Here is a 42,275-nt window from a genome sequence, read left to right as displayed (position 1 = left end):
GCGCTTCGAAATATCTGAAGGGACGCGCGCCTCCGTCGAGCAGTGGATGGAAGACGGACTCATGGTCGGATCTGAATATCTGTGGCCCGGGTGTTTTTATGAGCGCCTGCATATCTCCACCCGCCAGTACGCTCGGATCGTACGTGATTGGGTGACGTCTATTGGGTTGGAGGCGAGCGCTTACGGCACTTCAATGCGATGAACCAAAATCACCGAGATCCACAAGAAAACGGGAAACCTGCGCGCAGTACAACTCTTGCTCAGCCATACTAAGATGGACAGCACAGTTCGGTATCTCGGCGTTGAGCTTGAGGGCGCCTTAACCGTAGCGGAAGCTATTGAAATCTAATGTCTCCGGGCCGCCTTCACGGGCGGCCCGAACCGGACATTAGGTCACCCTGTTAGTGCTGCAGTGCGGCTACGCCAACACAAACACTTGGATTTCTAACAAGTAGTGTCACAGATTATCACCTCTTTGAGTTACCAGTCTTCCCATTAACGATCTCAAGTATTCTGTTTCTTTGAATTTTTCCCGATGGCCCTTTTGGCAGATCCGGCAAGATATGAACTTCATCGGGAGACTTGAAGCGACCTAATTGGGTTTGGCAAATCTTCGACAGGTCTTGCGGCGTCAATTCAGATCCTTCGCGAATTCTTACGGCCGCCTCGACGGTTTCGCCATAGCTGTCGCAGGGGCGTGCAAAAGCCGCGGCTTCAACTACATCGGGGTGAGAATAAAGCGCTTCGTCGATCTCACGTGGTGCAATGTTTTCACCGCCCTTGATGATTAGTTCCTTCAACCGTCCAGTGACAAAAACGTAACCATCCTTGTCCATGCGCGCCAAATCACCGGTTCGCAACCAGCCATCGGAAGTAAATGTACCTGCAGTGGCATCCGGGTCTTTTAAGTACTCCAGCATCACATTCGGTCCACGTATGACTAATTCGCCTTCCGTTCCGTGCGCAATATGTCGAAGGCTCGCGTCAAAAATTGCCGCCTCATTTCCGTAAGCGATGCCCGGAGATCCAATCTTGCGGACACCCGGAGGCAATGGGTTAGACAGAATTTGCGCGGCGGTCTCGGTAAGACCCATAGTTTCCACGATTGGGATTTCGAACCAATCTTCAAACGCGCGCTGCACGTCCGGTGCCAAAGCCGAAGAAGCGGATCGACCGAAACGAACACGTTGTCGGGTTTGGATATCCGGTCCGGTGTCGGAGTGCAGCAAGTGGGAAATTATGGTTGGCACGACTGAAAACCAGGTTGCCTCGACCTTCCCCAGATTGTCCCAGAACCGGCTGGCAGAAAATCGTTCACACATCGCCAACGAACCGCCCGATACCAATGTTCCCATGACTGTCACGCACAGCCCGTTGATATGGTAGATCGGCAAAACGCAAAACCCGCGATCAGCCTCGGTCAGTTCATGAGCAACAGTTGTCGTCCAACCACCTGCCAGCAGGCTGGAATGAGTGTGGACAACGCCTTTTGGGCGACCGGTCGTCCCCGATGTATACATTAAAAGCGCGTGGTCGCCGGGCGTGACGTCATGTAGACCGCCAACAGCATCCTTGGCATCTGCAACTTGCAACGAGGTGATCTCGGCAGGATCAGCAGTTCGTTCGAACAAATCCGTTTGTCCGGGATGCACAAAGCCATAGCGTGAGCCGCTGTGTTTCAGCGCATAGGCTACGGCGTTGTCGCCAGCGATGAGGTTAATCATCGTTGCCCGGAATCCTCCGTAGAGAACACCGAAAAGGACCTCAAGTGCTTCACGGCTATTGGGGTAGAGGATGGCTATGCTTTCCCCTTTTGCCACACCCATACCGGTTAACATGACTGCGATGCGGTGGGCTGTTTCGCGCAATTCACCCCAGCTCAGATCCGGTGCTCCGTCGGGGAAAACAAACCCGATTCCGCCCTGACTTGCTCTTTGGTTCAACCAGTCGCGGACGGTTCCTTCGGGCGGTTCCATCATTGTCCAACCTCCGACCAATAGTCGCCGAAAATCTCCTCCAGCCCGGGTTCACGCAGAGGTATTTCACGCACGATCTTGGTGGTCTGGACGAAATGCCGCCAATGCAGGTTGGTGTCGATGGAATTCCCACCCCAACTGCCGCACCCCATCGAGAGCGAAAACGGCATTCCATTGGTGAAACTGCCGCCGGTGGCAAAGGTATGCGCCTGGTTTACAATGACCCGACAAGTGGGCATCTCGTGTCCCAACTTAACTGCGCGCGTGTCGTCATCAGTATGGATGCCGACCGAATGCCCGGCCCCCTGATGTGCCAGAATGCGAGTGGCAATAGCCTTGGCCTCGTCAAAATCTGCTGCGCGGTAGAGCGCCAATACCCTGCTGAGTTTTTCGCCTGACAAAGGATGATCCGGGCCTATCCCGTCGGTTTCCACCGCCAGAAACTTGGTCCCCTCTTGTACTTTACCCGTCATTCCCAGGGCTTCGAGCATCTTGTCGGCGTCCTGCGCTATGGCCGAACGGTTAAGATGACCATCGGGCCAAAGCCGCGCGACGATGTCACTTGCACCGGAAGACGGAACCAATGCACCGCCCTCGGCAGCCATTGCGGCGACGAAGGCGTCATAAACCGCGTCCACCACGATCACCGCATTCTCAGAAGAACAGGACGTTGCGTTGTCGAAACACTTTGATGCAGTGATCTTGGCTGCGGCGGCAAGCAGATCGGCAGTCTCGTCCACAATCACTGTGACATTGCCAGCGCCAACTGCGACCGCTGGCGTACCACAGGATTGTGCACGTTGGACGTTGTTTTGACTTCCGGTGCAGATCACCCGATCGACAGTTTCCATTAGTCGCTGTGTCTTGGCCTTTGAACCCGGCGCTGGGATCATCTGAACCAGATCGCGATCCAATCCCAGCTTGTCGAATTCTGTGTGAATGTACCCAAGCAGCATCTCGCAGGATGCCACGCCCTTGGGGGAGGGCGCCACCACAATGGAGTTGCCGCCCTTTAGCGCATTGATGATGTTGTTCGCGGGCGTCGCGGCCGGGTTGGTAGACGGCACAACCGCGCCGATCACACCGACAGGGCGCGCAATCTCGGTAATACCAGTAATAGGATCGTCACTAATGATGCCGTGGGTTTTCGCGTCAGCGATATCTCGCAGCAGACCGAGTGTCTTGCGATGGTTCTTAGTGATCTTGTCGGGCACATTGCCAAGACCAGTGGTTTCAACAGCAGTCTCGGCCAGCGACCGATTGCGTGCTGGTTCCATGATGGCCCATCCCACTGCAAGTGCCGCTTTGTCATAAAGCGCCTGACTGCCACCGGTTTCGAAAGCTGCCTGGGCCGTACGCGCTCGTGCTACAATACTGTCTACTTCAGCGATTTCGGGGGAAATCCCGTCCTGAGCGTTCATCTTGGTCCTCGATTGTTTGTTCGGGGCGGACCCACTCCGCCCCGCAAGGTTCGGCCGGATCAGAGGCCAGCCAATAACTCATTCAGCGTTTGTTGACGCTGCGCCCACATCTCGATCACTTCGTCTCGTGTCATGATGTGCATAGGCGAACCGCCTGCCTGCATCTTTTTGGCTACACGATCGTTGGCAAACATTTCCGGGACCGCGGCCGCCAGTTTCTCTATCACCTCAGGAGGTGTTCCCTTGGGCACCATCACGCCTCGGAAATTGACCGAAGAATTGTCGACATCCAGCCCCTGTTCCATCATCGTAGGCACATCCGGCAGGAAGGCGTTGCGCTCCAGATCAGCAACTCCCAGGATTTTTACGTTGCCTGCCTCTTGCGCACGGAATGCATCCGAAAGGTTGTTGATACCGCCCATGACTTCACCGGCAATAACCGCTTTCATGGCTGCAGCCCCGCCGCCTTTAGTCGGGATGTAGGCCATCTTGGTTCCCGCTGCCTTATCGATCTGAAGGGCGGCAATGTGGTGGCCCACAAAAAGTCCCGCTCCGGATACAGTCAGCTTGCCGGGATTTTCCTTAGAATAAGAGACGACATCGTCCATAGAATTAAACGGGCTGTCCGCACCAACAACGAAAACTGCCGGATCTGCACCCCAGTTTGCAATGGGTTCAAAACTGTCTGCCGAGTACTCCACACCGCCCTTGATCGACTGGGCGATGAAATGCGGAACGTTATAGGCCGCCAGCGTATAGCCATCCGGGTCAGCCTGGGTTGCAAACCAGTTCCAGCCAACGCGCCCGCCCGCACCAGGTTTGTTGATGATGGCAATGGGCATCCCCAGCGCATCCTCGTTCCCCGAGGTCATCGTGACAATCCGCGCCTGAAAATCAGTTGCTCCACCGGCGCCGTAGCTGACCATCATCATGATCGGTCGTTCGGGGTATTCCTCGGCCACCGCCGCGCCTGTTAGACTCATTAGGGCCAAAGCGGCCCCTGCAATCATTCGTTTCATTTGTGTTTCCTCCCTAAATTAGTTCACCCGCATCCTGTGCGGTCAGAACAGAATTTCCTTTGGCGTGTAGACGTTCAGAAGCATGCCAAAGAGCCCGTACATCACCGCTATGAAAACCGCTGTGATGATGCCGCGCTTGATCCAAGTTTTGGATTCGGAATGAGGAGCCGGATCGTAAATTGACAGCAGAGTGAAGAAAGCGATTGCCGTCGCAGTGTAGAACCCCAGGGTTTTGGCTCCCCAGAAAACGTAGATTAGCGTTACGATCAGACCCGGCAGCATGTTGATGAACATCGAGCGTGTCACACCGTTCCCGACCTTGGACAATCCCATCACCGCCTTGCCGAATGTCCATCCGGCCAGAACCACAAAGACCGATGCGATCAGGCGCGGGAACAGGAACGCCTCGGCCGGTTGCTGGGTATAACTGACCCACGTCACCCAAAGCCCGACGGCAAATACCAGACCTGATCCGAATACGTGCTGCGAGCGGTTCATGCCTGTGCCTCCTCTTTGGTGGTGTAGCGACGATGACGCAATTCCATCCAGACCGAGTATGCGACCGATGCCAGCACCACAGCGATCAGCAGCAGGTTCAATCCACCGGTCAGGAAGTAAGCCGCCTTGCCTTCGGTAGCGTCCGCAATCATCCCGCCCTGAATGAAGTTGGCCTCGGCGATTGGTCCAAGGATCAACCCCAACACCAACGGTGCGGCTGAGAAGCCAAAGCGTTCCAGGAAGAACATGCCGATGCCGAGGCACGCCATGACATAGACATCACCCATTGACCCCTGAACCGAATAAGCTCCGAAGACTGACAGCGCCAGTACGATGGCCGCCATAACCGATTGCGGAACCTGAGCCACACGGGCCGCAAGACCCGCCACATAGAGGCCGAAGATGCACATCAGAACCTGCCCGATCAGCATCGAGTTGATGAAGGTCCAAGCGACATCAGGATGGTTGTCGAACAGGTCCGAGCCCGGGAAAATTCCATGGATCAGCAATCCACCCAACAGGACCGCGGCAGTAGGGCTGCCGGGGATCGACAGGGTCAATAATGGCACCAGCGACGGTCCGACCATCGCATTATTGGCGGATTCCGCAGCGATCACGCCTTCGGAATGACCTGTGCCGAACCTGTCCTTTTCGGATGAGAATTTCTTGGATTGGTCATAGGCAACCAAACCTGCGATCTGTCCACCAACACCCGGGATCAGACCTATGATCGAACCGGTCAATGTGCCGATGCTCAACGCGCGGGTGCGGGTAAATAGTTCTCGAACCGCAGCCAGTATCGAATGGCGTTGCACTTCGATGACTTCGGCGCCGGTGTTGTGGCGACCTTTTGCAAACATCGTCAGAACCTGAGGGATTGCAAACAAACCAATCAGCGCAGCAATGATGTTGATGCCTCCGCCCAAAGCGGGATGAAAGATGAACCGTTGCGCGCCCATGATGTCGTCAAACCCGATGGTGGCCAGCCACAACCCGATACAGCCCGAGAGCAGGCCTTTGACCACCGAGGCAGAATCCAGTGTACCGATCACCGTCACCCCCAGAATGGCCAGCCAGAACAGGTGCGAAGGGCCGAAAGCCAATGCCCATTTGGCCAGTACAGGGGTCAGAAAAATCAACAGGAGCACACCAAAGATGCCACCCACGGCCGAGGCCAGAAAAGACAGCTGCAACGCCCGCGCTCCCTGGCCCTGCTTGGCCATAGTGTGCCCATCCAATGTCGTTGCGATATTGGCTGGTGCACCGGGGATCTTGAGCAAAATGGCACTAACCGCGCCGCCGGCAACAGTCGAGGTATAGGCCGCCCCCAACAGGATCAGTCCCTGCGCCGCCTCAAGTTGGAAGGTAAACGGTATCAGCAGGGCAACTGCCATGGTAGGTGACAGCCCCGGGGTTGCACCAAGGATTAGCCCTCCAATCGTGCCACTCAACAGCAGTAGAAACGATAGCGGTGTGAATACGTCTCCGAAGTAATAAATGAATTCCATTCAGGGCCTCCCACCCCATCAGTTCACACTTTTACTTTTGTTGACAAATCAGGTTAGGCCATGAAAATAGTATTGCAAATGTTTTCATAAATTCGACCAGGCGGAAGAATATTATGGCTAATTTTCAAAAGGGTAAGGTGGATATTGTGGCGGTCGCAAAGGCCGCAAAAGTTTCACCGTCCACAGTCTCTCGCACCTTCAACCACCCAGATCTGGTGAACCCAGCGACTCGAAAAAAGATCAAAAGGGCGGTTCAGAGACTTGGATACATCCGAAACCGGGCGGCACAGACGATGCATGGCAAACGATCAGGCACCATCGGTCTAGTGGTGCCAACGATAAACCACGCCATTTTTGCTGAGGTCATTCAGGCTTTTTCGGATTCCATCGATAATGCCGGGTTCAGTCTGTTGCTGGCATCACATGGTTATGACCTCGATCGGGAATACGCGATGGTTCGCAAGCTGCTGGAGCATCGTGTGGACGGAGTGGCGCTGGTCGGATTGGAGCATTCAGAAGCCACCGCCCGGCTGATCGAACAGCAGAAAGTACCGGCGCTTGCAATTTGGAATTATTCGGAGGATTCCGCCCTTCCGTGTGTTGGGGCAGACAACCGGTTGGCCGGGCGTCTTGCGGCAGAACATCTGCTGGCCTTGGGGCACCGCGACATCGGGCTGATCTTTCCTAAAACCACCGGTAATGACCGAGCGCAAAATCGGCTTTCTGCCGTACATGATGCGCTAAACGAAATGGGTATTTCCGTTCCGAGTGAGCATGAATCGGAAGCCCCATATAGTGTGTCTCAAGCCAAGCAAGCAGCCATGTCTCTTTTGACTGAACGCTCTCGTCCCACGGCTCTACTTTGCGGGAATGACGTCATTGCGCAGGGCGCATTGTTTGCGGCCCAAAACCTTGGTTTGAAAGTTCCCGATGACCTGTCCATCATCGGGATCGGAGATTTCAAAGGATCCGCGGATGTTGAACCGGGGCTAACTACAATTCGCATCCCTGCAGAAACCATCGGCAAACTCGCTGGCGAAAAGTTCACCGACTACATTACGTCAGACGATGCAAAGCCCTTTAGAATCTGCTGCGAGTTAGAGCGCGTTATTAGAGGAACAACAAGTCTGGCTTCGAATTCTTAGGCAACTAAGAAATGCAAGTCATCGCCCGGAACATCCAAATTTTGGAAGTCTGCCGAAACGCAGAGACTAATTGCCGTGGCGTATTAGAGCAACTGGATCTCAAGCGTATTGAGTGTCCGGTTTTGTTACCACAGCGAAGTTGTTTTGAACTTGCAGTGAACACACACTTCCCGCCCATGGCAGACAAAAGTGTTCCACTCTTACTTTTATCGAACTGCCTGTAGGCTGCACGCATCTGGACGATAAACACAAGAACAACCCCCTTGAAAGGGCAACTTTCCTTCATTGTTGCAGAGAACGACACCTTAATTTGGTCATTCAATCTAATCTCATACCGTGCCACAACTACCTCAAAGGATTGTGCTGGGCATTTCCAGCAATCGGCGTAGGCATGCCTGCACCCTCATCGGCAGAACGAATACCGCCAGTTTTGTCTAGTGGTACACACTTCGGGCCACGTCGTTGCCTCGCGCGGAGATGTTCAACGGGTTGTCGTCATTGAAACCGATCTTGAATACAAATGGGCGGTCGTCCTGGATGCCGATCCTTATGTGCAGGAACCCAGAGAGCAGGTTCGATTTGATTGGCATTATGTTGGACGGCTTCGCATTCACTTCATTGATTTGCTCATCGGTATGCATAGCGGCACGACTTCAGTATTGATCGTGAAACCAGAAAAGCGAATTCGACAACACAAGTTCGTAGTTGAGACACGAAAACTCGCGAGGCAGGTCAAAAGCTCTGGCATCGTCGACGAGGTGCGTGTCTTGACTGACGAGTGGTAACGGCATGGTTTGTCGCTCATTCCTCGTAGCAAACAGAATTGGGATGATATCCTCTGGAACCTCTCGGAATTCGCACCTCGCGGAGATGAACTGGAACAATTGGCTGGGAACGCTTAATTGCGTACGGTATCGTCATTACTAAAATCCGTAGCAGGTCAGTTCGAGGGACAGACAGGTCCGGAGTGGCCTGAGTCGCAGCCTGTCGAACAGGCAGCCTGCACTTCTAAAATGATTGTCGTTTTCGCGGGAGGGGTGGGGTGGCCCCCTCTCTGAGAAGACTGACGTCTGACTGTAGGGGCTTTGCCGGGCGTTTAGGCTTCGAGATCGCCAAAGGTTGAGAAGCAAGCATCCGGGGTTTCTGCTATTTTCATCGACCTTGGAGGGATCATCAGAAAAATTTCAGATCCGGATACTCGGCTGGGCCGAGGTGAACTTGCACAAGTGTTGAAGATCAGTCGAGTCGCCATAAAGCGACTGATCGAAGGAGAGGGGGGAGCCATTGTTGATGCCCTTACCTCGAACAAGCCAACTTGGCGCCCCGATACGCTATCCCTACAAAGATGTTTATCGGTTTCAGAGAAAGTATGCGATGTTGAGAGAATTGATCAGAGGCACTGGGCTTCATCATACTCAGGTTAATAAACAACTGCGTAACAAAGGTGATGGGCCAATTCGTGACACGGAGAAGATCAAAATACACCTCTTCGAACAGACAGCTGCCATATACGCACTGCAATATTGATACATCACTGAGACGAGGTCGCGCTTTGTGCTCCTTTTTTGCGGCTGCAAGCCAGACGGTTGCAACTTTCTGCTGGTTGAAATTGTATAATAGGTATCCGAGTTAACTGTAGCCCGCTTCCAACTGACGTGCATTAGTGAGGTCGTCTATTTTGGGTTGAAATCTAATGTCTCTTTGCACATAAAGGTTGTATCCTGAGGCCCGAAGTCTCAAGTTGAGTTGACTCTGAAGCAACATTCTCGTGAATGCTGTAATTGCGTCTCTTTTCTGCCGGATTCATCATTGATACACACAAACTGTGAGCGGTTGGGGTGTTGAAAGGTGCAGGCGAGCAGATGAGAGCCGGGGATAACGGTCGAACAGCAATTACCTGGACGCAAACAGAACTGGATGGGCTTGAGGCTGCGCCACTGGCCCACTTGTCTGTTGGAGCGGCATGGTCATGGCGTGGTCGAGGACTAGCATTGACGGGAGCAGAAGCACTTGGCTTTGAGCAAACCGTATACGCGGGTTCAGTCGCAACACTATCTGAGCGAATTCAAGCTGCCTCGGTAGAGCATTCTGGAACTGAACAGGCATTTGTCGAAATTTCCAATGGCGCGCAACGTTTCGTTGCAGATCTGGTGTGGGCCGACGGTGAAGAAATGCCCGTGTTGATCTTCACAAACGGTTGCCCGGCGCGAGATCAGGAGTTCTGGGTCAGCCGTGTTTCAGAATTGTCAGAGCAAAATGGTAACGTGGACTTGCCAGACGAAACTGTCGTCTCGTTCCCTGTTCTGCGTACGATTTCAGAGTCTGAAATGAATACGGCGCGACCCCTGATCTTGACGGCAGCGGAGTAAACGCGACTGCAAGTGCGCCAGCAAGCTTTTTGCTCCGGAAGTGCTGATAGTCAAACTTGGCGTGTTGACTCCACCAATTGCGCAGATATAAGCGCGGCTTCATTGGTGTTGGTGGCCCCCGCAAGGGGATACCTGTCATGGGGGAAACCTCAAGAGGACAACGCCCTTCATAGTGGCCCGCATGGGCTTCGACCAAAACGAAGGAGATCAGCCGTGACCAAACGCACGTCTGCCAAGTACAAAATCGACCGCCGGATGGGCGAAAACATCTGGGGTCGTCCGAAATCCCCGGTTAACCGTCGTGAATACGGCCCCGGCCAGCACGGTCAGCGCCGCAAGGGCAAACTGTCTGACTTTGGTCTGCAGCTGCGCGCCAAGCAGAAGCTGAAAGGTTACTACGGCGACCTGACCGAGAAGCAGTTCCGCCGCATCTACGCCGAAGCCGAACGTGTTAAAGGCGACACCGGTGAAAACCTGATCGGTCTGCTGGAGCGTCGTCTGGACGCCGTCGTCTATCGCGCCAAGTTCGTACCGACCGTCTTCGCGGCTCGTCAGTTCGTGAACCACGGCCACGTCAAAGTGAACGGCAAACGAGTGAACATCCCGTCCTATCGTGTCAAAGAAGGCGACGTGATCGAAGTTCGCGACAAATCCAAGCAACTGGCTGTTGTTCTGGAAGCGGCCGCTCTGGCCGAACGTGATGTGCCTGACTACATCGACGCCGACCACTCCAAAATGACCGCGACTTTCGTCCGCGCACCCGGCCTGGGCGATGTGCCTTACCCGGTCGTCATGGAGCCGAACCTGGTCGTCGAATTCTACGCGAAGAACTAATCTTCGCCGATATCCCGACGTTGGGGCTGCGCAGTTTGCGCGGCCCTTTTCTTTTTGCGATCCTAAAGCGGTAGTGGTCGTCCCTCGGCAATTGCTTCCATTGCAAAATACGATGTCACACTGTCCAGCTCGACCTTTTCGATCAAGCGCTGGTAGACCTTGTCGTAAGACGCCATATCCTGCGTAACCACTTTCAGTTGATAGTCGTAATCGCCGCCAATTCGATGGAAGTCGACCACCTCTGGAATCGTCAGTACATGGCTTCGAAACGCCTGCAGCCACTCGGCTGAGTGATGCCGGGTGCGCAGCATGACAAAAACCACAAGGCTCAGCCCCAGCTTTTCTCGCGCGATTCTGGCAGTTGACCCCAGAAGTACTTCATCGTCGTTGAGTGCCTTTAGACGACGCCAGCAAGCGTTCTGAGACAAGCCAACCCTGTCAGCCAGCTCGCGTTGCGACAAGGTGGCATCCTTTTGCAGCTCCTTCAGGATGCGGGTGTCTATTTGATCTAAATTTTTGCTCATTTAAACTCATATGACACAAAAAATGAGGAAAATCAGCAAGAAACGGTGAAGTTTCTGCGCTGAATATCAATCATATTTGGTAGTGCAATATGGAGCCAATGAAATGACCCTGTCCAGTTTCCGCGCGGAAATCCAAGCCGCTACTCACGACAAAACTCTGCGCGATGGACTGATCGGAGAGAGTGTTCTGATCCCGGGTCTGCATGGGGACGTGCCGCTAGTGTATGCGGACTACGTTGCTTCGGGTCGCGCTATGCGGCAGGTTGAGGATTATGTTTCCCAACACGTGTTGCCATTCTACGCAAACAGTCACACCGAAGCCTCTTATTGCGGTTCATACATGACGCGTCTGCGTCGTGAGGCACGATCCGAAATTGCCCGCATTGTTGGCGCGAGGGGAGAGGATACGGTGATTTTCGCCGGGTCTGGTGCCACTGCTGGGCTCAACCGGTTGGTCAGCTTATTTGGTGTACAGGAGGCTGACCAGCCGGTTGTTTTGATAGGCCCTTACGAACACCACTCGAATATCTTGCCCTGGCGTGAAAGCAAGGCGCGTGTGATCGAAATTCCCGAAGCGCCGGGGGGCGGGTTGGATTTGAACGCTCTGCAGGCGGTTTTGATCGAAACTGCTGATGCGGATCTGGTAATCGGTTCCTTTTCCGCGGCGTCGAATGTGACTGGCGTCATAACCGACCCTGATCCGGTTACACGGTTGCTGAAAAGACACGGCGCTTTGGCCGTCTGGGACTATGCCGGTGGCGGGCCTTACCTGCCCATGGATATGGGGCCGGACGATGCGCGCAAGGATGCCATTGTGGTGTCGCCGCATAAATTCCCCGGCGGGCCTGGTGCGTCTGGTGTGCTGATCGTCAATGGCAGCGCCGTCCAAAAAACCTGTCCCAGCTGGCCAGGTGGTGGCACTGTCAGCTTTGTTTCGCCCTGGCGGCACGATTACAGCGCGAACCTGGCGACGCGCGAAGAAGCCGGAACTCCCAATGTGATCGGTGACATCCGGGCTGCGCTTGCCTTTATCGTAAAGGACGCCGTCGGCACCAAGGAAATTGCCAGACGCGAAGCGCTGTACAACCAGATGGCGCTGGAGGGGTGGGGCAATAATCCGCATCTGACCTTGCTCGGAACGAACAACCCGCATCGTCTGCCGATCTTTTCGTTCCTAGTGTGCGACAAGGCGGGGCAGCCGGTACATCAGCAATTGTTCACTCGGATGCTAAGCGACATATACGGCATTCAAGCCCGCGGCGGCTGCGCTTGTGCCGGGCCTTATGCGCATCGTCTGTTGGGAATTGACAGGGCGACCTCCGAAGCATTGCACGCTGCATTGTCGGCAGGCGAAGAGATGAAAAAGCCAGGTTGGGTCCGTCTGAACTTTTCCTATCTCATGAGCGAAGAGACGGTCCAGTTCATCATCGACAGTGTCAATGATCTGTCTCGACGGACCGAGGAATACGTGCCGTTTTACACCGCCGATCCGGCAACGGCCCGCTTCGAGGCGGCCTGAAGGAATTGCCGCTTTTCTCAACCCGTTGAGACAGGTATGAGGGGCCCACGTAAGGAGCCTCTCATGACCAAAATCACCCCGCAACCCGGTATTATGGACATCGCGCTGTATCAGGGCGGCCAATCCCATATCGCGGGTGTGGCAGACGTCATAAAGCTAAGCTCGAACGAAAACCCTTTTGGTCCCAGCCCCAAAGCGATCGAGGCAGTGCGCGGTAGTGCCGCGACCCTGCATCGCTATCCCAGCACAGATCATGCTGGCTTGCGCGCGGCGATTGCGGATCGGCATGGTCTGGACCCGGCGCGGATCATATGCGGTGTTGGCAGCGACGAGGTCTTGCAATTTGTGGCGCATGCCTATGCAGGGCCGGAAGATGAAGTGATCTATACTGAGCACGGATTTTCCATGTACCCAATTATTGCCTGCATGGTTGGGGCAAGACCGGTGATGGTCGCCGAGCGGGAACGCAAGGTGGATGTCGATGAGATTTTGGCTGGCGTCACCGAGAAAACTAAAATCGTCTTTGTCACAAATCCGGGCAACCCGACCTCGACAATGATCTCCGACGCAGAATTGATGCGCCTGGCTGATGCGTTGCCTAAGACCTGCCTAATGGTGCTGGATGGAGCCTACGCGGAATTTGTCCAAGGCTTCGACGGTGGCGCGAGCCTGGTCGATCGCTATCCCAATGTCATCATGACGCGGACATTTTCGAAAATTTACGGTTTGGGCGGCATGCGCGTTGGTTGGGGTTATGCACAACGAGATATCATAGACGTTCTCAACCGGGTACGTCAGCCATTCAACCTTTCATTGACCGCTATGGCCGCGGCTGAAGCAGCCGTTCAGGACGAGGAATACTTGACTTTCTGCCACGCGGAAAACGCGCGTTTGCGAGTTTGGCTGGCGGAAGAGCTGGAGAAGATCGGTGTTCCGTCCGATCCGTCCTGCACAAATTTCATCCTCGCGCGCTTTGCTGATAGGGTTGAGGCTGAGGCCTGTGACGACTTTCTGAAAACCCGGGGTTTGATCGTTCGCCGTGTTGCGGGGTACAACCTGCCGAACGCCCTGCGGATCACCGTAGGTGACGAAGAAGCCTGCCGCCGCGTTGTAGCAGCCATCACTGCGTTCAAGGGAGACGCCGCATGAGCCAGATATACGATCGTGTGGCGCTGATCGGGCTGGGCCTGATCGCTTCGTCCATGTTCTGGGCGATTAAACGCGCCGGACTGGCTGGTGAAGTAACAGGTTACGCCCGCTCGGAAGAGACCCGTGACACCGCGCGCCGCATCGGGCTTTGCGACAGGGTATGCGACACCGCGCAAGAGGCGGTCGAGGGGGCGGATCTGGTTGTTTTGTGTGTTCCGGTCGGGGCTATGGGCGCAGTGGCCAAAGACATTGCCCCCGTGTTGAAGCCGGGCGCGACTGTGACCGACGTAGGCTCAGTCAAGCGGGCTGTAATTCAAGCGGTCGGGCCGCATGTTCCAGGCGGGGTGCATTTTATCCCGGCTCACCCCTTGGCCGGAACGGAGCATTCCGGGCCGGAATCCGGGTTTGCCGAGTTGTTTGATAATCGCTGGTGCTTGCTGGTGCCGGTAGAAAACTCTGACCCCGAGGCGATAACGCAGCTTCGCGCGTTGTGGGAAGGGCTTGGGTCAAATGTCGATGAAATGGACGCCGACCATCATGACCTCGTGCTGGCAGTGACGTCTCATGCGCCGCACCTGATCGCCTATACGATGGTAGGCGTGGCCGACGACCTGCGGCGCGTCACAGATACCGAGGTGATCAAGTACTCGGCCGCCGGTTTCAGGGATTTCACCCGTATTGCAGCCTCGGACCCGACCATGTGGCGGGATGTTTTTCTAAGCAACAAGGATGCGACGCTGGAAATTCTGGGCCGTTTCACGGAAGAACTTTTTGCCCTGCAACGGGCGATCCGTACTGGTGACGGCGATCATCTGTTCGACTATTTCACCCGCACGCGCGCGATCCGACGTGGGATCATCGACGCGGGGCAGGATACAGACGCTCCGGATTTCGGACGCGGAAAGACAAGCTGATGCGACTACGCTGGGGCCACTTTCTTTTTGTGCTTGGGGCTGTCATGGCAGTAACCGGTCAGGCGGCTCCTCTCGACCGGTCCCTTGTTCCCTTGATCCGCCCAGCCGGAGCCTCGGTGGTACAAGTGGCGGCAATTGTCAGCGCGGCGCCAGTGGTACTCGACGCCAGAGTGCGCCCCGCATTGCGCCCGGCTTCTCCCCAGGTTCTTGCGACTGCTGCGCGTGCGGCTGATCTGCCTCTGCTTGGACCTGACACATCTCTTATGCCTTACATGCGGCCCAAGTCCTTGGAGCAGGAGATTTTGTTCAAGAGACGTAAACTGCGCAAAGGATCCGTCTGCGGAGACATAGCCATTCAGGGTAAGCCGGTGGGCAAAGTTCCGGGCAAGATCAACGCCTGCGGCATCAAAGAGGCAGTTCAGATCACATCCGTTTCCGGTGTGGCTCTGAGCCGCCCGTCGACCATGGACTGCGGCACGGCGATTGCCCTGAACAAATGGGTCGACAAGACAGTGAAACCGACCTTCAAAAGACGGGGGCCGGTGGCGGAACTACAAATTGCGGCCCATTACGCCTGCCGAACGCGCAACAATCGTAAGGGGGCGCGGATTTCGGAACACGGCAAGGGGCGGGCCATCGACATCTCGGGCTTCAAAATGGCAGACGGTGAGGTCGTTACCGTCCTGAACGGTTGGCGCAAGAATCCGTCGAAAAAACAGCTGACTAAGGTCTGGCGTGGGGCTTGCGGGCCGTTTGGCACGGTTTTGGGCCCTAATTCGGATCGATATCACCGCGACCACTTCCATCTGGATACCGCCCGACACCGAAGCGGACCCTATTGCCGTTAGCGTAAGATCAGTCGCGGCGCGGGACCTAATGGCAACGGCCCCAAGGCCACAAATCCATCCCGAAAATTCAGCTGCAAGTCCAGTGCGTTGGGATTGCCGCCCAATCCGGCCATGAAGTTCAGTGCACGTGTGACAGGATCTACCGCCTTATCGGGCAGCGCACCTGCGGCATTGGCCATGGCAATCATGTCGCGCCAGTTCTCAGCTTTGACGGCAATTTCACCGGTCGGGATGCCCTGGTTGTCCACAGTCAGTTCGCCAGCGGCGAACAGGCGAAGCTCACCCCAGTGAACCTCGGCCAGCCGCAGATCGATGGCTGTTGGTTGGGGTCTGCTTTCTTCTAACGCAGTCCTGTCCCAAGGCTTGTCAAACGTGGCTGTCATATCCAGCTCAAGCGTTTCGAATGCCTGTGGCAATGAAGTGGCCGAGCGCATCAGGTCACGCAGGTCGTCGCCCGGGGTAAAGCCATCAGCACGGGCAGCAATGACGTATGCGTTGGGGTTGGGCGTCTGTTCCATGGCGAGTGCGAGTGTGTTACCGCCCGCCAGGGGATTCTCGTCGTTCGTAATAGACCAAGCGTCGGCTGTCAGGGCCATTTTTTCCAATGTCAGTGCGACACCCGGTTGCAATTGCAGCTCGGCCAGCAAGTCTTCGGCTTGTATTGTCGCTGTCTGATCAAAATACGACAGCCTCTGCGGGGTATCGGCAAAGCGCAATACCTGACGGCCGGGCCAGATGGCAGGGCTTTGAAATTCGATCCAATCCGCGCTCCATGCCGTGCCGTTTACGGGATCCGCCAGCGCCGGATTGGCCAGTCGCGTCATATGGTGTGTCGGGTAGCCGGCTGTTTCGACGCCGGAAAAATCTGCCTGCCAGCCGAGATTTTGTTGTTTGTCGAACCAACCTGTTATGGCAGTCCGCAGCCCATATCCGGCGATGAACCAATATGCGCTCCACACGACGGCTGCAAAAATGAATACTCGTATCAGACGGCGCATGGCAAATGGCCCTTTTTCCTGCCTTGGATTTGATGTTTATAGGCGTAAACGGGCAAGGACCAGTGCTATGACGATGTGGGTTTTCGGATATGGATCGCTGCTGTGGAACCCGGGATTCCCTATTGCCCGCAGCGAGCGCGCCACGCTGCATGGCTATGCCCGGTCCTTTTGCATGAGTTCGATCCACCACCGAGGAACTGAGGAAAAGCCAGGTCTGGTACTGGCCCTGGACGAGCAGACAGACGCACGCTGCACCGGGCTGGCATTAGCCGTCGAAGATGGCCACGAAGAGCGGACGCTGGATGAGCTGCGCGAGCGCGAGCTGATTTCTTCAGCCTATCTGGAGCGAATGTTGGATGTGCATTTGGATTGCGGGCAGGTCGTAAACGCGGTGACCTATGTGATTGATCCGCACCACGTGCAGTATTGCGGTGGTATGCCTCTGGAGAGGCAGGCCCAGATCATCGCACATGCGGTCGGTGGCCGGGGTCCGAATACCGAGTATCTGTACAACACTGCCTCACATCTGGACGAGATCGGATTGAACGACCCAGATCTTGAGTGGTTGTCGCAACGGGTACGCACAATTAGCGGATAAACCCTTGGCGTCATCGGCAGGTTTTCGCTAGGCTCTGGCCCAGAGCAGAAAAATACCGGGAACTACGCGCATGGCGCAGGCACAGCAGGGCGCGAGACCACATTTCTCGCAACCGATCCGTCAGATCTTGATGATGCTGATCGCAATTGGGCTGTCGGGAGCGGGTGTGTTCCTGGCACTGCCTTATGTGTTGCCCGTCATTCAGGCGAACCTGTACCTGAATGGGTTTATTCTGCTGGTCTTTGTCGTTGGTGTACTGGCTTGTTTTTTGCAGGTGACTCAGCTGATCGGGTCGGTCCGCTGGATCGAAGCCTTTGTCGGCGGGGTCGAACGTGACGACACCAGCACGCCGCAATTGTTGGCGCCGCTGGCCTCGCTGTTGCGAGCAAGGGGTGCGCGATCGCAGATCAGCTCCAGCTCGACCCGATCCATTCTGGATTCGGTAGCCGAGCGGATCGAAGAAGAGCGTGAGATCACGCGCTACATTACCAACGTTCTGATTTACCTTGGCCTTTTGGGTACGTTTTTTGGCCTGGCAACGACAGTTCCTGCAATTGTCGACACGATCCGCAGCCTGAACCCACAGGCGGGTGAAGAGGGGCTGGCGGTGTTCAACCGCCTGATGACCGGTCTGGAGTCTCAGCTACAGGGTATGGGTGTCGCCTTTGGATCATCTTTGCTTGGTCTGGCGGGGTCGCTGATCGTTGGCCTGCTGGAGCTGTTCGCCGGCCATGGCCAGAACAGGTTCTACCGAGAGCTCGAGGAATGGTTGTCCGGCATCACTCGCGTCGGTTTCAGCGGAACCGACGAAGGCGGTGCGGAACTGGCCGTGCTGACGCCCGTACTGGACGCGATGGCCGAGCAGATGGACGCCCTTCAAGACATGTTCTCGGCGCAAGAGAAAGACCGCATCGAAGTGTCTTCCAAACTGGGCCAGCTTGTCGATGTGATCGGCGATATGAACCAGCGTCAAGCCCAGACCGAAGGCGTCACAGCGGCGCTGGAACGTGTCGCGCTGGGACAAGACGCCTTGCTGGACCATATGCGTGACCATGGTGCAGGCGAGGGCATAGATGCCGAAAGTCGAATGCGGCTGCGCTCAATGGACGTGCAGTTGCTGCGCATCTTGGAGGAAATTTCTGCCGGACGGCAGGACAGCATGAACGAGCTGCGCAAGGATTTCGAACTGCTGGTCAAGGCGCTGACGCTGCCTCGGGGTGCTGTGCGAACGCCGCCGGAAGGGGAATAAAGTATGGCCCTGTCCCGTCGCACCGGTCAGCGTTTCCAGGGGTCGGTCTGGCCCGGTTTCGTGGATGCGATGACTGGCCTGTTGATGGTGCTGACCTTTGTGCTGACCATCTTCATGGTGGTGCAGTTCGTGCTGCGCGAAACGATCTCGGGTCAAGAGGACGAACTGACTGCCTTGTCAGATGAGATCGCAGCGCTGGCCGGGGCGCTGGGGTTGGAAGAGCGTGAGAACAGCCGCCTGCAAGCGCGTCTGGGCGCGTTAAACACGACATTGTCCACCGTCGAAGAGGATCTGGCACTGGCTAGGACCCGCATCACCGATTTCGAAGCGCAAGTTGCCGCTCTGCTGACCGAGCAGGAACGGGCGCAGGGCAATATAGCGGCGCTGGAAAGCCAGAGGGACGAGTTGCTGACCGAACAGGATACGTTGAATCTTGCTTTGGCCCAAAGTCGTCAGGAGATTGACGCGCAGGCCGAAGCGGCGCGTCTTGCTGCTGCCCGACGCGAGGCGCTGGAAGCTTTAGTGGCTGACCTGGAAACAACGGATGCTGCACAGGCCGCGCAGATTTCTGATCTTGAACAACAGCTTTCGGAAGAAGAAGCAGCCCGTCTGGCAGAGACCGCTGCGGCTGAAACCTTGCGCGACCGTCTAAAGAATGCAGATGCCGAGTTGACGGCGATGACGCTTGCGCTGGAAGCGCAGCGCAAGGAAGCCGAGGATACGCTGACTCTGTTGGCTGCAGCACAGGCTGCTAAAGCTGAGCTGGAGCGGCAGTTCGGCGAACTGAACGCAGAAGAACTGAAGGCCCAGCTGCAAGCCGCGCTGGATGCGCAGACGCAGGCTCAGGCCGAGGCACAGGCTCAAAAAACGCTGGCTGAAGAGCGCGCCGCGCTGTTGGCGGTGGCGCGGGAGACGCTCGCGTCGGAACAAGAGATTTCGACAGCGGCGCAACGCCAGACTGCTTTGCTCAATCAGCAGATGTCGGCTTTGCGGGGCCAATTGGGCTCGCTTCAGGCTCTGCTGGACGATTACGAAGATCGCAACGCTGCGGCTGAAATCCAAATTCAGACGCTTGGGCAGGACTTGAATGCTGCGCTGGCTCGTGCGGCTTCGGAAGAACGCCGTCGTCGTTTGCTGGAAGAGGCCGAGCGCATTCGCCTGGAAGCCGAGGCCGAGGCGCTGGCTGGCCAAAACCAGGAACTGACCGCGCAAGCTGAAGACCTTCAACGCTATCGCTCTGAGTTCTTTGGCCGGTTAAGGGATGTGCTGGGCGATCAGGAAGGAGTGCGCATCGAAGGCGACCGCTTTGTTTTCTCCTCTGAGGTTCTTTTCGACACCGGGTCGGCAGTTTTGTCTGGCGAGGGCAGGCAGGAGGTTGCCAAAGTAGCCAACATTCTGCGCAGCGTCGCGGCCGAAATTCCCGAAGGTTTGAACTGGGTGATCCGGGTCGATGGCCACACGGACAACGTGCCGCTGGCCGGGTCCGGGCGCTATCGTGACAATTGGGAGCTCAGCCAGGGCCGTGCTTTGTCAGTTGTGCGCTTCATGGTCGACGCTCTGGGTATCCCGCCGGATCGGCTGGCCGCTAACGGGTTTGGAGAGTTCCAGCCCGTCAATCCGGCGGACACGCCGGAAGCAAGGGCACAGAACAGACGGATCGAACTGAAGCTCACCGAAAGGTAAGTCAGGTTACTCAAAGGAACCGGGGCACACGTCCAAATGCCGGGTTGCGCATAGCGTTATCGTCGCCCGAAACGGAACCTCTTGTCTGGAGTTCCCGCGATGCAGCATGGAGCAACAGGGAAGCCCTCGGCCCGGAAGTAAGTATATGTTCCAGAGGGATACTCAGCTGAACCGTAGGCGCCCCGTTACATTGATCCAGGTGTCCCTGACCCCGGCAATCTTCATGACCATTCTTCCTATTGTTCAATGATCCAACTGAAGCGTTCGCGTGGGAGATCGCCGTTTCCTGGAATGGGAATTCGAAAATAGCACGCCCCAAGTACATAAGTCATGACGCACCGAGATGAAAAGAAAACACCCGACGGATTTAACCGCCGGGTGTTCAAATTCGTAATTCGATGCCGAATGGATCAGTCCGCAGTCAGCAACGGGGGTTTGTCCCCTGGAATGCGCGGTTGATCGGGGCCCAGGATTTCCAGATCCAGCTCGCCTTTCTTGACCGAAACGCGAACGAGGCCACCTTTCGCAAGTTTGCCGAACAACAACTCTTCGGCCAATGGCTTCTTGATGTGCTCCTGAATCACACGGCCCAGCGGACGCGCGCCCATCTTGTCATCATAGCCCTTGTCTGCCAGCCATTCGGCAGCTTTCGGTGTCAGATCAATGCTCACGCCACGATCCAGCAACTGTGCTTCAAGCTGCAATACGAATTTCTCGACCACTTGCAGAATGACCTCTTTCGGCAGCGGCGCGAAGGAGATCACGGCGTCCAGACGGTTGCGGAACTCTGGCGTGAACATACGTTCGATGGCAGCGGTGTCTTCGCCCTCGCGACGATCACGGGCAAACCCGATGGCGGCCTTGGCCTGTTCCTGCGCACCCGCGTTCGAGGTCATTATCAAAACCACGTTGCGGAAGTTAACGGTGCGGCCGTTGTGATCGGTCAGCTCGCCGTGGTCCATCACCTGCAACAGGATGTTGAACACGTCCGGATGTGCCTTTTCGATCTCGTCGAGCAGTAGCACGCAATGCGGATGCTGGTCGACGCCGTCAGTCAGCAGACCGCCCTGATCGAAGCCCACATATCCCGGAGGCGCGCCGATCAGACGGCTTACCGCGTGTTTCTCCATGTACTCCGACATGTCGAAGCGCAGCAGTTCCACACCGAGCGTGTCTGCCAGCTGTTTCGCAACCTCTGTTTTACCGACACCAGTCGGACCAGCGAACAGGTAGTTGCCGATGGGCTTTTCAGGTTCGCGCAGTCCGGCACGGGCCAGTTTAATTGCGCTGGAAAGTGCCTCGATGGCCTCATCCTGACCAAACACCACCCGTTTCAACGAGGCTTCAAGGTCTTTCAGAACTTCTGCATCGTCTTTGGTGACATTCTTGGGTGGGATACGAGCGATCTTGGCAACAACCGCCTCAATCTCTTTGACGCCGATTGTTTTACGGCGTTTGCTTTCCGCGACCAGATGCTGTGCCGCACCGGCCTCGTCGATCACGTCGATGGCCTTGTCTGGCAATTTCCGGTCGTTGATATAGCGTGCGGCCAGTTCCACCGCTGTCTTGATCGCATCAGCGGTATATTTGATTTCGTGGTGCTTCTCGAAATAAGGTTTCAGACCGCGCAAAATCTTGATGCTGTCTTCGACCGAAGGCTCGTTCACGTCGATTTTTTGGAACCGGCGGGACAAGGCGCGGTCCTTTTCAAAGTGCTGACGGAATTCCTTATAGGTTGTTGACCCCATCGTGCGCAGCTTGCCGCCCTGCAGGGCAGGTTTCAGCAGATTCGACGCATCCATCGCGCCCCCTGACGTTGCGCCAGCTCCGATCACAGTGTGAATCTCGTCAATGAACAGCACCGCGTCCGGATGATCTTCAAGCTCGGTCACGACGGCTTTCAGACGTTCTTCGAAGTCACCGCGATAGCGGGTACCCGCTAGCAGGGCGCCCATGTCCAGCGAAAAAATCGTGGTTTGGGACAGCACCTCGGGCGCATCGCCGGACACAATCTTATGCGCCAGACCTTCGGCTATCGCAGTCTTGCCGACGCCGGGGTCTCCGACTAGCAGCGGGTTGTTCTTGCGACGACGGCACAGCACCTGAATGCACCGCTCGACCTCATCACTGCGACCGATCAGTGGATCCACTTCGCCCGCGCGAGATTTGGCGTTTAGATCAATACAGTATTTTCCAAGCGCACTTTCCTTCTGCTCGCCTTCGCTGGCGGCAGGCTGCGCCTCATCCTCGACTTGATCTGCACCCGACACCGGGCGGTTTTCGCCATATGCCGGATCTTTTGCTACACCATGCGCGATGAAATTGACCGCATCATAGCGAGTCATATCCTGTTCCTGCAGGAAATATGCGGCATTACTTTCGCGCTCGGCAAAGATCGCTACCAGCACGTTGGCGCCGGTTACTTCGGTCCGGCCCGAGCTTTGCACATGAATCGCGGCGCGTTGAATGACGCGCTGGAAGGCTGCAGTTGGAACGGCCTCAGACCCATCGATATCCGTGACCAGGTTCGACAGATCCTCGTCAATGAATTCAACCAAAGTGCTGCGCAATTCGTCCAGATCGACGCTGCAGGCTTTCATAACCCGAATGGCATCGGGTTCTTCCAGCAGCGCCAGCAGCAGATGCTCCAGCGTTGCGAATTCATGCCGCCGTTCATTCGCAGCTGCCAAGGCCGCGTGAATGGCTTGTTCTAGTGTGCTCGAGAATGAAGGCACGCGGGTGCTCCTCTGTCTTGGGTCGGAACGGGGGCAGGCGTCGGCCGGAACCCCATCCAACCATGTCCTCATACTATTAGAGTTTGGTTGATCGTGGCCCGGCTTCAAGGGTTTTCTTTCACTTGACAGTCACATTTCCTGTGACCGTGGCCGTGAGGAAGGCGAAATAGGTACTAAAACCTGTCTTTTCTAGCCCGAATTTCGGCAAACACTTCGGCAGGGGGTGCATTTTCCATTCCAAGCCTGGCCTGAATCGCAGGATCAGAGGCGCGCAAGAACGGATTTGTCTCTTTCTCGAGTGCCAAAAGAGATGGAACCGTTGCTTCTCCGGCCGCGCGCGCGCGGTCGATGTCGGCAATACGGTTCAACAGGGCAGAGTTGTCCGGGTCGATTGTAACAGCAAATTTCGCGTTGGACTGGGTGTATTCGTGGCCGGAATAAACCAGAGTGTCATCGGGCAAGGCGGCCAATTTGCCTAGTGATTCCCACATTTGCGGCGCGCTGCCTTCGAACAATCTGCCGCAACCCAGCGCCATCAGGCTGTCGGCGGTAAAAACCGCGTGGCTTTCGGGCAAATAGAACGCGATGTGGCCAATAGTGTGGCCCGAGACCTCCAGAACTTCGACGGGTTCGCCGCCGATGGTAAAAGTATCGCCTTCTGCCACTTGTCGATCCAGCCGAGGCAACCGGTACGCATCTGCGGCTGCGCCAATTACCTGGGCGGGATGCTGCTCCAGGATTGCGGGCAGGGCGTCGACATGATCCCAGTGGTGATGGGTCAGCAATGCGTGGCTCAGCCGCCAGCCTCGTGCTGACAGCTCTGAAAGGACGGGGTCCGCCTCAGGAGCATCGACCAGCGCGGTTTCGCCGCTGTTGGCATCATGGGCCAGAAAGGCATAGTTGTCGCTGAGACATGGGATGGTGACGATCTCAAGAGGCATGGCCTTTTGCCCTTTCGTTGCTAGACTGCGCCCAGCTAAGCCGATTGATCAGGTGTCCGCAATGCATCTTGATGTGCAGGATCTAAGGAATTTCTACTACCGCAGCACGTTGGGACGTGCAGCGCAGGCGGCGATCCGCGGGCGGTTGATCGGGCTATGGCCTGAAGCAAAAGGACAAACAGTCGTAGGCTTTGGGTTCGCTGTTCCCTTGCTGCGCCCCTATTTGGCTGATGCCCGGCGCGTGATCGGGCTGATGCCCGGTCCGCAAGGAGTCATGCCATGGCCGGCGGGAATGCCAAACGTTTCGGTTTTAACAGAAGAGACGCTCTGGCCGATCGAAACGGGTCACGTGGACAAGCTGGTCGTCATGCATGGGCTTGAAACGTCGGGTCGGCCAAGCCAGTTGCTGGACGAATGCTGGCGCGTGTTGGGGCCCGGCGGGCGTGCGCTGTTTGTCGTCCCGAACCGTACGGGGCTTTGGTCGCGATCAGATCGGACCCCGTTCGGATTTGGTCGCCCCTATTCCGCGACGCAACTGGAAAGCCAGCTCAAGGCACATCACTTTATCCCCGAGAACCATTGCTCGGCCCTGTACCTGCCACCGTCGTTCCGTCGGTTCTGGTTGAAATCGGGCAACCTGATCGAGAAAACAGGACAGCGCCTGCCGACTGTGATGGCCGGCGGAGTTCTGATGGTCGAAGCCACCAAACAGATCAGGCCGCCAAGCGGAAGTGTCACAAAAGACACCGAACGCCGCCCGATCAAGGCGCTTGATGGACTGTTAAAACCGGCCTAGCGTCACAGGCCGGATTTCATCGCATCCAGCACGGAAATTGAGGGAAATAGGTCACAGGAATCGCAAAAAACTACACTTTGGTAACATTTTTCCCGCCTCACAGCCGGATAAAAGGGTCGCACCTTGCCTAAGTTGCTGAAATATAACGCTTTGTGGATAAAGTGGTTCCCGTGATAATATATTGCTAGCTGGGTTCGGCTCTGCTACATCCCCGGTGATTTTGATCCCCGCCCTTTATGGACGGGGTTTCTTCACGCCCCCGGGGTAGCTGCCGCACGCGAATTCGGGGCCCAAAATATCGGAAGGGTGGACGTGTCCGAACCAGCTTCGATTTCCACAGGCATCGCCGAGCGCTATGCCACTGCGATCTTCGAGATCGCCAAAGAGAATAATGACCTTTCAGGTCTGGAAACCGGCATCAATGATCTGGCAGCAGCTTTGGGCGAAAGCGCCGATTTGCGCGACCTGATTGCATCGCCGTTGATTTCCCGCTCCGAACAGGAAGCAGCGATTACGGCGGTTGCCGACAAAATGGGTTTGCACACCATTCTGCGCAATACGCTGGGCCTGATGGCTGAAAAACGCCGCCTGTTTGTAATACCGCAGCTGGTACAGGTACTGCGCGACATGCTAGCAGACGAACGCGGCGAAGTGACTGCCGATGTTGCCTCTGCCAAAGCGCTGACCAAGACCCAAATGGAAAAACTGTCCAAGACGCTGTCCGAGCGTGTGGGCAAGACCGTGACAATCAATGCGACCGTTGATGAAAGCCTCATCGGCGGTCTTGTCGTTAAAGTGGGCTCGAAAATGATCGACAGTTCGATCCGTTCGAAGCTCAACTCCCTACAGAATGCAATGAAAGAGGTCGGATAAATGGGAATCCAAGCTGCAGAGATTTCTGCAATCCTGAAGGACCAGATCAAGAATTTTGGTCAGGAAGCCGAAGTGGCCGAGATCGGCCGCGTGCTGAGCGTCGGTGACGGGATTGCCCGTGTATACGGCCTGGACAACGTGCAAGCGGGTGAAATGGTCGAATTCCCCGGCGGCATCATGGGCATGGCGCTGAACCTGGAAAGCGACAACGTTGGTGTCGTTATCTTCGGTTCCGACCGTGACATCAAAGAAGGTGACACCGTCAAGCGCACCAACTCGATCGTGGACGTTCCGATTGGCAACGGCCTGCTGGGCCGTGTCGTTGACGGTCTGGGCAACCCGCTGGACGGCAAGGGCCCCATCGAATCCACCGAGCGCGGCGTTGCAGACGTCAAAGCGCCTGGCATCATCCCGCGTAAATCGGTGCACGAGCCGATGGCAACTGGCCTGAAATCGGTTGACGCGATGATCCCGATTGGCCGTGGCCAGCGTGAGCTGATCATTGGTGACCGTCAGACCGGCAAAACCGCCGTTGCTCTGGACGCGATCCTGAACCAGAAGACCTACAACGACGCAGCAGGCGACGACGAGTCGAAAAAACTGTACTGCGTCTACGTCGCGATCGGTCAGAAGCGTTCGACCGTTGCGCAGCTGGTGAAGAAACTGGAAGAGTCCGGTGCGATTGATTATTCGATCGTCGTGGCCGCAACCGCGTCCGACCCGGCGCCGATGCAGTTCCTGGCACCCTATGCCGCAACGGCGATGGCCGAGTTCTTCCGTGATAATGGCCGCCACGCTCTGATCATCTATGATGACCTGTCGAAACAGGCTGTGTCCTATCGTCAGATGTCGCTGCTGCTGCGCCGCCCGCCCGGACGTGAAGCCTATCCTGGCGACGTTTTCTACCTTCACTCGCGCCTGCTGGAGCGTTCGGCCAAGCTGAACGAGGACTTCGGTGCCGGCTCGCTGACCGCTCTGCCGGTTATCGAAACCCAAGGTGGTGACGTTTCGGCGTTTATCCCGACCAACGTGATCTCGATCACCGACGGTCAGATCTTCCTTGAAACCGAACTGTTCTACCAGGGCATCCGTCCTGCTGTGAACACCGGTCTGTCGGTTTCGCGTGTGGGCTCTTCGGCTCAGACCGACTCGATGAAATCGGTTGCAGGTCCAGTGAAACTGGAACTGGCGCAGTACCGCGAAATGGCTGCGTTTGCGCAGTTCGGTTCCGACCTCGACGCCGCAACTCAGCAGCTGCTGAACCGTGGTGCGCGTCTGACCGAGCTGATGAAACAGCCGCAGTATTCGCCGTTGACCAACGCTGAAATCGTCTGCGTTATCTTCGCCGGTACCAACGGTTACCTCGACAAGATCGAAGTATCTGATGTTGGACGTTACGAAGCTGGCCTGCTGGCGCACCTGCGTGGCAAACACGCGGACCTGCTTCAGTGGATCACGGACGAAGATCCCAAGATCAAGGGTGACGCTTCCGACAAGATCAAGGCTGCGCTGGACGAATACGCCGCAACCTTCGCTTAAGGGAGAGGCGGGCATATGCCAAATCTTAAGGACCTTAAAAACAGGATCGAGTCGGTCAAATCGACCCGCAAGATCACCAAGGCCATGCAGATGGTCGCGGCTGCAAAACTGCGCCGCGCCCAGGAATCTGCCGAAGCCTCGCGTCCCTATGCCGAGCGGTTCAACGCCGTGATGGCCGGGCTAGCGGCATCGGTCGGGGGTAGCGACAGCGCCCCCAAGCTGCTCCGGGGTACGGGCAGTGATGATGTCCATTTGCTGGTTGTCATGACAGCTGAACGCGGCCTCTGTGGCGGCTTCAACTCGAACATCGCCAAGCTGGCCCGTCAGAAGGCGGAAGAGCTGCGCCTGAAGGGCAAGACAGTCAAGGTTCTGACTGTCGGCAAGAAGGGCCGCGACGCGCTGAAGCGTGATTTGGGGGATCTGTTCGTTGGACATGTCGACCTGAGCGAGGTCAAGCGTCTGGGCTATACCAACGCGCAGGACATCGCGAAGGACATCCTGTCCCGCTTCGACGGGAGCGAGTTCGACGTTGCCACGATCTTCTACTCGAAGTTCGTAAACGTTGTGACCCAGATCCCGACGGCACAGCAGATCATCCCCGCCTCGTTCGAGGAAACCGAGGGTGACGACAGCGGTGCCATCTTCGACTATGAGCCCAGCGAAGAGGCCATTCTGGCCGACCTGCTGCCCAAGGGAGTTGCGACCGCGATCTTCTCGGCTCTGCTCGAGAACGGAGCGTCTGAACAGGGTGCACGGATGTCCGCGATGGACAACGCGACACGTAACGCGGGTGAGATGATCGACAAGCTGACGATCCAGTTCAACCGCTCACGTCAGGCTGTGATCACCAACGAGCTGATTGAAATTATTTCCGGCGCCGAAGCGCTGTAAGAAAACCGGAGACAACAATATGGCGAATGCAAAAGGCAAAGTCACACAGATCATCGGGGCCGTCGTCGACGTGCACTTCGATGATCAGCTGCCTGAAATTCTGAACGCGCTGGAAACCGAAAACAACGGCAAGCGTCTGGTACTGGAAGTTGCCCAGCACCTGGGTGAAAACACTGTCCGCACCATCGCGATGGACGCGACCGAAGGTCTGGTCCGTGGTGCGGAAGTTGTCGACATGGGCGCACCGATCTCGGTTCCTGTTGGTAACGCCACTCTGGGCCGCATCCTGAACGTTGTTGGTGAACCGATCGACGAAAAAGGTCCGGTCGAAGCAACCGAATCCCGTGCGATCCACCAACCTGCGCCGACCTTCGCGGAACAGTCGACCGAGTCGGAAGTTCTGGTTACCGGCATCAAGGTTGTTGACCTGCTGGCCCCCTACGCCAAAGGCGGTAAGATCGGCCTGTTCGGCGGCGCGGGCGTTGGTAAAACCGTTCTGATCATGGAACTGATCAACAACATCGCCAAAGTGCACTCGGGCTTCTCTGTGTTCGCGGGTGTTGGTGAGCGTACTCGTGAAGGGAACGACCTGTACCACGAGATGATCGAATCGAACGTGATCAAGCCGGACAACCTGTCGGAATCGCAGGTGGCCCTGGTTTACGGTCAGATGAACGAACCTCCGGGAGCACGTGCACGTGTTGCCCTGACCGGTCTGACTCTGGCCGAGCAGTTCCGCGACCAGTCTGGTACCGACGTTCTGTTCTTCGTCGACAACATCTTCCGTTTCACGCAGGCGGGCTCTGAGGTGTCGGCTCTGCTGGGTCGTATTCCTTCGGCGGTGGGCTACCAACCAACACTGGCCACCGACATGGGCGCCCTGCAGGAACGCATCACCTCGACCAAGTCGGGCTCGATCACCTCGGTTCAGGCGATCTACGTGCCTGCGGACGACCTTACCGACCCCGCGCCGGCAACTTCGTTCGCTCACTTGGATGCGACCACCGTTCTTAACCGTGCGATCTCGGAAAAGGGTATCTACCCGGCTGTGGACCCGCTCGACTCGACCTCGCGTCTGCTTGACCCGGCGATTGTTGGTGAAGAGCACTACAAGGTTGCGACCGACGTTCAGCAGATCCTTCAGCGCTACAAGTCGCTGCAGGATATCATCGCCATCCTTGGCATGGACGAATTGTCGGAAGAGGACAAGCTGACCGTGGCCCGTGCCCGTAAGATCGAGCGCTTCCTGTCGCAGCCGTTCGACGTGGCCGAAGTCTTTACCGGTTCGCCGGGCGTTCAGGTTGCTCTGGATGTCACCATCTCTTCGTTCAAGGCCGTTGTGGCCGGCGAATACGATCACCTGCCCGAGGCAGCCTTCCTGATGGTTGGCGGCATCGACGATGTGATCGCCAAGGCGGAGAAGATGGCCGCAGAAGCCGCCTAAGGAGCACACCTGATGGCAAACACGATGCAATTCGACCTCGTCAGCCCCGAGCGGAGCCTTGCTTCGCTCAGCGCGACGGCGGTCCAGATTCCCGGCGCGGACGGGGACATGACGGCAATGCCCGATCATGCCCCCACAATCACCACGCTGCGCCCGGGCATCCTGAAGGTCGACGCGCCCGAAGGGTCCAGCGAGTATCTGGTCACCGGCGGGTTTGCCCAGATCAACGGCGATAGCCTTTCGGTTCTGGCCGAAAAGGCGATCCCGGTTGCGGAAGTGACCCGGTCACATCTGGATGATCTGATCGCAGAAGCGAAAGCCTCGCACGAGGCGGCCAAGGACGGCGATGATCAATCCATCGTCGACGACGCCGCCAAACTGCTGGCTGATATGGAAGCCTTAGGCACCCATATGAGCCTGTAACGGCCGAGCGACATTGGAAACACAAAGACGGCTCCGCGACTGCGGGGCCGTTTTTTTGTCGTGATTTTACCAAATGGTCGGGATAAGCTACGGGAATTCAAGAATAATGATGACAGAATGAAAAAATTTCAAACACACCCCATAGGTATTGATCAGGGCGAAGAAGTGCTGTTTTCCGAATTCGCTGAAGGCGGGGCGATGTGGACAGGACAAGGCCCCCGCGAACGTCGTGCTGAAATCCACTTCAGCGAACCCTTCCGTTCACCTCCGGTTGTGCAGATTGGTGTCTCGCTGTGGGACGTCGACACATCGTCCGCTTTGCGTGCCGAAGTTCAGGCTGAAGAGATTGCATCCGGCGGCTTCACAGCCGTTTTCCGTACCTGGTCCGATACGCGCATTGCTCGAATCCGCATCGCCTGGATGGCAATCGGAGAAGTGCCGCATTCGGATGATTGGCACATCTCATAATTAAACTGAAACGGTTCGGCCTGCGTCCACCAAAACGCCAAGCTGTTTCACAACGACTTTAGTCGTCCAAGGTCTCGATCATGTCTACCCGTGTGGCATGTCGACCGCCTTCGAACTCGGCTGTTAAGAAAGCGTCGACAATATCCAGCGCTTGTCCCTCACCCACAACGCGCGCACCGATGGAAAGCATGTTGGCGTCGTTGTGCTGGCGGATCATGCGAGCCGAGAACGCGTCCGAACAAACACCGCATCTGATTCCCGGGACCTTGTTTGCCGCCATCATGATGCCCTGGCCGGTGCCGCATAGAATGATCCCTAGCTGACATTCACCAGAAGCAACGGCCTGCGCCGCGGCTTTGCCGTGCTTGGGGTAGTGCGTGCTTTCGGTGGAAGTTGGACCAATGTCCATAACGTCCCAGCCTTGGGCTACGATATGGGCGGAAACTGCCTGGCGCAATTCAATGGCTGCGTGGTCGCTGGAGAGAACGATGCGTTTGTTGGCTGTCATAGAGACGTCGACCTGTCTTTGTGTTCGCGGGAATGGGAACTTGTAGCTAGCTGGAGTTTAGCAGAGCCGGAACATCCGCTAAATGTCCGCTGTTTTGATGCCATGATAACGAAAGGGCGGCCTGTGTCAGCCGCCCAAGTCGATGCTCAATTTGTATTATACAGCGACTCGTATATTGGCGTCAGTGTTTTGTCTTCGAACAAAGATGATACGCTTGTGCCGTTCCAGATATTCAAGATCGCCTGAGTGAAAATCGGAGCGGTCGGGACGATGCGGATATTCGTTGCGTTCGCGACCTCAGGCGTAGGCTGGATCGTATCCGACAGCACCAGCGATTTCATGACCGAGTTGGTGACGCGTTCGACCGCTGGGCCGCTCATGACGCCGTGAGTAATGTAGGAATGCACCTCTTTGGCGCCGTTATCCATCAGCACCTGAGCGGCTTTGCAGAGCGTTCCTGCCGTGTCGCAGATGTCGTCCACGATAAGGCAGATTTTGTCTTTGACGTCGCCGATCACGGTCATCTCAGCCACTTCACCAGCTTTTTCACGGCGTTTGTCGACGATCGACAATGGGGCACCGATCCGTTTCGCCAATTCACGGGCGCGCGCCACGCCACCCACGTCCGGCGAGACGACCATGATCTCGTCCAACCGGTCCTTGAATTGCGCCTTCACGTCCAGCGCGAAAATCGGCGAGGCGTAAAGGTTATCGACCGGCATATCGAAAAAACCCTGAATTTGCGCTGCGTGCAGGTCCATGGTCAGAATCCGCTCGATCCCAGCACCGGTCAGCATGTTGGCGACAAGCTTCGCAGAAATCGGTGTCCGAGCTTTGGTGCGGCGGTCCTGACGAGCATATCCAAAATAGGGGATCACCGCAGTGATACGTTGGGCAGACGACCGCCGCAGCGCGTCGGCAATGATCAGCAGTTCCATCAGGTTATCATTTGCCGGATTCGAGGTCGGCTGGATGATGAACATGTCTTCGCCGCGGACGTTTTCGAATACTTCGACAAAGATCTCGCCGTCGTTAAACCGTTCGACTCGAGCATCGACCAGACCCTGGTCAACACCGCGATGCAGGCTCATGCGGCGGGCAATGGTTTCGGCAAGAGGAAGATTGGCGTTCCCAGCGATCAGCTTGGGTTCGTGAAGTGTCGGCATCGGCTGTAGGTCCCCAGGCAGCAATGGCAATGTGACAGATTCGTGATGTTGACACCGCTTAGCATGGCCTTACCGTCCAGCAAAGGTAACGCAGCGGAGAAAGTGCACATGACCCAGATTGACTACTTTTTTGCGACACTCTCGCCCTATTCCTATTTGGCGGGTACGCGTTTGGAGGAGATTGCCGCAAAGCACGGTGCAACGATCAACTATAAGCCGCTGGATATCATTGCCCTGTTTGGCCGCACCGGAGGGACACCGCCGAAGGACAGGCATATCTCACGCATTGAATACCGCGCGCAGGAACTGCAGCGTCAATCCCGAAGCCTGGGTATGGATTTCAACCTGCAGCCGGCGCATTGGCCGACCAACATGGCGCCGTCGTCTTATGCGGTGATTGCTGCCATCAAAGACGGCTCCGGCGATGTGGGCAAGCTGTGTCATTCGATCTTGCGCGCGTGTTGGGCCGAAGAAAAGGACATTGCGCAGGATGATGTAATTCGGGATTGCCTGTCGCGGGCCGGGTTCGATCCAAATTTGGCGGATAGCGGTCTACTGATCGGTGCCGAGACGTATGCTGCCAATCTCGAAGAGGCTGTGGATCGCGGCGTATTTGGCGCGCCGTTTTACATCACACCTGATGGTCAGCGGTTCTGGGGTCAGGATCGCCTGGACGATCTTGACCGGCATTTGACCGAGGCGAAGTAGGCGCGCCTCGTGGCCCCGTCATAGAAGGGCCAAAAAACGGTCGATCTGGTCGGTACTGACCGACCAGTCGCACACCAGGCGGCAAGCGAGCATTTCTTCCTCGTCCGGACCGTCAAGGGAATCGCCCCACAGATGATACACAGCCCCGGCTTCGTGCAGGCGTTTGTGTTGGCTGCGTGGGAAGCTGGCAAAGATCATATTGGCCTGTGGTTCGTGCAGAAACGCAGCACCAGCTGCACGCAACCCTTTGACGAGGTGTGCGCAATTGGCGTTGGCCTGATGGGCGGACTTTAACCACAAATCGTCACGCAGATAGGCAGCCATCTGTGCTGACAAGTAGCGATGCTTGGAGAACAGATGCGCCCCGCGCTTGCGGCGTAACTCGAACTCCCACGCTTTGCTTTCGTCGAAGAAAATCACAGCCTCAACACCCAACAGACCGTTTTTTGTACCACCAAAGCTGACCGCGTCTATGCCGGCCTTCCAGGTCATTTCAGCGGGGGAACAATTTAGTGCTACCAGAGCGTTGGTAAAGCGCGCGCCATCCATATGTACCGGTAGGTCATAGTCCTTGGCGACCCGGCACAGCGCCTGTAGCTCGTCAAGAGAATACACGGATCCCCGTTCTGTCACTTGTGTAATCGAAACCGGCCCGCGCTGAGGACCGTGAACGCCCCGCGTTTCTTCGCCCTCAATCGACTGGCGCAATGCCTGAGGGGTCATCTTGTCACCACCGCGGACAAGGGTCAGTTTTGCCCCGGTATAGAATTCCGGTGCGTTACATTCGTCCTCGTGGATATGTGCGACGGGCGAGCAGAACACGGTTTCCCATGGTTTCGACAGGGTGGCCAACGCAAGCGAATTTGCTGCCGTGCCAGTTGCAACCAAGTAGACTGCCGCTCCCGGAGCCTCAAAAATGCCCCTGATCTGGTCACGCACTTCATTCATTAGCGTGTCCGCACCATAGGCCATCTGATAACCTTGGTTTGCCTCGGTCAGTGCCGCCAGAACCTCTGGATGAACGGGTCCGGAATTGTCAGAAGCAAAATGCATCAGCTCGGCTCCTCGATAATATAGTCTTCCCACTCTTCAATGGGGGTTTCGAACTCGGAAACGGTTCGGTCTTTTACCGACACACCGGCGGCATGAACCGTTTCAGGCGTACCAGACAATAAGGGATGCCAATCGTAAAGGGGTTTGCCCTCCCAAAGCAGACGATAGGCACAGGTCAGGGGCAGCCAATAGGCGTGATCGTCGATATTGTCCGGCCTCATCACGATGCACTCGGGCACAAATTGGTGCCGGATGTCGTATTGCGTGCAGCGGCAGGATTCATCGTCCAACAGACGGCAGGCGACGCAGGTCAGGGCGACTTCACCGGTGTCTTCGTCCTCCAGCTTGTTCAGGCAGCACTTGCCGCAACCGTCGCACAACGCCTCCCACTCGCGCGAGTTCATCTTTTGCAGCGGTTTACGCTCCCAAAAGCGAGGCGGCAGGCCAGCGCGCTCAATCGGGTCGGTGGTCATAGGGCCGCCAGCAAGTCGCGCGCCTGCGCGCAATCCGCATCCATCTGCGTGATCAGGCTGTCCAGTCCCCCAAACTTCATCTCTGGGCGAAGATACTCGACCAACCCAACTGACAGGGTCGTGCCGTACAGATCGCCCGAGAAATCAAACAGGAACGTTTCGATATTGGGTACTTCACCATCAAACGTCGGTCGTGTCCCAATGGAAGCGGCACCTTGATAACTGCCTTGATGCGGGCCATCCAGAACATCCACCAGAACGGCATATACCCCGAATTTCGGCGGGTGCAGCCCCTCGATTGACATATTCGCTGTGGGAAAACCCAACTCACGCCCGCGCTGCTCACCGCCCACCACTTCGCCTTCAATGCGGTGCCAGTGACCCAGCATTGTCGCCGCATCACGTGGGCGCCCCTCGGTCAGTGCCGTGCGGATCGCGGTGGATGACACGACGCTTTCAGATCTCTCCATCAGAGGGGCGATTGTGACGCCGAACCCCATCTCATTTCCAAAGTGCATCATGTCATGGGCCGATCCGCTGCGACCTTTGCCAAAACAAAAATCCGCGCCCACGACGACATGAGACAAGCCGAGTCCAACACAAATTACGTTATGCGCGAATTCCTCGGGCGACAGGCCTGCCAGCGCGGCATTAAAGGGAAGCTCATACAGCTTCCGGACACCAAGTTTTTCTAAACGATGAGCCCTCGTATTGCCGCGCATCAGGCGAAACGGCGGAGAGTCGGGCGCAAAATACTCGCGCGGATGCGGCTCAAAGGTCATCACCCCGAGCGGAGCTTCGGGCGCGGCGTTTCGGGCAAGATTGATCACCGATTGGTGGCCGACGTGCACGCCGTCAAAATTACCGATCGCAACGCTGGCGCCGCGGTCTTCTGGCTCGATAAATTGGAAATCCCGGATGATTTGCATGTGGGTTGCCTAGCGGGACTATGGGCTGGGTTCAAGCACCTGATTTAGGTGCAGACCCCGGTTGCCGGATGGTTTCTTCAGCGAGGAAGCGGCGAGCCCAGTCCACATTAATGGTATCCGCCAACTTTGCTGTAGGGGGCGTCACACGATTGGTGACCGTTGGATCGAGTCCCAATTTGGTCAACAACCCAGAAAGCGTTTCAATCGGATCGTGTGAAAGGTCGTCGTATTGGATAGACACGGGTTCAATATTCTCTTTTTCAAACCAGCTTCTCCATTTTGCGTCCATTTCCTCAAACTCGGTTTTGTACCGTTCAATTTTATCTCGATCATAAACAGGATCAGTGTGTGGTGAGAGGCGTTCCAGTTCGGTTCCGTCAGAGTTTCTGTGCCAGAGGCCGGTCTGACTGGCTTTGACGAACGAGATTGCCTGTCCCAACTTGTCGCGGCGCGTAAGATGGATGAAGAGAGGGCGGCCGAAGGCAGCCTCGACACGGGCTACATCATCCGAGAGTTCGGGGTGGAGGAGTTCGAGTTGTTGAAGGAAATACGTGAGGCTCTTGCCCTGCAGGCGCAGTCCGAACATCGCCGTGTTTGCTTTTCCTTCTTCATAAACAGCGTCAAATACGGCAGCTAACGCTGTTGCCGCTTCTTCGAAGTCGCACTCGTCTAGGCTGTATTCCTTTAGCCAGCCCGTTAAAGAGGGTGAGTGAAAGTAGGAGTCAGGCTTTCCGGAAACTCCGGTGGCCGAGAGCATTCTGCATAACAATGTACTGCCGCTGCGCGGGCTGCTGCAAATGACGTAAGACTGGTACGGTTTCATACTGGTATCGCGTCCGGGATCATCTCAAAGCAGGTGTTTGTGGCAAGGTAAGTTTTTGGAAAATTTGGTCAATTTCAACGCGGGTCAACGAAAAAGGCGCCAGTCTTGGCGCCCTTGGTTTCAGCAGGTGGCTTTGAAGTCAGTCGAATTTGCGCGACGGCGCCAGAACCATCGCCTCACCCACCAACACCTTTTTGCCGTCGACTGAACAATGGCAATCCAGCTTAACGCGACGCTTGGAAAAATCGATGTCGATGACTTTGACTTCCGCATAAACCATGTCGCCGGGACGTACCGGAGCCAGAAACTTCAACGACTGACCCATGTAGACGGTGCCATGCCCGGGCAATTGCTCACCGATCACGGCCGAAATCAGTCCGGCGGTCAGCATTCCATGGGCGATGCGCCCTTCAAAAATTGTATCACGGGCATAATCATCGTCCATATGCACCGGGTTTCGATCCGTCGAGACCTGAGCAAACATCTCAATATCTTCGTCGGTCACCACTTTCCGCAGGTGACGGGTCATGCCCATTTCGATGTCTTCGATACAGATCGTTCCGCGCGGAAGATTATCCAACATGTTGCCCTCACTCGAGATCGGAAGGGCAACAAAAAACCATCATCGGTCGCCCTTGAGCAACTTTATTACTTCGCAGTTGCAGAAAATCAAGTCTTTTTTGACTACCTCAAGCGGCCGATCGAGTAGGTCGGACTGATGTTTTCTTTTTCGTTATGATCTCTTAGGGCATGTTCGTCCGGATGGTGCGACGTTTTGGTTTCTGCTGCGGCCAACCCGCCGGTTATGAACAGTGTGTCAATGCCTTCGCCCATGCCCCCGGCAATATCGGTTTTTGGCCCGTCACCAATGGCCAGGATCTCGGAATCCGAGGCATCAACCCCCAGCGCCAGCAGTCTTCGCCGCGCCAGATCGTAGATCGGCGGGTGCGGTTTGCCGAAATAGAGGCTCTCTCCACCCATCTCGGTGTACAGCTGCGCTAAAGCTCCTGCACACCACTCCCGCGTTTCACCTCGATCGACCACAATATCCGGATTGGCGCAAAGCAGTTTCATGCCTTTTTGCTTTGCGTACAGGAAATCGGGGCGGTTCACGGCAGGATCAGCCATCGGATCGAACGGGCCGCAACACACGATGCCCTCGGCTTCGTCCAGCGGTACGCGTTCAATTTGCAACGGATGATCCAGCAGTTTCAGCTGTTCAAAAAAACCTGCGTCGCGTTGCCACTCTCCCATGAAATAGACTTTTTCGCCCACTTCACCGCGGAACATGGCAGATCGGGCCGAGTCTCCGCTGGTTGCTATGGTGTCGTATGCGTCGTTCGGCACGGCGAACTGACCCAACTGTTCTGCGACCCCAGCGCGCGGTTTGGGCGAATTAGTAACCAAGACCACCGTGCCGCCGTTTTGGCGATAGGCTTGTAATGCCGCCACGGCCTCGGGAAACGCGGTGATGCCGTTGTGGACGCATCCCCACAAATCCACAAACAGTGCTTTATAGCGGTCGGAGACTTCAGAAAGCGTTGAAATGATCTGGGTCATATGGCCCCTCATGTGACTGGGAAATGCAGCTTCCCAAGCCTATGGCAGAGCTTATTCCATTTGGCCAGAGGGGCAGGGCCTTGCAAAAAACAAGGGCGCCCAAATTGGGCGCCCTCGGTGCTGGGTGTATCAGACCTTGAGGTTCGGAATGATCTGCTTCTTGCGGCTCATGACGCCGGGCAGGACAACCGCGTCGCCGTCTACCGAAGCCCCAAAGCTCTTTTCCGCGACGGTCTTTACCAGATCGTTCGGCACCAGCAGAGTGGCTTCTTCGTTCAGAATGTCGACGACAAACAGAAGAACCTGATCGACACCGTCTTCCTTGGCTACGTCACCCATGGATGTTGCCAGGCTGGCTTTGCGGTCCAGTACAACACCGGGCGCAGTGGTTTCCAGAACTGAGACGCGGAACTTGGTGCCGTCGACCTCGTATTCTTTGCTGTCCATGCGGATTAATTCGGCGTCCGAGAAGGACGAAACGTCTGATTTCGCCGCGAACATGTCGGCGGCATAAGCTGATACGTCCAGACCCAGATCAGCAGCCAGCTTCTCAGCCACGGCGCGATCATGCGCGGTAGTGGTTGGCGAGCGGAATTCCAGCGTGTCCGACAAAATGCAGGTCAGCGCTGCGCCTTTTACAGCTTCGGGCATTTTGGTCGCGTCGTCGCCCATCAGGTCGACCATGATGGTCGCTGTGCAGGCCAGCGGGCGCACAGTGATGTCGATCGGACCTTTGGTTTCCAAACCGCCGACCAGCTTGTGGTGGTCGATAATGGCGCGGATATCGGCGCTGTTGATGCTGGCGGGCAGCTCGGCTGGGTTGTTGGTGTCAACGATAACAACCGGCGCGTCTGCGGCGACGTCTTCGATGATGCGCGGCTTGGGCAGATCCCAGCGCTGCAGCATGAAAGCCGCTTCGGTGTTGGGCTCGCCCAATAATACGGGCTCGGCCTGTTCACCTTTCACTTCGTTCAGGTACCAGGACCACAGGATCGGAGAGCCGGTGGAATCTGTGTCGGGGGATTTGTGACCAAATACTAGGGTTGTCATGTCAGCGTCCTGAGGATTGGAAATTTGCGGCCTTATAGGCCGGTCGACAAGGGTTGTCACCCGGTTGCGGGACCGCTGCGACGGATGGTCTGAGATTCTGGTGTTTTACCTAAAATGGGGCTCGGGTCAGCGTGTACCCAGCCTGTTCTAAATGCTTCAACAGGCCGTGGTGGTCGCTTAAGTGCCCCGCGCCAACCGCAATTACTGCTGTTTGGTCCGTGATATCCAGAATGCGTTTCATCCAGTTGGCATTTCGCTCAACAAGCAGTTGCTGCTCAAACCCTTGCCATTCCGCGTCGAATTCCTCGGGGTTCAGACCAGACTCTTCAAGGCCCTGCAACCGCGCCAGCTGGAGGATCTCGGCATGTTTCTCCTCAAGATAACTGTTGGCCATGGTCGCCAGTTGATCGTCACTGCCCTGCATGGCGCCAGACAGGCGCACGAGGGACTGTACTTGCTCATCCAGCGGATAACTGTCGAACATGGCCATCACATCTTCGATCCGTTCCAGAGAGAATTGCGGAATGCCGTTTTCCTTGGCCAGATCAGTCAGGCGTGCGTCCATTCCGTACTGAGCATTCGGGTCATCCATCAGGCAGGGCGGGATGCTCAGCATCATGCCGAGGAACCAGGGTCGCATCTTGGCGGCCATCCAGCTTGGGATACCACGTTCGGCCAGAGCCGCAGACAGCGCAGCCCAGTCTTCTTCTGCCATCAGGTCAATCAGGGTCGGCCCCGAGGTAATCAGAACGGGGCTAAAGTCATTCGCAAGGTTCTGCTCGAAAGCGGTCATTTCATCCTGCGTAACTTCAAAGTAAAATGCGTCCGCCTCGCTTAGGACCGGTGTCAACCGCTCGACCACTGCCCCCATGCGTGCATCGTTTATGTGCAAGGTTCCGATCAGGTGAAGAACCGCGTCATCTTTGGCTGCAATCCAATGGTTGCCTTCCGGGTAAGGAATATCGGCCAGAGCCAACTGTAACTCTGCCTTGGTTTCGTCGGACATTTCTGACCGGGTATCCACACCTTCGCAGGCTGCCTGAACGGAGAAAGGCAGAAACAGCAGGGCAAGGCAGATTAGCAGGCGCATCATTTGTTTCTCTGTAAGATCGGTGGTGCTATGACACTGCCCCGCCGTGTGGATCAGTGCAAGGCCGATCAGAAAAGTGCGCGTAACAACTGGAACTTCATGGAAATTTTCTTAGCATAGAGCAATGGACCGTGAGCAGGATCTTTACCCTCCAATCAAGGCGCTGCTGGAGCGTCAGGGATACGCCGTCAAAGGCGAGGTTGGAGCTGCGGATATCGTGGCCGTACGGGAAGGCGACGATCCGGTAATCGTCGAACTGAAGCTGCGGTTCAGCCTTGCCCTGTTTCATCAGGCGATCACGCGACTGAAGATCACCGACCAAGTCTATATCGGCGTCAGCAAGCCGAAAGGGCGAACGGCCCGGCGCGCCCTCAAGGACAATCTGGCTCTGTGCCGTCGATTGGGTCTAGGGCTGATAACCGTAAGGGGTGACGGTTCGGTCGAAGTGCAATGTGACCCGGGGCCTTTTGCGCCGCGCAAGAACAAGGACAAGGCCACGCGGCTGTTGCGTGAATTCGATCGTTTGGAAGGGGACCCGAACGCAGGCGGCGCAACGCGCCATGGGATCGTTACCGCTTATCGACAGGATGCGCTGAAATGCGCGGCTTATCTGGCAGAGGGCGGCGCATCCAAAGGCTCGGACGTTGCCAAGGCAACCGGGGTGGCCGAGGCGACCCGTTTGATGCGCGACAATCATTACGGATGGTTCAGCAAAATCGAAAAGGGTGTGTATGGCCTGACCGAGGCCGGTTTTGACGGCCTCAAACATTGGGCTTACAGCTGGGAAGAAACCGGCCAATAGCCATTCGGTGCAAGAGAATTCCAGCCTACGTTCGCGGTCGTAGAAAAAAACTCCTCACATATTGTTGACTCGTCTGATCCTAGTCCCTAGCTATGCGTCGTTATCACTCTCACTACCCGAGTGCTAACGCCTCGCCAATCGGCGGGGGGAGGACAATAAACTTTGAGCCCAAGGAGCTGCAAAGATGGCATTGAAACCGCTTCATGACCGCGTGCTGGTTCGCCGTACCGAAAGCGACGAAAAAACCGCAGGCGGCCTGATCATTCCCGATAGCGCAAAAGAAAAGCCCAGCGAAGGCGAAGTCGTCGCAACCGGCGAAGGCGCACGCAAGGACAGCGGCGAACTGATCGCAATGGCTGTAAAATCTGGCGACAAGATCCTGTTCGGCAAATGGTCGGGCACTGAAGTCCAGGTCAACGGCGAAGAACTGCTGATGATGAAAGAAAGCGACATCATGGGGATCATCGAGTAAGCGCCTGCGCTTTCTCTGATCTTCTTACGCTTTATCTCAAACAAATTTCTCAAGGAGAAACAACATGGCTGCTAAGGACGTCAAGTTCGACACCGATGCCCGTAACCGCATGCTGGCAGGTGTGAACATCCTGGCCGATGCTGTCAAAGTGACCCTGGGCCCCAAAGGCCGCAACGTGGTTCTGGACAAATCCTTCGGCGCACCGCGCATCACCAAAGACGGTGTTTCGGTTGCCAAGGAAATCGAACTGGAAGACAAGTTCGAGAACATGGGCGCGCAGATGGTGAAAGAAGTCGCCAGCCGCACCAATGACGAAGCCGGTGACGGCACCACCACCGCAACCGTTCTGGCTCAGTCCATCGTCAAAGAAGGTCTGAAGCAGGTTGCTGCTGGCCTGAACCCGATGGACCTGAAGCGCGGCATCGACCTGGCAACCGCCAAGGTTGTTGAAGGCATCAAAGACGCTTCGCGCGAAGTCAAAGACTCGGCAGAAGTTGCTCAGGTTGGCACCATCTCGGCCAACGGCGAAGCCGAAATCGGCCAGCAGATCGCAGACGCGATGCAGAAAGTTGGCAACGAAGGCGTTATCACCGTCGAAGAAAACAAAGGTCTGGAAACCGAGACCGACGTTGTCGAAGGTATGCAGTTCGATCGTGGCTACTTGTCGCCTTACTTCGTCACCAACGCAGACAAGATGATCGCAGAACTCGACGACTGCATGATCCTGCTGCACGAAAAGAAACTGTCCTCGCTGCAGCCGATGGTTCCGCTGCTCGAGCAGGTGATCCAGTCGCAAAAGCCGCTGCTGATCATTGCTGAGGATGTTGAAGGCGAAGCGCTGGCAACTCTGGTTGTCAACAAACTGCGCGGCGGCCTGAAAATTGCTGCTGTCAAAGCACCGGGTTTCGGCGATCGCCGCAAAGCCATGCTGCAGGACATCGCGATCCTGACCGGCGGTCAGGTCATCTCGGAAGATCTGGGCATGAAGCTCGAGTCCGTCACCATGGACATGCTGGGCACCGCCAAGAAAATCGAAATCACCAAAGACGAAACCACCATCGTCGACGGTGCCGGCGAGAAAGCCGAGATCGAAGCACGTGTTGCTCAGATCCGCACCCAGATCGAAGAAACCTCGTCGGACTACGACCGTGAGAAGCTGCAAGAGCGCGTTGCCAAACTGGCAGGCGGTGTTGCTGTTATCCGCGTCGGCGGCATGACCGAAGTCGAAGTGAAAGAGCGTAAGGACCGTGTGGACGATGCTCTGAACGCAACGCGCGCT

41 protein-coding genes and 1 pseudogene (1 of these 42 cut by a window edge) are annotated in these 42,275 nt (G+C 56.4%); 23 read left to right on the top strand and 19 right to left on the bottom strand.

Going from position 1 to position 42,275, the window contains the following annotated elements:
• Positions 1–349 (top strand): annotated as a pseudogene (locus AC2TCY_RS15620) (site-specific integrase); the annotation flags it as partial.
• Between the two features lie 118 nt (positions 350–467).
• Here the strand turns inward: AC2TCY_RS15620 and AC2TCY_RS15615 are convergent.
• The 5 genes from AC2TCY_RS15615 to AC2TCY_RS15595 are packed head-to-tail and all read right to left on the bottom strand — an operon-like array spanning position 468 to position 6,422.
• The gene (locus tag AC2TCY_RS15615; protein WP_480848716.1) at positions 468–1,979 is read right to left on the bottom strand and encodes an AMP-binding protein; all 1,512 of its coding nucleotides are present in this window, start codon (positions 1,977–1,979) and stop codon (positions 468–470) included.
• Entirely contained in the window at positions 1,976–3,397 is a 1,422-nt protein-coding gene (sauS, locus tag AC2TCY_RS15610) for an acylating sulfoacetaldehyde dehydrogenase (RefSeq protein WP_480848715.1), read from the bottom strand. The genes AC2TCY_RS15615 and sauS overlap by 4 nt, the downstream gene beginning before the upstream one ends.
• A gap of 59 nt (positions 3,398–3,456) precedes the next feature.
• On the bottom strand, positions 3,457–4,416 hold the full coding sequence (locus AC2TCY_RS15605) for a Bug family tripartite tricarboxylate transporter substrate binding protein (RefSeq protein WP_480848713.1): 960 nt from the start codon (positions 4,414–4,416) through the stop codon (positions 3,457–3,459).
• 42 nt (positions 4,417–4,458) lie between these two features.
• A complete protein-coding gene (locus tag AC2TCY_RS15600; protein ID WP_480848711.1) occupies positions 4,459–4,914 on the bottom strand; it encodes a tripartite tricarboxylate transporter TctB family protein in 456 nt (151 codons plus the stop codon).
• Positions 4,911–6,422 (bottom strand): tripartite tricarboxylate transporter permease, encoded by a 1,512-nt coding sequence (locus AC2TCY_RS15595; RefSeq protein WP_480848710.1) that lies wholly within the window; start codon positions 6,420–6,422, stop codon positions 4,911–4,913. Before AC2TCY_RS15595 ends, AC2TCY_RS15600 begins: the two co-directional genes overlap by 4 nt.
• 113 nt (positions 6,423–6,535) lie before the next feature.
• Here AC2TCY_RS15595 and AC2TCY_RS15590 point away from each other — a divergent pair, with 113 nt between their 5' ends.
• The 4 genes from AC2TCY_RS15590 (at position 6,536) to rpsD (ending at position 10,770) form a co-directional block, all read left to right on the top strand.
• Positions 6,536–7,567 carry a LacI family DNA-binding transcriptional regulator gene (locus AC2TCY_RS15590; protein ID WP_480848709.1) on the top strand — a complete coding sequence of 344 codons (1,032 nt, stop codon included), beginning with the start codon at positions 6,536–6,538 and terminating at the stop codon, positions 7,565–7,567.
• Positions 7,568–8,004: 437 nt separating this feature from the next.
• The gene (locus AC2TCY_RS15585) at positions 8,005–8,352 is read left to right on the top strand and encodes a hypothetical protein (protein ID WP_480848707.1); all 348 of its coding nucleotides are present in this window, start codon (positions 8,005–8,007) and stop codon (positions 8,350–8,352) included.
• 1,077 nt (positions 8,353–9,429) lie between these two features.
• The gene (locus AC2TCY_RS15580) at positions 9,430–9,936 is read left to right on the top strand and encodes a hypothetical protein (RefSeq protein ID WP_480848706.1); all 507 of its coding nucleotides are present in this window, start codon (positions 9,430–9,432) and stop codon (positions 9,934–9,936) included.
• A gap of 213 nt (positions 9,937–10,149) precedes the next feature.
• Positions 10,150–10,770: a 30S ribosomal protein S4 gene (gene rpsD / locus AC2TCY_RS15575; RefSeq protein WP_039537647.1), complete on the top strand. Its 621-nt coding sequence runs from the start codon at positions 10,150–10,152 to the stop codon at positions 10,768–10,770.
• A 62-nt stretch (positions 10,771–10,832) separates the two neighbouring features.
• On the opposite strand, the gene AC2TCY_RS15570 is transcribed toward rpsD, so the two are convergent.
• A complete protein-coding gene (locus AC2TCY_RS15570) occupies positions 10,833–11,294 on the bottom strand; it encodes an Lrp/AsnC family transcriptional regulator (protein WP_480848704.1) in 462 nt (153 codons plus the stop codon).
• A 103-nt stretch (positions 11,295–11,397) separates the two neighbouring features.
• Here AC2TCY_RS15570 and AC2TCY_RS15565 point away from each other — a divergent pair, with 103 nt between their 5' ends.
• From AC2TCY_RS15565 to AC2TCY_RS15550, 4 genes are all read left to right on the top strand, one after another.
• Positions 11,398–12,813 (top strand): aminotransferase class V-fold PLP-dependent enzyme, encoded by a 1,416-nt coding sequence (locus tag AC2TCY_RS15565; protein ID WP_480848702.1) that lies wholly within the window; start codon positions 11,398–11,400, stop codon positions 12,811–12,813.
• Positions 12,814–12,876: 63 nt separating this feature from the next.
• Positions 12,877–13,962 (top strand): histidinol-phosphate transaminase, encoded by a 1,086-nt coding sequence (gene hisC, locus AC2TCY_RS15560; RefSeq protein ID WP_480848700.1) that lies wholly within the window; start codon positions 12,877–12,879, stop codon positions 13,960–13,962.
• Entirely contained in the window at positions 13,959–14,876 is a 918-nt protein-coding gene (locus AC2TCY_RS15555) for a prephenate/arogenate dehydrogenase family protein (RefSeq protein WP_480848699.1), read from the top strand. Before hisC ends, AC2TCY_RS15555 begins: the two co-directional genes overlap by 4 nt.
• The gene (locus tag AC2TCY_RS15550) at positions 14,876–15,724 is read left to right on the top strand and encodes an extensin-like domain-containing protein (protein ID WP_480848697.1); all 849 of its coding nucleotides are present in this window, start codon (positions 14,876–14,878) and stop codon (positions 15,722–15,724) included. Before AC2TCY_RS15555 ends, AC2TCY_RS15550 begins: the two co-directional genes overlap by 1 nt.
• Here AC2TCY_RS15550 and AC2TCY_RS15545 read toward each other — a convergent pair.
• Positions 15,721–16,722 (bottom strand): DUF2125 domain-containing protein, encoded by a 1,002-nt coding sequence (locus AC2TCY_RS15545; protein WP_480848696.1) that lies wholly within the window; start codon positions 16,720–16,722, stop codon positions 15,721–15,723. The two genes, AC2TCY_RS15550 and AC2TCY_RS15545, sit on opposite strands and share 4 nt — an antisense overlap.
• A 67-nt stretch (positions 16,723–16,789) precedes the next feature.
• On the opposite strand from AC2TCY_RS15545, the gene AC2TCY_RS15540 reads away from it, so the two are divergent.
• The 3 genes from AC2TCY_RS15540 (at position 16,790) to AC2TCY_RS15530 (ending at position 20,252) form a co-directional block, all read left to right on the top strand.
• Positions 16,790–17,320, top strand: coding sequence for a gamma-glutamylcyclotransferase (locus tag AC2TCY_RS15540; protein ID WP_480848694.1), 531 nt, complete (start codon positions 16,790–16,792; stop codon positions 17,318–17,320).
• Between the two features lie 70 nt (positions 17,321–17,390).
• Complete coding sequence (locus tag AC2TCY_RS15535) at positions 17,391–18,569, top strand: biopolymer transporter ExbB (RefSeq protein ID WP_480848693.1); 1,179 nt, start codon at positions 17,391–17,393, stop codon at positions 18,567–18,569.
• 3 nt (positions 18,570–18,572) lie between these two features.
• Positions 18,573–20,252, top strand: a complete 1,680-nt coding sequence (locus AC2TCY_RS15530; RefSeq protein ID WP_480848692.1) for a peptidoglycan -binding protein — start codon at positions 18,573–18,575, stop codon at positions 20,250–20,252.
• 410 nt (positions 20,253–20,662) lie between these two features.
• On the opposite strand, the gene clpA is transcribed toward AC2TCY_RS15530, so the two are convergent.
• Positions 20,663–22,987 carry an ATP-dependent Clp protease ATP-binding subunit ClpA gene (clpA, locus tag AC2TCY_RS15525; protein ID WP_480848690.1) on the bottom strand — a complete coding sequence of 775 codons (2,325 nt, stop codon included), beginning with the start codon at positions 22,985–22,987 and terminating at the stop codon, positions 20,663–20,665.
• A gap of 173 nt (positions 22,988–23,160) precedes the next feature.
• On the bottom strand, positions 23,161–23,928 hold the full coding sequence (gloB, locus tag AC2TCY_RS15520; protein WP_480848689.1) for a hydroxyacylglutathione hydrolase: 768 nt from the start codon (positions 23,926–23,928) through the stop codon (positions 23,161–23,163).
• Positions 23,929–23,989: 61 nt separating this feature from the next.
• On the opposite strand from gloB, the gene AC2TCY_RS15515 reads away from it, so the two are divergent.
• The 7 genes from AC2TCY_RS15515 (at position 23,990) to AC2TCY_RS15485 (ending at position 30,362) form a co-directional block, all read left to right on the top strand.
• Positions 23,990–24,724: a class I SAM-dependent methyltransferase gene (locus AC2TCY_RS15515; RefSeq protein WP_480848688.1), complete on the top strand. Its 735-nt coding sequence runs from the start codon at positions 23,990–23,992 to the stop codon at positions 24,722–24,724.
• A gap of 312 nt (positions 24,725–25,036) precedes the next feature.
• Entirely contained in the window at positions 25,037–25,597 is a 561-nt protein-coding gene (locus AC2TCY_RS15510) for a F0F1 ATP synthase subunit delta (protein WP_480848686.1), read from the top strand.
• Positions 25,598–27,136 (top strand): F0F1 ATP synthase subunit alpha, encoded by a 1,539-nt coding sequence (gene atpA / locus AC2TCY_RS15505; RefSeq protein WP_480848684.1) that lies wholly within the window; start codon positions 25,598–25,600, stop codon positions 27,134–27,136. It begins immediately after the preceding gene.
• A 15-nt stretch (positions 27,137–27,151) separates the two neighbouring features.
• The gene (locus tag AC2TCY_RS15500; RefSeq protein ID WP_480848683.1) at positions 27,152–28,027 is read left to right on the top strand and encodes a F0F1 ATP synthase subunit gamma; all 876 of its coding nucleotides are present in this window, start codon (positions 27,152–27,154) and stop codon (positions 28,025–28,027) included.
• A 19-nt stretch (positions 28,028–28,046) separates the two neighbouring features.
• Positions 28,047–29,471, top strand: a complete 1,425-nt coding sequence (gene atpD, locus AC2TCY_RS15495; RefSeq protein ID WP_480848682.1) for a F0F1 ATP synthase subunit beta — start codon at positions 28,047–28,049, stop codon at positions 29,469–29,471.
• A gap of 12 nt (positions 29,472–29,483) precedes the next feature.
• Positions 29,484–29,894: a F0F1 ATP synthase subunit epsilon gene (locus tag AC2TCY_RS15490; protein WP_480848680.1), complete on the top strand. Its 411-nt coding sequence runs from the start codon at positions 29,484–29,486 to the stop codon at positions 29,892–29,894.
• A gap of 117 nt (positions 29,895–30,011) precedes the next feature.
• Positions 30,012–30,362, top strand: coding sequence for an H-type lectin domain-containing protein (locus tag AC2TCY_RS15485; protein ID WP_480848678.1), 351 nt, complete (start codon positions 30,012–30,014; stop codon positions 30,360–30,362).
• Between the two features lie 58 nt (positions 30,363–30,420).
• Here the strand turns inward: AC2TCY_RS15485 and rpiB are convergent, their stop codons facing one another.
• On the bottom strand, positions 30,421–30,870 hold the full coding sequence (gene rpiB, locus AC2TCY_RS15480) for a ribose 5-phosphate isomerase B (RefSeq protein WP_480848677.1): 450 nt from the start codon (positions 30,868–30,870) through the stop codon (positions 30,421–30,423).
• A gap of 146 nt (positions 30,871–31,016) precedes the next feature.
• Complete coding sequence (locus AC2TCY_RS15475) at positions 31,017–32,036, bottom strand: ribose-phosphate pyrophosphokinase (protein WP_480848675.1); 1,020 nt, start codon at positions 32,034–32,036, stop codon at positions 31,017–31,019.
• A gap of 108 nt (positions 32,037–32,144) precedes the next feature.
• Between AC2TCY_RS15475 and AC2TCY_RS15470 the strand changes: the two genes are divergently transcribed.
• A complete protein-coding gene (locus AC2TCY_RS15470) occupies positions 32,145–32,744 on the top strand; it encodes a DsbA family protein (protein WP_480848673.1) in 600 nt (199 codons plus the stop codon).
• A gap of 18 nt (positions 32,745–32,762) precedes the next feature.
• On the opposite strand, the gene AC2TCY_RS15465 is transcribed toward AC2TCY_RS15470, so the two are convergent.
• From AC2TCY_RS15465 to AC2TCY_RS15430, 8 genes are all read right to left on the bottom strand, one after another.
• Complete coding sequence (locus AC2TCY_RS15465) at positions 32,763–33,797, bottom strand: threonine aldolase family protein (RefSeq protein WP_480848672.1); 1,035 nt, start codon at positions 33,795–33,797, stop codon at positions 32,763–32,765.
• Positions 33,797–34,270 (bottom strand): YcgN family cysteine cluster protein, encoded by a 474-nt coding sequence (locus tag AC2TCY_RS15460; RefSeq protein WP_480848671.1) that lies wholly within the window; start codon positions 34,268–34,270, stop codon positions 33,797–33,799. Before AC2TCY_RS15460 ends, AC2TCY_RS15465 begins: the two co-directional genes overlap by 1 nt.
• Positions 34,267–35,199 (bottom strand): bifunctional riboflavin kinase/FAD synthetase, encoded by a 933-nt coding sequence (locus tag AC2TCY_RS15455; RefSeq protein ID WP_480848669.1) that lies wholly within the window; start codon positions 35,197–35,199, stop codon positions 34,267–34,269. Before AC2TCY_RS15455 ends, AC2TCY_RS15460 begins: the two co-directional genes overlap by 4 nt.
• A 31-nt stretch (positions 35,200–35,230) precedes the next feature.
• Positions 35,231–36,022: a Stf0 family sulfotransferase gene (locus tag AC2TCY_RS15450; RefSeq protein ID WP_480848667.1), complete on the bottom strand. Its 792-nt coding sequence runs from the start codon at positions 36,020–36,022 to the stop codon at positions 35,231–35,233.
• A gap of 139 nt (positions 36,023–36,161) precedes the next feature.
• Positions 36,162–36,605, bottom strand: a complete 444-nt coding sequence (locus AC2TCY_RS15445) for a MaoC family dehydratase (RefSeq protein ID WP_480848666.1) — start codon at positions 36,603–36,605, stop codon at positions 36,162–36,164.
• A gap of 101 nt (positions 36,606–36,706) precedes the next feature.
• Complete coding sequence (locus tag AC2TCY_RS15440; RefSeq protein ID WP_480848664.1) at positions 36,707–37,582, bottom strand: TIGR01459 family HAD-type hydrolase; 876 nt, start codon at positions 37,580–37,582, stop codon at positions 36,707–36,709.
• A 129-nt stretch (positions 37,583–37,711) separates the two neighbouring features.
• Complete coding sequence (locus AC2TCY_RS15435) at positions 37,712–38,632, bottom strand: manganese-dependent inorganic pyrophosphatase (RefSeq protein ID WP_480848662.1); 921 nt, start codon at positions 38,630–38,632, stop codon at positions 37,712–37,714.
• A gap of 109 nt (positions 38,633–38,741) precedes the next feature.
• Positions 38,742–39,725, bottom strand: coding sequence for a TraB/GumN family protein (locus tag AC2TCY_RS15430; RefSeq protein WP_480848661.1), 984 nt, complete (start codon positions 39,723–39,725; stop codon positions 38,742–38,744).
• 121 nt (positions 39,726–39,846) lie between these two features.
• Between AC2TCY_RS15430 and AC2TCY_RS15425 the strand changes: the two genes are divergently transcribed.
• From AC2TCY_RS15425 to groL, 3 genes are all read left to right on the top strand, one after another.
• Complete coding sequence (locus AC2TCY_RS15425; RefSeq protein ID WP_480848659.1) at positions 39,847–40,524, top strand: DUF2161 domain-containing phosphodiesterase; 678 nt, start codon at positions 39,847–39,849, stop codon at positions 40,522–40,524.
• Between the two features lie 184 nt (positions 40,525–40,708).
• Positions 40,709–40,996, top strand: a complete 288-nt coding sequence (locus AC2TCY_RS15420; protein ID WP_170395406.1) for a co-chaperone GroES — start codon at positions 40,709–40,711, stop codon at positions 40,994–40,996.
• Between the two features lie 64 nt (positions 40,997–41,060).
• A protein-coding gene (groL, locus tag AC2TCY_RS15415) for a chaperonin GroEL (RefSeq protein WP_480848657.1) crosses the window boundary here: on the top strand, positions 41,061–42,275 show its 5' portion. It continues 429 nt past the right edge of the window; the window shows 1,215 of its 1,644 coding nt (coding positions 1–1,215); it begins with the start codon at positions 41,061–41,063; its stop codon lies off the right edge, out of view.

This window comes from Ruegeria sp. HKCCD7181, from assembly GCF_057221055.1.
The sequence above is the reverse complement of the archived record's forward strand: the minus strand, read 5'-3'. Positions and strand labels throughout refer to the sequence as shown.

What these genes read in the sequence shown, in the direction of transcription:
- AC2TCY_RS15615 (WP_480848716.1), bottom strand. Translation starts at nt 1,979, where the DNA reads ATGATGGAACCGCCCGAAGGAACCGTCCGCGACTGGTTGAACCAAAGA.
- sauS (WP_480848715.1), bottom strand. Translation starts at nt 3,397, where the DNA reads ATGAACGCTCAGGACGGGATTTCCCCCGAAATCGCTGAAGTAGACAGT.
- AC2TCY_RS15605 (WP_480848713.1), bottom strand. Translation starts at nt 4,416, where the DNA reads ATGAAACGAATGATTGCAGGGGCCGCTTTGGCCCTAATGAGTCTAACA.
- AC2TCY_RS15600 (WP_480848711.1), bottom strand. Translation starts at nt 4,914, where the DNA reads ATGAACCGCTCGCAGCACGTATTCGGATCAGGTCTGGTATTTGCCGTC.
- AC2TCY_RS15595 (WP_480848710.1), bottom strand. Translation starts at nt 6,422, where the DNA reads ATGGAATTCATTTATTACTTCGGAGACGTATTCACACCGCTATCGTTT.
- AC2TCY_RS15590 (WP_480848709.1), top strand. Translation starts at nt 6,536, where the DNA reads ATGGCTAATTTTCAAAAGGGTAAGGTGGATATTGTGGCGGTCGCAAAG.
- AC2TCY_RS15580 (WP_480848706.1), top strand. Translation starts at nt 9,430, where the DNA reads ATGAGAGCCGGGGATAACGGTCGAACAGCAATTACCTGGACGCAAACA.
- AC2TCY_RS15570 (WP_480848704.1), bottom strand. Translation starts at nt 11,294, where the DNA reads ATGAGCAAAAATTTAGATCAAATAGACACCCGCATCCTGAAGGAGCTG.
- AC2TCY_RS15565 (WP_480848702.1), top strand. Translation starts at nt 11,398, where the DNA reads ATGACCCTGTCCAGTTTCCGCGCGGAAATCCAAGCCGCTACTCACGAC.
- hisC (WP_480848700.1), top strand. Translation starts at nt 12,877, where the DNA reads ATGACCAAAATCACCCCGCAACCCGGTATTATGGACATCGCGCTGTAT.
- AC2TCY_RS15555 (WP_480848699.1), top strand. Translation starts at nt 13,959, where the DNA reads ATGAGCCAGATATACGATCGTGTGGCGCTGATCGGGCTGGGCCTGATC.
- AC2TCY_RS15550 (WP_480848697.1), top strand. Translation starts at nt 14,876, where the DNA reads ATGCGACTACGCTGGGGCCACTTTCTTTTTGTGCTTGGGGCTGTCATG.
- AC2TCY_RS15545 (WP_480848696.1), bottom strand. Translation starts at nt 16,722, where the DNA reads ATGCGCCGTCTGATACGAGTATTCATTTTTGCAGCCGTCGTGTGGAGC.
- AC2TCY_RS15540 (WP_480848694.1), top strand. Translation starts at nt 16,790, where the DNA reads ATGACGATGTGGGTTTTCGGATATGGATCGCTGCTGTGGAACCCGGGA.
- AC2TCY_RS15535 (WP_480848693.1), top strand. Translation starts at nt 17,391, where the DNA reads ATGGCGCAGGCACAGCAGGGCGCGAGACCACATTTCTCGCAACCGATC.
- AC2TCY_RS15530 (WP_480848692.1), top strand. Translation starts at nt 18,573, where the DNA reads ATGGCCCTGTCCCGTCGCACCGGTCAGCGTTTCCAGGGGTCGGTCTGG.
- gloB (WP_480848689.1), bottom strand. Translation starts at nt 23,928, where the DNA reads ATGCCTCTTGAGATCGTCACCATCCCATGTCTCAGCGACAACTATGCC.
- AC2TCY_RS15515 (WP_480848688.1), top strand. Translation starts at nt 23,990, where the DNA reads ATGCATCTTGATGTGCAGGATCTAAGGAATTTCTACTACCGCAGCACG.
- atpA (WP_480848684.1), top strand. Translation starts at nt 25,598, where the DNA reads ATGGGAATCCAAGCTGCAGAGATTTCTGCAATCCTGAAGGACCAGATC.
- AC2TCY_RS15500 (WP_480848683.1), top strand. Translation starts at nt 27,152, where the DNA reads ATGCCAAATCTTAAGGACCTTAAAAACAGGATCGAGTCGGTCAAATCG.
- atpD (WP_480848682.1), top strand. Translation starts at nt 28,047, where the DNA reads ATGGCGAATGCAAAAGGCAAAGTCACACAGATCATCGGGGCCGTCGTC.
- AC2TCY_RS15490 (WP_480848680.1), top strand. Translation starts at nt 29,484, where the DNA reads ATGGCAAACACGATGCAATTCGACCTCGTCAGCCCCGAGCGGAGCCTT.
- AC2TCY_RS15485 (WP_480848678.1), top strand. Translation starts at nt 30,012, where the DNA reads ATGAAAAAATTTCAAACACACCCCATAGGTATTGATCAGGGCGAAGAA.
- rpiB (WP_480848677.1), bottom strand. Translation starts at nt 30,870, where the DNA reads ATGACAGCCAACAAACGCATCGTTCTCTCCAGCGACCACGCAGCCATT.
- AC2TCY_RS15475 (WP_480848675.1), bottom strand. Translation starts at nt 32,036, where the DNA reads ATGCCGACACTTCACGAACCCAAGCTGATCGCTGGGAACGCCAATCTT.
- AC2TCY_RS15470 (WP_480848673.1), top strand. Translation starts at nt 32,145, where the DNA reads ATGACCCAGATTGACTACTTTTTTGCGACACTCTCGCCCTATTCCTAT.
- AC2TCY_RS15465 (WP_480848672.1), bottom strand. Translation starts at nt 33,797, where the DNA reads ATGCATTTTGCTTCTGACAATTCCGGACCCGTTCATCCAGAGGTTCTG.
- AC2TCY_RS15460 (WP_480848671.1), bottom strand. Translation starts at nt 34,270, where the DNA reads ATGACCACCGACCCGATTGAGCGCGCTGGCCTGCCGCCTCGCTTTTGG.
- AC2TCY_RS15455 (WP_480848669.1), bottom strand. Translation starts at nt 35,199, where the DNA reads ATGCAAATCATCCGGGATTTCCAATTTATCGAGCCAGAAGACCGCGGC.
- AC2TCY_RS15450 (WP_480848667.1), bottom strand. Translation starts at nt 36,022, where the DNA reads ATGAAACCGTACCAGTCTTACGTCATTTGCAGCAGCCCGCGCAGCGGC.
- AC2TCY_RS15445 (WP_480848666.1), bottom strand. Translation starts at nt 36,605, where the DNA reads ATGTTGGATAATCTTCCGCGCGGAACGATCTGTATCGAAGACATCGAA.
- AC2TCY_RS15440 (WP_480848664.1), bottom strand. Translation starts at nt 37,582, where the DNA reads ATGACCCAGATCATTTCAACGCTTTCTGAAGTCTCCGACCGCTATAAA.
- AC2TCY_RS15435 (WP_480848662.1), bottom strand. Translation starts at nt 38,632, where the DNA reads ATGACAACCCTAGTATTTGGTCACAAATCCCCCGACACAGATTCCACC.
- AC2TCY_RS15430 (WP_480848661.1), bottom strand. Translation starts at nt 39,725, where the DNA reads ATGATGCGCCTGCTAATCTGCCTTGCCCTGCTGTTTCTGCCTTTCTCC.
- AC2TCY_RS15425 (WP_480848659.1), top strand. Translation starts at nt 39,847, where the DNA reads ATGGACCGTGAGCAGGATCTTTACCCTCCAATCAAGGCGCTGCTGGAG.
- AC2TCY_RS15420 (WP_170395406.1), top strand. Translation starts at nt 40,709, where the DNA reads ATGGCATTGAAACCGCTTCATGACCGCGTGCTGGTTCGCCGTACCGAA.